General features: G+C 60.6%; 57 protein-coding genes (3 of these 57 running past the window's edge). 44 read left to right on the top strand and 13 right to left on the bottom strand.

All coding sequences use genetic code 11. From position 1 onward, the window contains the following. On the top strand, window positions 1–10 hold the 3' end of the coding sequence (locus tag ACLBWT_RS15145) for a YveK family protein (RefSeq protein ID WP_447663964.1). Its footprint begins 767 nt before the window's first position; 10 of the gene's 777 nt are visible here — the last part of the coding sequence; its start codon lies beyond the left edge, outside the window; the stop codon is at window positions 8–10. Next, window positions 1–686, top strand: partial view of a CpsD/CapB family tyrosine-protein kinase gene (locus ACLBWT_RS15140; protein ID WP_447663963.1) — the 3' portion only. It extends 10 nt beyond the left edge of the window; only the last 686 of its 696 coding nucleotides appear in the window; its start codon lies beyond the left edge, outside the window; it ends in the stop codon at window positions 684–686. Before ACLBWT_RS15145 ends, ACLBWT_RS15140 begins: the two co-directional genes overlap by 20 nt. Window positions 687–1392: 706 nt before the next feature. Next, complete coding sequence (gene galU / locus ACLBWT_RS15135) at window positions 1393–2307, top strand: UTP--glucose-1-phosphate uridylyltransferase GalU (protein WP_447663962.1); 915 nt, start codon at window positions 1393–1395, stop codon at window positions 2305–2307. A 44-nt stretch (window positions 2308–2351) separates the two neighbouring features. Then, complete coding sequence (locus tag ACLBWT_RS15130; protein WP_447663961.1) at window positions 2352–3251, top strand: glycosyltransferase family 2 protein; 900 nt, start codon at window positions 2352–2354, stop codon at window positions 3249–3251. Between the two features lie 78 nt (window positions 3252–3329). After that, on the top strand, window positions 3330–4739 hold the full coding sequence (locus ACLBWT_RS15125; protein WP_447663960.1) for an oligosaccharide flippase family protein: 1410 nt from the start codon (window positions 3330–3332) through the stop codon (window positions 4737–4739). Continuing rightward, a complete protein-coding gene (locus tag ACLBWT_RS15120; RefSeq protein ID WP_447663959.1) occupies window positions 4736–5695 on the top strand; it encodes a polysaccharide pyruvyl transferase family protein in 960 nt (319 codons plus the stop codon). Before ACLBWT_RS15125 ends, ACLBWT_RS15120 begins: the two co-directional genes overlap by 4 nt. Before the next feature lie 47 nt (window positions 5696–5742). Further along, window positions 5743–6414 (top strand): sugar transferase, encoded by a 672-nt coding sequence (locus ACLBWT_RS15115; RefSeq protein WP_076353624.1) that lies wholly within the window; start codon window positions 5743–5745, stop codon window positions 6412–6414. A gap of 26 nt (window positions 6415–6440) precedes the next feature. Continuing rightward, window positions 6441–7379 carry a GDP-L-fucose synthase family protein gene (locus ACLBWT_RS15110; protein WP_447663958.1) on the top strand — a complete coding sequence of 313 codons (939 nt, stop codon included), beginning with the start codon at window positions 6441–6443 and terminating at the stop codon, window positions 7377–7379. Window positions 7380–7583: 204 nt separating this feature from the next. Then, window positions 7584–8579 carry a GDP-mannose 4,6-dehydratase gene (gene gmd / locus ACLBWT_RS15105; RefSeq protein ID WP_447663957.1) on the top strand — a complete coding sequence of 332 codons (996 nt, stop codon included), beginning with the start codon at window positions 7584–7586 and terminating at the stop codon, window positions 8577–8579. Between the two features lie 8 nt (window positions 8580–8587). Beyond that, window positions 8588–9985 (top strand): hypothetical protein, encoded by a 1398-nt coding sequence (locus ACLBWT_RS15100; protein WP_447663956.1) that lies wholly within the window; start codon window positions 8588–8590, stop codon window positions 9983–9985. Then, a complete protein-coding gene (locus ACLBWT_RS15095; protein ID WP_447663955.1) occupies window positions 9982–11130 on the top strand; it encodes a glycosyltransferase family 4 protein in 1149 nt (382 codons plus the stop codon). Before ACLBWT_RS15100 ends, ACLBWT_RS15095 begins: the two co-directional genes overlap by 4 nt. 16 nt (window positions 11131–11146) lie before the next feature. Then, the gene (locus ACLBWT_RS15090; protein WP_447663954.1) at window positions 11147–12367 is read left to right on the top strand and encodes a glycosyltransferase; all 1221 of its coding nucleotides are present in this window, start codon (window positions 11147–11149) and stop codon (window positions 12365–12367) included. Further along, window positions 12364–13005: a WcaF family extracellular polysaccharide biosynthesis acetyltransferase gene (locus ACLBWT_RS15085; RefSeq protein ID WP_447663953.1), complete on the top strand. Its 642-nt coding sequence runs from the start codon at window positions 12364–12366 to the stop codon at window positions 13003–13005. Before ACLBWT_RS15090 ends, ACLBWT_RS15085 begins: the two co-directional genes overlap by 4 nt. A gap of 69 nt (window positions 13006–13074) precedes the next feature. Next, window positions 13075–14433, top strand: coding sequence for a glycosyltransferase family 4 protein (locus ACLBWT_RS15080; protein WP_447663952.1), 1359 nt, complete (start codon window positions 13075–13077; stop codon window positions 14431–14433). A gap of 106 nt (window positions 14434–14539) precedes the next feature. Further along, the gene (locus ACLBWT_RS15075) at window positions 14540–15910 is read left to right on the top strand and encodes a sugar phosphate nucleotidyltransferase (protein WP_447663951.1); all 1371 of its coding nucleotides are present in this window, start codon (window positions 14540–14542) and stop codon (window positions 15908–15910) included. Window positions 15911–15979: 69 nt separating this feature from the next. After that, window positions 15980–17191 (top strand): hypothetical protein, encoded by a 1212-nt coding sequence (locus ACLBWT_RS15070; RefSeq protein ID WP_447663950.1) that lies wholly within the window; start codon window positions 15980–15982, stop codon window positions 17189–17191. 32 nt (window positions 17192–17223) lie between these two features. Next, entirely contained in the window at window positions 17224–18567 is a 1344-nt protein-coding gene (locus ACLBWT_RS15065; RefSeq protein WP_447663949.1) for a UDP-glucose dehydrogenase family protein, read from the top strand. A 155-nt stretch (window positions 18568–18722) separates the two neighbouring features. Then, window positions 18723–21617, top strand: a complete 2895-nt coding sequence (locus ACLBWT_RS15060) for an S-layer homology domain-containing protein (RefSeq protein ID WP_447663948.1) — start codon at window positions 18723–18725, stop codon at window positions 21615–21617. A 90-nt stretch (window positions 21618–21707) separates the two neighbouring features. After that, the gene (locus ACLBWT_RS15055; RefSeq protein ID WP_447663947.1) at window positions 21708–22307 is read left to right on the top strand and encodes a hypothetical protein; all 600 of its coding nucleotides are present in this window, start codon (window positions 21708–21710) and stop codon (window positions 22305–22307) included. A 35-nt stretch (window positions 22308–22342) separates the two neighbouring features. Next, window positions 22343–23560, top strand: a complete 1218-nt coding sequence (locus ACLBWT_RS15050; RefSeq protein WP_447663946.1) for a stalk domain-containing protein — start codon at window positions 22343–22345, stop codon at window positions 23558–23560. A 34-nt stretch (window positions 23561–23594) separates the two neighbouring features. Further along, complete coding sequence (locus tag ACLBWT_RS15045) at window positions 23595–24449, top strand: hypothetical protein (RefSeq protein ID WP_447663945.1); 855 nt, start codon at window positions 23595–23597, stop codon at window positions 24447–24449. A gap of 73 nt (window positions 24450–24522) precedes the next feature. Here ACLBWT_RS15045 and ACLBWT_RS15040 read toward each other — a convergent pair whose 3' ends face one another. Further along, a complete protein-coding gene (locus ACLBWT_RS15040) occupies window positions 24523–24888 on the bottom strand; it encodes a helix-turn-helix domain-containing protein (protein ID WP_447663944.1) in 366 nt (121 codons plus the stop codon). A gap of 496 nt (window positions 24889–25384) precedes the next feature. Between ACLBWT_RS15040 and ACLBWT_RS15035 the strand changes: the two genes are divergently transcribed. The 3 genes from ACLBWT_RS15035 (at window position 25385) to ACLBWT_RS15025 (ending at window position 28322) form a co-directional block, all read left to right on the top strand. Further along, window positions 25385–26149 carry an HNH endonuclease gene (locus ACLBWT_RS15035; RefSeq protein ID WP_447663943.1) on the top strand — a complete coding sequence of 255 codons (765 nt, stop codon included), beginning with the start codon at window positions 25385–25387 and terminating at the stop codon, window positions 26147–26149. A gap of 316 nt (window positions 26150–26465) precedes the next feature. After that, a complete protein-coding gene (locus tag ACLBWT_RS15030) occupies window positions 26466–27236 on the top strand; it encodes a CAP domain-containing protein (RefSeq protein WP_447663942.1) in 771 nt (256 codons plus the stop codon). A 381-nt stretch (window positions 27237–27617) separates the two neighbouring features. Continuing rightward, window positions 27618–28322, top strand: a complete 705-nt coding sequence (locus ACLBWT_RS15025) for a 3D domain-containing protein (RefSeq protein ID WP_447663941.1) — start codon at window positions 27618–27620, stop codon at window positions 28320–28322. A gap of 22 nt (window positions 28323–28344) precedes the next feature. Here ACLBWT_RS15025 and ACLBWT_RS15020 read toward each other — a convergent pair whose 3' ends face one another. Both ACLBWT_RS15020 and ACLBWT_RS15015 read right to left on the bottom strand, forming a co-directional pair. Continuing rightward, on the bottom strand, window positions 28345–29301 hold the full coding sequence (locus ACLBWT_RS15020) for a polysaccharide deacetylase family protein (protein ID WP_447663940.1): 957 nt from the start codon (window positions 29299–29301) through the stop codon (window positions 28345–28347). A gap of 153 nt (window positions 29302–29454) precedes the next feature. Continuing rightward, complete coding sequence (locus ACLBWT_RS15015) at window positions 29455–30711, bottom strand: methyl-accepting chemotaxis protein (RefSeq protein WP_447663939.1); 1257 nt, start codon at window positions 30709–30711, stop codon at window positions 29455–29457. 313 nt (window positions 30712–31024) lie between these two features. On the opposite strand from ACLBWT_RS15015, the gene ACLBWT_RS15010 reads away from it, so the two are divergent. Continuing rightward, a complete protein-coding gene (locus ACLBWT_RS15010; protein WP_447663938.1) occupies window positions 31025–31450 on the top strand; it encodes an O-methyltransferase in 426 nt (141 codons plus the stop codon). A gap of 254 nt (window positions 31451–31704) precedes the next feature. On the opposite strand, the gene ACLBWT_RS15005 is transcribed toward ACLBWT_RS15010, so the two are convergent. From ACLBWT_RS15005 to ACLBWT_RS14995, 3 genes are all read right to left on the bottom strand, one after another. Beyond that, entirely contained in the window at window positions 31705–31929 is a 225-nt protein-coding gene (locus tag ACLBWT_RS15005) for a small, acid-soluble spore protein, alpha/beta type (RefSeq protein ID WP_447663937.1), read from the bottom strand. A 108-nt stretch (window positions 31930–32037) separates the two neighbouring features. After that, complete coding sequence (locus ACLBWT_RS15000) at window positions 32038–32505, bottom strand: DUF1980 domain-containing protein (RefSeq protein WP_447663936.1); 468 nt, start codon at window positions 32503–32505, stop codon at window positions 32038–32040. A 33-nt stretch (window positions 32506–32538) separates the two neighbouring features. Then, the gene (locus ACLBWT_RS14995) at window positions 32539–33543 is read right to left on the bottom strand and encodes a permease (RefSeq protein ID WP_447663935.1); all 1005 of its coding nucleotides are present in this window, start codon (window positions 33541–33543) and stop codon (window positions 32539–32541) included. A gap of 383 nt (window positions 33544–33926) precedes the next feature. On the opposite strand from ACLBWT_RS14995, the gene trpS reads away from it, so the two are divergent. Next, window positions 33927–34910: a tryptophan--tRNA ligase gene (gene trpS / locus ACLBWT_RS14990; RefSeq protein WP_447663934.1), complete on the top strand. Its 984-nt coding sequence runs from the start codon at window positions 33927–33929 to the stop codon at window positions 34908–34910. Between the two features lie 84 nt (window positions 34911–34994). Here the strand turns inward: trpS and ACLBWT_RS14985 are convergent, their stop codons facing one another. Next, entirely contained in the window at window positions 34995–35162 is a 168-nt protein-coding gene (locus ACLBWT_RS14985) for a DUF5325 family protein (RefSeq protein ID WP_447663933.1), read from the bottom strand. Between the two features lie 139 nt (window positions 35163–35301). Here ACLBWT_RS14985 and ACLBWT_RS14980 point away from each other — a divergent pair, with 139 nt between their 5' ends. Further along, a complete protein-coding gene (locus ACLBWT_RS14980) occupies window positions 35302–35547 on the top strand; it encodes a small, acid-soluble spore protein, alpha/beta type (RefSeq protein ID WP_447663932.1) in 246 nt (81 codons plus the stop codon). A 156-nt stretch (window positions 35548–35703) separates the two neighbouring features. Here the strand turns inward: ACLBWT_RS14980 and ACLBWT_RS14975 are convergent, their stop codons facing one another. Next, window positions 35704–36690, bottom strand: a complete 987-nt coding sequence (locus tag ACLBWT_RS14975; RefSeq protein ID WP_447663992.1) for a metal-dependent hydrolase — start codon at window positions 36688–36690, stop codon at window positions 35704–35706. A gap of 174 nt (window positions 36691–36864) precedes the next feature. On the opposite strand from ACLBWT_RS14975, the gene ACLBWT_RS14970 reads away from it, so the two are divergent. Then, window positions 36865–37170 (top strand): hypothetical protein, encoded by a 306-nt coding sequence (locus tag ACLBWT_RS14970; protein ID WP_447663931.1) that lies wholly within the window; start codon window positions 36865–36867, stop codon window positions 37168–37170. Here the strand turns inward: ACLBWT_RS14970 and gerQ are convergent. Both gerQ and ACLBWT_RS14960 read right to left on the bottom strand, forming a co-directional pair. Next, the gene (gerQ, locus tag ACLBWT_RS14965; RefSeq protein ID WP_447663991.1) at window positions 37167–37682 is read right to left on the bottom strand and encodes a spore coat protein GerQ; all 516 of its coding nucleotides are present in this window, start codon (window positions 37680–37682) and stop codon (window positions 37167–37169) included. The two genes, ACLBWT_RS14970 and gerQ, sit on opposite strands and share 4 nt — an antisense overlap. Before the next feature lie 153 nt (window positions 37683–37835). Next, window positions 37836–38258, bottom strand: a complete 423-nt coding sequence (locus ACLBWT_RS14960; protein WP_447663930.1) for a cell wall hydrolase — start codon at window positions 38256–38258, stop codon at window positions 37836–37838. Window positions 38259–38587: 329 nt separating this feature from the next. Here ACLBWT_RS14960 and cyoE point away from each other — a divergent pair, with 329 nt between their 5' ends. The 3 genes from cyoE (at window position 38588) to ACLBWT_RS14945 (ending at window position 41201) form a co-directional block, all read left to right on the top strand. After that, entirely contained in the window at window positions 38588–39487 is a 900-nt protein-coding gene (cyoE, locus tag ACLBWT_RS14955; protein ID WP_447663929.1) for a heme o synthase, read from the top strand. Window positions 39488–39546: 59 nt separating this feature from the next. Continuing rightward, window positions 39547–40188, top strand: coding sequence for an SCO family protein (locus ACLBWT_RS14950; RefSeq protein WP_447663928.1), 642 nt, complete (start codon window positions 39547–39549; stop codon window positions 40186–40188). 86 nt (window positions 40189–40274) lie between these two features. Continuing rightward, window positions 40275–41201, top strand: coding sequence for an AEC family transporter (locus ACLBWT_RS14945; RefSeq protein WP_447663927.1), 927 nt, complete (start codon window positions 40275–40277; stop codon window positions 41199–41201). A gap of 1068 nt (window positions 41202–42269) precedes the next feature. Here the strand turns inward: ACLBWT_RS14945 and ACLBWT_RS14940 are convergent. From ACLBWT_RS14940 to ACLBWT_RS14930, 3 genes are all read right to left on the bottom strand, one after another. Next, entirely contained in the window at window positions 42270–42647 is a 378-nt protein-coding gene (locus ACLBWT_RS14940; protein ID WP_048744971.1) for a toprim domain-containing protein, read from the bottom strand. 145 nt (window positions 42648–42792) lie between these two features. Then, the gene (locus ACLBWT_RS14935) at window positions 42793–42924 is read right to left on the bottom strand and encodes a hypothetical protein (RefSeq protein WP_447663926.1); all 132 of its coding nucleotides are present in this window, start codon (window positions 42922–42924) and stop codon (window positions 42793–42795) included. A gap of 121 nt (window positions 42925–43045) precedes the next feature. Then, the gene (locus ACLBWT_RS14930) at window positions 43046–44257 is read right to left on the bottom strand and encodes an MFS transporter (protein ID WP_447663925.1); all 1212 of its coding nucleotides are present in this window, start codon (window positions 44255–44257) and stop codon (window positions 43046–43048) included. Between the two features lie 203 nt (window positions 44258–44460). Between ACLBWT_RS14930 and ACLBWT_RS14925 the strand changes: the two genes are divergently transcribed. From ACLBWT_RS14925 to ACLBWT_RS14865, 13 genes are all read left to right on the top strand, one after another. Then, complete coding sequence (locus ACLBWT_RS14925) at window positions 44461–44886, top strand: hypothetical protein (RefSeq protein WP_447663924.1); 426 nt, start codon at window positions 44461–44463, stop codon at window positions 44884–44886. A 95-nt stretch (window positions 44887–44981) separates the two neighbouring features. Continuing rightward, window positions 44982–46169: a transglutaminase domain-containing protein gene (locus ACLBWT_RS14920; RefSeq protein WP_447663923.1), complete on the top strand. Its 1188-nt coding sequence runs from the start codon at window positions 44982–44984 to the stop codon at window positions 46167–46169. 230 nt (window positions 46170–46399) lie between these two features. Next, window positions 46400–47368, top strand: a complete 969-nt coding sequence (locus ACLBWT_RS14915; protein ID WP_447663922.1) for a metal ABC transporter solute-binding protein, Zn/Mn family — start codon at window positions 46400–46402, stop codon at window positions 47366–47368. Further along, window positions 47365–48279: a metal ABC transporter ATP-binding protein gene (locus tag ACLBWT_RS14910; protein ID WP_447663921.1), complete on the top strand. Its 915-nt coding sequence runs from the start codon at window positions 47365–47367 to the stop codon at window positions 48277–48279. Before ACLBWT_RS14915 ends, ACLBWT_RS14910 begins: the two co-directional genes overlap by 4 nt. Next, a complete protein-coding gene (locus ACLBWT_RS14905) occupies window positions 48276–49211 on the top strand; it encodes a metal ABC transporter permease (RefSeq protein WP_447663920.1) in 936 nt (311 codons plus the stop codon). Before ACLBWT_RS14910 ends, ACLBWT_RS14905 begins: the two co-directional genes overlap by 4 nt. 1 nt (window position 49212) lies before the next feature. Beyond that, window positions 49213–50097 (top strand): metal ABC transporter permease, encoded by an 885-nt coding sequence (locus tag ACLBWT_RS14900; RefSeq protein WP_076353703.1) that lies wholly within the window; start codon window positions 49213–49215, stop codon window positions 50095–50097. Window positions 50098–50353: 256 nt separating this feature from the next. Continuing rightward, window positions 50354–51106: a Cof-type HAD-IIB family hydrolase gene (locus ACLBWT_RS14895; RefSeq protein ID WP_447663919.1), complete on the top strand. Its 753-nt coding sequence runs from the start codon at window positions 50354–50356 to the stop codon at window positions 51104–51106. 7 nt (window positions 51107–51113) lie between these two features. Further along, window positions 51114–51629 (top strand): DUF456 domain-containing protein, encoded by a 516-nt coding sequence (locus ACLBWT_RS14890; RefSeq protein ID WP_447663918.1) that lies wholly within the window; start codon window positions 51114–51116, stop codon window positions 51627–51629. A 41-nt stretch (window positions 51630–51670) separates the two neighbouring features. Continuing rightward, window positions 51671–52402 (top strand): ThuA domain-containing protein, encoded by a 732-nt coding sequence (locus tag ACLBWT_RS14885; protein ID WP_447663917.1) that lies wholly within the window; start codon window positions 51671–51673, stop codon window positions 52400–52402. A 187-nt stretch (window positions 52403–52589) separates the two neighbouring features. Then, complete coding sequence (locus tag ACLBWT_RS14880) at window positions 52590–54269, top strand: putative polysaccharide biosynthesis protein (protein ID WP_447663916.1); 1680 nt, start codon at window positions 52590–52592, stop codon at window positions 54267–54269. A gap of 66 nt (window positions 54270–54335) precedes the next feature. Next, window positions 54336–54698 (top strand): thioredoxin family protein, encoded by a 363-nt coding sequence (locus ACLBWT_RS14875; protein ID WP_447663990.1) that lies wholly within the window; start codon window positions 54336–54338, stop codon window positions 54696–54698. A 262-nt stretch (window positions 54699–54960) separates the two neighbouring features. After that, window positions 54961–55869, top strand: a complete 909-nt coding sequence (locus ACLBWT_RS14870) for a COX15/CtaA family protein (protein ID WP_447663915.1) — start codon at window positions 54961–54963, stop codon at window positions 55867–55869. Window positions 55870–55879: 10 nt separating this feature from the next. Further along, a protein-coding gene (locus ACLBWT_RS14865) for a UbiD family decarboxylase (protein ID WP_447663914.1) crosses the window boundary here: on the top strand, window positions 55880–56370 show its 5' portion. Its footprint extends 1282 nt past the window's final position; only the first 491 of its 1773 coding nucleotides appear in the window; its start codon is at window positions 55880–55882; the stop codon falls past the right edge of the window.

Here is a 56370-nt window from a genome sequence, read left to right as displayed (position 1 = left end):
TGACGCGTAACTGGACTCTGATAACAGCCAGCAATCCGAAGTCGCCGATCTCGGAATCTTACCGGATGCTGCGTACCGGGGTGGACTACGCCGGAGTCGACGATCCTGTCGACCTGCTGATGGTCACCTCTTGCCGGGCAGGAGAAGGCAAAAGCACGACTTCGGCCAACATGGCCGTCACCTTTGCCCAGGCGGGGCAAAAAGTGCTGCTGATCGATGCGGATATGCGGAAACCTTCTCAGCATCATATCTTTGCTCTCAGCAACCGGGGAGGACTCACCGGAGTGCTGCAAGGACGCAGCACGCTCGAGCAGGGGGTTCAAGCTTCTGAAGTGGACAATCTCGATATTTTGACAGCGGGCCCGACTCCGCCCAACCCTTCGGAGATGCTCGGGTCGAGAGCGATGGCCGCGCTGCTGGAGCTGGCCAAGGAGCAGTACGACCGGGTCATCGTCGACACGCCTCCGATCCTGGCTGTGACGGATGCCCATATCGTAGCCGGCAAATGCGACGGCGTCGTGCTCGTCATCGATTCCGGCAAGGTCAAGAGCGATACGGCGCGCAAAGCGAAGGAAACGCTTGAAAATGCCGGGTCGCGGATGCTCGGAGTCGTTCTCAACAATGTCGACCGGGATGCGAACGGCGGCTACTACTATTACTACTACGGCAGCGAGGAGCAGGCTTGAGCACGGAGGATGGACGGATTTTTCCCGCAAGCGGAATTTGAACCGCCATCAGCCATGAGGACTGGCCGGCAAGCCGGTCGAGGCGGTCCGTAATCAAGCCAAGGTAATGTCTCCTGCACCTCTATCACCGGAGGCACTCGGTCATGCTGTGGGCCAGCGGCCTTAGACGTTCATCGTCGAGGGCATGACGTGAGGCGGGGTTGGATGCCCCCTGTGTTGGTTTGGAGATTTTCCCGGTGAGGATCACCGGTGCCTTTGAGAAACGGAACGTGCAAGAAACGAGCACGGCGGATATAAACTTGTTTCGGCGAATGGCGAGTGTCGCGAGCAATTCAGGTGCAGCAAGCGAGGAATAAGCGGAATAGCAGCATGAGGTTTTTGTGAGAGCGGATAGCGGAAGGGACGGAATCGTTCTGGAGAAGCGAGAGCGTTCGCCTTTGAAGACCGGATTCCCCCAAAGGGAATAAGTTCAAGGAATCCGGGCTTCAACAGCGATCGGAAGAATGATCCGTTCCTGCAGCGAATTTGCTGAACAGGGAAGAATGATCCGTACCTGCAGCGGATTTGCTGAACAAGGAAGAATGATCCGTACCTGCAGCGGATTTTCTGAACAAGGAAGAATGATCCGTACCTGCAGCGGGGGTTTGCTGAACAAGGAAAAGTATTCGAGCAAACGAAACCATTCCAAATAGATAGGGTGAGCGTCATGCAAAAAGTGAGAAAAGCGATTATTCCCGCCGCCGGCCTAGGAACGCGATTTTTGCCGGCAACCAAAGCGATGCCGAAGGAAATGCTCCCGATCGTAGACAAGCCGACGATCCAGTACATCGTCGAGGAAGCGATCGAGTCCGGCATCGAGGACATTATCGTCGTCACCGGCAAGGGCAAGCGGGCGATCGAGGACCACTTCGACATCGCTTTCGAATTGGAGCATACGCTTCAGGAGAAAGGCAAGCTGGACATTCTGGAGAAGGTCCGCCGCTCATCCAACGTAGAGATCCACTATATCCGCCAAAAAGAAGCCAAGGGGCTTGGCCATGCGGTCTGGTGCGCCCGCAACTTCATCGGCGACGAGCCGTTCGCGGTTCTGCTCGGGGACGACATCGTGCAGTCGGATGTCCCTTGCACGCGGCAGCTGATCGAGCAGTATGAACAGACCGGCAAATCGGTCATCGGTGTCCAGACCGTAGGCGTCGAGCAGACGCATCGCTACGGCATCGTGGATCCGATCGGCAATCTGGATCATCCGCTCAGCAGGCTGCATGGCGTCAACCGCTTCGTGGAAAAGCCGGCTCCGGGAGAAGCGCCGTCCAATCTGGCCATCATGGGCCGATATGTGCTGACGCCGGAAATTTTCGAATTCCTCGGCAGGCATGAGACAGGAGCGGGTGGAGAAATCCAGCTCACGGACGCGATCCAGCGGCTCAACGAGCATCAGGGCGTGTATGCCTATGATTTCGAGGGGATCCGTTATGATGTCGGCGAGAAGCTCGGGTTTATTCTCACGACGCTTGAGTTCGCAATGCGCAACCCTGAGCTTCGCCATCCGCTGCTCACCGAGATGGGCGAGATGCTGGAGCGGGAGCTGGGCAGGGGTCTGCTGGCGGCACGCGGCGAATAAGCTGCCCGGGAGCTGGAGGAACATACGGAAACGGAGTTGGGAGCATGAAGGTAACGGTCGCAATCTGTACGCATAACCGCGCCGCAGACACGAAGGAAGCGGTATGGAGCGTGCTGGGGCAGCAGTTCGATTCCTCGCAGTACGAGGTGCTCGTCGTGGACAACAAGTCGACGGACGGCACCTGGGAGACGATGCTCGAGCTGCAGCGCATGCCTGGCGTCGGACCGGAGCGGGTGCGCTGCGTACGGGAGGAGACGCTCGGCTTGTCGGCGGCAAGGAACCGGGCGATCAGGGAAGCGAGAGGTCAATACATCCTCTTCCTGGACGACGACGCCGTGGCGAAGCCCGGCTGGATGGGAGCGATCATCGACGTATTCGAGCGGGATGCCGGCATCGGATGCGTGGGCGGCAAGATCGATCCGGTATGGGAAGGCGGCGAGCCGGAATGGCTTCCGGACATGTTCAAAACTCTGTACACGGTGCTGGATTACGCGCCGGGCGTCACGGAGATGGAAGCTCCGCGGATTCCATTCGGGGCGAACGTCGCGTTCCGGGCGGACGTATTCAAGCGCCATGCCCCGTTCCGCGAGGATCTCGGCCGTGTCGGCAGCAATCTGCTGTCGAGCGAGGAGAGCGAGCTCATCGACCGGATCCGGGCGACGCATAAGGTGTGCTACACCCCGCATGCCGTCGTCGACCATAAAATCGCCAAAAGCCGCATCAGCCGCAAATGGTTTCTGCGCCGGGTGTACTGGCAGGGCATTAGCGATGCCGCCCGCAAGCAGCGCGGCCCCGGATATCTCCTGAAGCAGGCGGTGAAGGTGCCGGTCTCGGCGCTGCTGCTGCCGTTCGCCTTGGCTGATCGCCGGAAAGCGATCGTCCAGCTGCGCCGCATCCAGTACAGCAATGGTTATATCGCCGGCTGCCTCGGAATGTACAAGTAATCGGAGAGGCACTCTCTTTTTTTACCCTGGAGGTCGCGTTATGAATAATAAAATGAAAAAAAAGAGAGGCGTCGATCTGTGAGCGCGGGTGTTGCCGAGGAGGCTCCCGCCCCGAACGGAAGGTTGGCCAAGGCGGTGCGCCAACTGAGAGGCAAAGGAATAGCGGCGACGATCGCCAGGACGAGCGGCACGAACATGCTGATCATGCTGCTCGGCACGCTGACCTCGATCCTGACTGCCCGGATGTTCGGGGTGACCGGGAAAGGGGAGCTGGCCGCCATCCTGTTCTGGCCCTCCTTTCTGGCGGGGCTGACCGGCTTCGGCTTGCCGACAGCGCTGATCTATCAGGTCAAGCGAGGCGCATCGATGGCGGGCAGCCTGGCAGTCAGTCTGGCGGTGCTCCTGCCGGCGAGCCTCATTACCGGAGCGGTCGCCTGGATCGGCCTTCCCTATTGGATGGACGGATACAGCCCGGAAGCGGTCGCTTCCGCCAGGCTGTACACGGTGATCGCCGTGCCGATGGCGCTGGCCGTCAACCTGATCGCGGCCGCGGCGCAAAGCGCGGGCCGCTTCCAGGTGTACAACGGCATTCGGCTGTATGTGCCGCTGCTCAATCTGGCCGGGCTGGCCGTCCTGTGGGCGGCAGGCAGGCTGACGGTGCCTTCGGCCGTCATCGTCTATCTCGTCACGACGGCAGCCGTCATCGCGCTGGCTGCGATGGGCATGCGCCGCGAATTCGCCGCGATGAGCTGGAGACAGGCGTGGAACCGGAAAGTCGCCGCTCCGCTGCTGTCGTACGGCAGCCGGGTGTTCGGCACGGACCTGCTCGGGACGCTGTACGGCCAATTCGACAAGCTCATTATCCTCTCGCTGCTCACGCCCCGGGATTTCGGGCTGTACTCGGTTGTATACGCCCTCTCCCGGATGTTCAACGTCGTGCAGACGGCGATTACGAGCGTTGTATTTCCCAAAGTAACGGGCGAGAGCCGGGAAGCGGTCATCTCCACCGTCAGCCGGGCGTTCCGGCTGTCGATGCTGCTGATGCTGGCAGCAGTCGTGCCCGCGATGCTGATCGGAAGCCGGCTGATCGGGCTTGTATTCGGCCCTGTATTCCTGGAAGCGAGCGGAACGTTCTATCTGCTGTCGATCGAATGCATCATCGGCGGGGGATCGTGGATTCTCGCCTCGGCTTTCAATGCGATGGGCCGTCCCGGGATGGTGCTGATCCGCCAGATCATCGCTCTTGCGGCAACGGTGGCGCTGTTCTTCGTCCTGACGCCGCTGATGGGGCTTGAGGGACTTGCACTGGCGCTGCTCTGCGGAGCGCTGATCCGGATGGCGGTGTCCATCGCCTCGATGCGGCTGCTGTTCGGCGTTCCTCTGCGCCGCATCCTGTACGACCGCGAGGATTTCCGGTTCCTCCTGAACCGGATCCAGTCAAGAAGAATGGCGGCTGCGGCCGCCGGAGGAGGAACGAGGAAGGCATGAACAAGCTTGAATCCTATTCGATGGAGCAGCTGAAGGAGCGCCTCTCGCTCATTACGAGAAGCATCCCGAAAGGCTCTGAAATCATCTATATCGACTATCCCGTGCACAGCAACGGCGGGGACATCCTCATCATGAAGGGCACCGAGGCGTTCTTCAAAGCTTACGGCATCCGCGTCCGCGCCCGCTACAGCGTGCTCGACTTCCCGGACGGGCTCAAGGTTCCGCCGAGCTGCATTCTCGTACTGCACGGAGGAGGCAACTTCGGGGATCTCTATACGAAGCATCAGCTGCTGCGGGAAAAGATCGTGGAGCAGTACCCGGGACACCGGATCGTCATGCTGCCGCAGACGATCTTCTACAAGAGCGAGCTGAACTTCGGCCGGACGGCGGCCGTGTTCAACCGGCACCGGGACTTGCATCTGTACGTGCGGGACACGCTCAGCTACGAGATGGCCCGCAAGAAGTTCAAAAACATCAAGGTGTTCATGTCACCGGACATGGCCCACCAGCTCTATCCGATCGCCTCATCTTCGCCTCCTGCCGGCGAGACGCTGTTCTTTCTCCGGAACGACATCGAGAAGACGCCTCATCAGGAGCGGCTTGAGCGGTCGGGAGGAGCAAGCAGCGCGGCCAAAGACTGGACAAGCCTCTATACGGCGGCGGAGCGCAAGGCGCTTGTCGTCATGATGAAGCTCTACCGTCTTCCCGGAGCGCGGGGGCCGCTGCAGCGGATCTGGTACCGGTACTCCCAGTTCCTCGTGAACAAGGCGATCCGCGAATTCGGCGCCTACGGCAGCATCGTCACTTCAAGGCTGCACGGCCATATTCTCGCCTGCCTGATGGACAAGCCGAGCGTCCTGCTCGACAATTCCTACGGCAAAAATACGAGCTATTACAATGCCTGGACGAATCGGGTGCCCGGAGCCGAGCTGTCGGCGGAAACCCTGGCCAACTAAAAGCGTCTTCGGCAGCCTTAATCCAAATGAGCGGAGGATGATTTCACTTGGCATTTCACGACAGAAGCGAGGAAGCGGTCGGCGGGGGCTGTCCGGCGCAAGCGCGGCAGCTGGCGATCTACGAGCAGCTTAAGCGGTCGGTCGACATCGGCTGCTCGCTGGCCGGCCTGCTGCTGCTGAGCCCGGTATTCGTCCTGATCGGGCTGCTGATCAAACTGGAGGATCCTCGCGGCACGGTGTTCTTCTACCAGACCCGCGTCGGCAAGGACGGCAAGCCGTTCCGCATGTACAAGTTCCGCTCCATGGTATCGAACGCGGAAGAGAAGCTGAAGGAGCTGATGGCGCAGAACGAGGTGCAGGGGGCGATGTTCAAGATGAAGAACGATCCCCGCGTCACCCGCGTCGGCCGCTTCATCCGCAAGACGAGCATCGACGAGCTTCCCCAGCTGGTGAACGTGCTGCTCGGGAACATGTCCCTCGTCGGCCCAAGGCCGCCGCTGCCGCGCGAGGTGGCGGAATATACGCCGTATGACCGGCAGCGCCTGGACGTCACGCCCGGCTGCACCGGCCTGTGGCAGGTCAGCGGACGCAGCAGCCTGAGCTTCGAGCAGATGGTGGAGCTGGACCTGCGCTATGTGCGGGAACGCTCTCTCGGCATGGATTTCCGGATTCTGCTGCGGACGGTGAAGGTGCTGGCGGGCAGCAAGGACGCTTTCTAAACAACCCCTACTGGAGGAGAACGGATATGGACAAGCAAGCAGCGATATACGTAGCGGGCCATCGCGGCCTGGCGGGATCCGCCATCTGGCGGGCTCTGGAAGCGAAGGGCTACCGCAATCTGATCGGCCGCACGAGCCGCGAGCTCGATCTCCGCGATCCGATTCAAGTGGAAGCCTTCTTCGGCAGCCAGGCGATCGAGTATGTGTTTCTCGCCGCAGCCAAGGTCGGCGGCATCGTCGCCAACAACGATTTTTGCGGGGACTTCATCCGCGACAACCTGATGATCCAGACGAATGTCATCGAGGCTTCGCGCAGGCATGGCATCAAGAAGCTGCTGTTCCTCGGCTCGACCTGCATCTATCCGAAGCTGGCGCCTCAGCCGCTTCAGGAGGACAGCCTGCTGCGCGGCGATCTGGAGCCGACGAACGAGGCTTACGCGATCGCCAAGATCGCCGGCATCAAGATGTGCCAGGCGTACAACCGCCAGTACGGCACGAAATTCATTTCCGCGATGCCGACCAATCTGTACGGGCCGAACGACAACTTCGACCTCGAAACGTCGCATGTGCTTCCGGCCTTGCTGCGCAAAATCCATGAGGCGAAGGAGACGGGCTCTGCGGAGGTGGAGATCTGGGGAACGGGTACGCCGCGCCGGGAATTCCTCCATTCGGACGATCTCGCCGACGCCTGCATCTTCCTGATGGAGAATTACGAAGGCGACGACATCGTGAACGTCGGCGTCGGGGACGACATCAGCATCCGCGAGCTGGCGGAGATGATCGCTGCGGTCGTCGGTTTTGAAGGCCGGCTTGCCTTCAACTCCTCGCGGCCGGACGGGACGCCGCGCAAGCTGGTCGACACCGGCCGCATCAACGGCCTCGGCTGGAGGGCGGGAACGCCGCTGCGGGAAGGCATCCGCAAGGTCTATGCCGCTTACCGCCAAGCGGAACCGGCGCTGGGCTGACCTCCGAGGCGCCTTGCCGCACGGCCGCCGCGAATCCGGGAGCTTGGCGGCCAGAGAGTTTGATCAACCGGGAGTGGAAGCAGCGCCTCCGCCGCACAGAAGCGCGAGAGAAGCGCATGGCGGAGCTAACCAGCAGGCATGAACCGTACTGTCGTCGTCCGGAATGGACGGCTCAATCTAACAAACTATTGGGGGATGCGGAAGATGAAGAGAGCGCTAATTACAGGAGTAACCGGTCAAGACGGATCGTACCTGGCGGAATTGCTGCTGTCCAAGGGCTACAAGGTGTACGGCATGCGCCGCCGCACGAGCACGCCCAATTACGAGAACGTGGAGCGGATCAAGAACAGCATCACGTGGCTGTCGGGCGACTTGACGGATCTGGCTTCGCTGATCGAAGCGGTGCGGGCTTCCGATCCCGACGAGGTGTACAACCTGGCGGCGCAATCCTTCGTGGCCGCATCGTGGCCGCAGCCCCTTGCCACGGCGCACCTGACCGCGATCGCGGTGACGAACATGCTGGAGGCGGTCCGCATCGTGAAGCCGTCGGCCCGGTTCTACCAGGCGTCCAGCAGCGAGATGTTCGGCAAGGTCGTCGAGACGCCGCAGAAGGAGACGACGCCGTTCTATCCGCGCAGCCCATATGGAGTAGCCAAGGTGTACGGCCACTGGATCACCGTGAACTACCGCGAAAGCTTCGGCATGTTCGCCTGCTCCGGCATCCTGTTCAACCACGAGTCGCCGCGCCGCGGCGTGGAGTTCGTCACCCGCAAAGTGTCGGACGGCGTTGCCCGCATCAAGCTGGGCCTGGCGGCCGAGCTGCGGATGGGCAACCTGGATTCGCTCCGAGACTGGGGCTTCGCCGGCGACTATGTCAAGGCGATGTGGCTGATGCTGCAGCAGGACGAGCCGGATGATTTCGTCATCTCTACCGGCGAGATGCATTCGGTGCGGGAGCTGCTGGATGTCGCCTTCTCCCATGTCGGCCTGGACTACCGGGACTATGTCGTCATCGATCCCGAATTCGAGCGTCCGGCTGAAGTCGACCTGCTGCTCGGCGACTGCACGAAGGCGAAGGAGAAGCTCGGCTGGGAGCTGGAGGTCGGCTTCAAGCAGCTCATCACCATGATGGTGGATGAGGACCTAAAGCGGGTCGGCCTGGAGAACGCGTACCTTCATGCCATGAGCGTGAACGCTTAGGGGCTGCCATGAAGACGAGGCAACCGGCAGCCGCCGCTTCCGGCGCCGTCCTGGACGGCGGGGTTCCGGAGCCGGCGGAACGCAAGTGGATGGAGAGGGGCATCCTGCTGTACCTGATCTTCGCGGCGATGGCTTATCTGCCCGAGGCGCTGAACGACATTTTGAACGCCAGAATTTCCTACGCCAAATTCTCCATGAACGAGCCGCTGTTCGGACTGAACATCCGGTATATCAAGGACGTGATTCTGGTCCTGATGACCACTGCGTTCTTCGTCCTGGATGCCCGGAAGGGGGAGCGTTATCGGCTTGCCAAATGGTATTTGCCGGTACTCCTGCTGATCGCTTACGGCACTTGCGTTCTCGTCTTCCGCGAAGCCGGCCTCAATATGTACCAGGTCGCTGCGGGAGGGCGGTCGCTCCTGCTGATCGTGTTTTGCTTGAAGGCAGCGGCTTACGCGGGCCGTCCCGCGTTCGTGCGCAGGCTGTGCCGCTGCGCAGCATGGCTGCTCGTCATCGAGTTCGCGGTGCTGATCGCCCAGTATGTTTTGTTCACGGGAAGGTTCGGAGTCGTCAATCCGTTTTCACTGCGCCTGATCGGAACCTTCGGCGGCATATCGATCTCGGGTTACATGGCGCTTGGCAGCTCCATTCTCCTCTATACCGCGAGGGGACAGCTCGACAGGACCATGCTTCGCCTGTCTCCGCTGCTTCAGCTGCTCTGCCTGGGCATCGCCGGCATTTCGGGAACGCGTTCGGCCATTATCGGCTGCTTCCTCATCCTGTTTTTCCTGCTGGTGGAGAAAGCGTTCAACGGGCGCAAGCTTCCGGAGAAAGGCTTGCTGATGCCGGCTGTCGTCTGCTTCTCCATGCTGGTGCTCACGGCGGGCATCCAGGCCGCGACGCTGATGGCGGATCGCGGCAGCATCGTGGAAGCCCAGGTCAAGGGAGGCAGGATCGACATGGTCACGGGCTTCTTCACGGACAATCCGTTCTCCGTCGTGCTGTTCGGAGACGGCATCGGCTACGGCACCAACAGCGGCGTGAATCTCAACAAGCAGCTTGACGTGGATCTGGAGCATAAAATCATGGACGGCACCATCAACTCGATCCTCACCCAGTACGGCTTGTTCGTCCTGACGCTGCTGGCCGCCGCCGCGATCGCGGCGGCGCCGGCCGTGCTCCGTAGGCTGAAAGGCCAATCGATGCAGCTGTATGTGCTGCTCGTCGTCAACGTCGTGCTGTGCATCTCGACCAACATTCTGGAGCAGTTCGTGTATTTGTTCCTGCTCGCCCTGTCGGCGGCCGTATTGGCCCGCCGGAATCAACAAGCCGCCGCGGAAGAGGATCCGTCCACCGGGACGGAGAGCCTGCTCTCCCGCGGACGGATGAAGGAGAGTCTTACATGAAGCCGCTTGTGCTGCTGTCCGACGCATACGGGGGACATGGCGGCATCGCCAAGTTCAACCGGGATCTGCTGACCTCGCTCAGCTCGTATCCGGGACTGCGGGAGGCGACCGCGATTCCGCGGCTGATGCCGTTTCCGCCCGAGCCGATCCCGGCCAACTTGAATTACGTCACGGAAGGGCTCGGAGGAAAAAGGCGCTATCTGAGCGCCGTGCTTCGCTCCCTTATCGGCCGGGCACGGAGGAGCGATCTCATCGTATGCGGCCATATCAATCTGCTGCCGTTCGCCGTCCTGGCCAAAAAGCTGACGGGCGCCAAGCTCGCCCTTGTCATTCATGGGATCGACGCATGGGATCCCGTTACCCGCAAGGGAACGAGCTATTCGCTGCGCCAGGTCGATGCAGTCATCGCGGTGAGCAAGCTGACGCTGGACCGCTTCCAAGGCTGGGCAGGCCTCGAGAGCGTACCATCGTTCGTGCTTCCGAACTCCTTCGAGCCCGGGCTGTTCGTGCCGGGACCGGCCCCTGAGGCGCTTCTCGACCGATACGGACTGCAACGGTCCGATCGCATCGTAATGACGCTCGGGAGGCTTGCAGGCCAGCAGCGCCGCAAGGGCTTCGACGAAGTGCTCGAGGCGATGCCTTCCCTGCTGCGCGACGAGCCATCGCTGAAATATCTCATCGTGGGAGACGGGGCCGACCGCGGCCGGCTGGAGCAGAAGGCTGCCAGCCTCGGCCTGGAGGAAGCCGTCGTATTCACCGGCATGATCAAGGAGGAAGAAAAGGCGGATCACTACCGCCTGGCGGACGGCTTTGCAATGCCGAGCCACGGCGAAGGCTTCGGCATCGTGCTGCTGGAGGCGATGGCCTGCGGCATTCCCGTGCTGGCGAGCAAGGCCGACGGCAGCAGCGAGGCGCTCATGCGAGGCAAGCTGGGCATCCTGGTGAATCCTTCGGTTCCATCCGAAGTGGAGCTAGGCATCCGGCGGCTGCTGAGCAAGCCAAAAGGCGAGGTTCCGGAGGAGCTCGGTTACTTCTCGTTCGGCAATTACACCGCTCGGCTCCACGATATTTTGGACCGGCTGGGCAAGCCTGCGATTCCACAGCAAGACCGGGATACGGGAAGGCTGCCTAGCTCCATTCATTGAAAAGGGGGAAGCAAAGATGAAAATCCTGCATGTCATCGCGAATCTGGCCCCCCGTTACGGAGGGCCGGCCAAGGCCGGGCTGGAAATGGCCGCCGTGCTGGCGGCCAAAGGACATGAAGTGACGATCTTCACGACGAACCAGGACGGCGACGGCGTCCTTGACGTGCCCGTGGATACTCCGGTCGTTAAAAACGGGGTGACAATACGCTATTTCCCGGTCATCCAGCCTAAATTCTGGAGAACCTCGCCGGCGATGGCGCTTGCGTTGAACAAGGAAATTCCGAAGTTCGACATCGTCCATATCCATTCGCTGTACCTGTTCCACGGCATGGCCGCAGGGCATTTCGCCCGCAAGCACGGCGTGCCTTACATCGTGCGACCGCACGGCACGCTCGATCCGGTCATGCATGCCCGGCACCGCGGCCGCAAGCGGATCATGGAGACGCTGTTCGAGAACCGCAACATTCGGCTCGCCGACGCCCTCCACTACACGACGGAGGAGGAGCTGGTGCTTGCCAAGCCCTATGTCCATGGCAGCTCCGGCTTCGTCGTTCCGAATGGCGTCAACACCTCCGAATACGCGGACCTTCCGATGAAGGGATCGTTCCGCCGCGGCTACCGCCTGCTCGACGGCAAGAAGATGCTGCTGTTCTTCAGCCGCATCAACTTCAAGAAGGGCCTCGACATCCTGGTCGAAGCCTTCCGCGACATCCATCGCCGCCATCCGGATACGGTGCTGGTGCTGACAGGCCCGGATGACGAGAACTACGGCCAGAAGGTCAAGGAATGGCTGGCCAAGGCGAACTTGAGCGATTTCGTCATCTTCACGGGCATGCTGACCGGCAGGGACAAGCTTGCCGTGCTCCGGGATGCGGATGTCTTCATCCTCCCTTCTTATACGGAGAATTTCGGCATCTCGGTTGTGGAGGCGATGGCCTGCGAAGTGCCGGTCGTCATCTCGGACAAGGTCAACATTTGGCGCGAGGTCGTGCAGGAAGGCGCCGGACGCGCCGTTCCATGCGATCCGGGCAAGGTAGCGGAGGCGGTGTCGGAAATTTTGAACAATCCGGAACTCGGAGCGGAAATGGGGCGCCAGGGCAAGCAGCTCGTGGAGAAATATTACGAGTGGAGCCAGGTTGGCGTGCAGCTGGAGCAGGAATACCGGCAGCTGATCGGCAAGAGCGGACGGCAAAAGGCAGGACGCTCTGCCGGCGCCGCTCTGGAGATGACGAGATGAACCGCATCCGGCTGGATCGGTACAACCAGGACTGGTACTCCCGGGGCCGCAGCGGTCCCGTCGTGCTGCTCTGGTGGCTCGTGCAGGGAAGCCTGTTCCGCTATTCGCTGCATCCGATGTACGGCTGGAGAAGGTTCCTGCTCCGCCTGTTCGGAGCCCGCATCGGCAGCGGCGTCCAGATCCGCTCCACAGCCCGCTTCACCTACCCGTGGAAGATCAGCATCGGAGACTGCTCCTGGGTCGGCGACGACGCCGAGTTCTACAGCCTCGACGCAATCGAGGTCGGCAGCCACTGCGTCGTCTCTCAGCGCAGCTATCTGTGCACCGGCTCGCATGACATCGGGGATCCGAGCTTCGGCCTCATCACCAAGCCGATCGTCATCCGCGACGGAGCCTGGATCGCGAGCGACGTCTTCGTCTATCCCGGCGTCACGGTCGGCACGATGGCGGTCGCCGCGGCCCGCAGCACCGTAACCCGGAGCATTCCGGACGGAGAGGTGCATGCCGGCACGCCGGCCGCATTCGTGAAGCGCAGGTTCGCGGAGGAAGCTGCGGACAACGCTGCGGGCAGCACGGCCATCGCCGACAGCGGGCTGCCGCCAAGAAACAGCGGCTATGCGGGAAGAAGCGCCGGATAGCCGGCCAGAGAAAGCAGGGAGCCCGGCCGCAGCGCCGGCCAGCCCGCAAGAAGGGAGGCCTGGAGAAAAGTGAGCAAGCCGCGCATCGTTTTCGTCATCAATTACTTTTATCCCGACTACGCCTCGACCGGCCAGCTGCTGACAGAGCTGTGCCTGCATCTGCAGCATGACTTCGACATTACGGTCATTGCGCAGCAGCCGGGCTACGCCGGGGAGAAGAAGGACGCCAAGGCGGCCCGCTTCGCCGAGGATCGGCTGGAGAACATCACCATCCTGCGGATCCGCCTGCCGGAGGTGGACAAGCGGAGCAAAGCAAGCCGCCTCAAGTATATCGCATCCTATTTCTTCCATGCGGTACGGCTGCTGCTGCGCCAGCGCGAGGTCGACTTCATCTATACGATCTCGCAGCCTCCCGTTCTGGGCGGGCTGATCGGCACCATCGGCAAGCTGTTCAAGCGGGCCAAGCATATCTACAACATCCAGGATTTCAATCCCGAGCAGGCGCAGGCGGTCGGCTTCATGAACCATCCGCTGATCCACCGGACCGCGCTGGAGCTCGACAAGCTGAACTGCCGGCTGTCGGATCATATCATCACGGTCGGACAGGACATGAAGGAGACGCTGGAGCGCAGATTTGCCGGACGCCGGGTGCCGGCGCATACCGTCATCAACAACTGGACGGACGAGCAGGACATCGTACCTCTGCGGCGGGACGATCCCGGCGTAGCCGCATTCCTGCGGGAACACGGGCTGGAGGATAAATTCGTCGTCATGTACTCCGGCAATCTGGGCCTCTACTACGATCTCGAGAATCTGATCCGCATCGCGCCGCAATTCCGGCAGATGTCCGACCTGATGTTCGTGTTCATCGGGGAGGGAGCGGTCAAGCCGCTCATGGAACAGTTCGTCGCGGAGCATGGGCTCGACAACGTGCTCTTCCTCCCATATCAGCCGAAGGACAGGCTCCGATACTCGCTGAACGCGGCCGACGTGCATCTGGTCGTCAATCAGAAGGGCATCAAGGGCGTGTCCGTTCCGAGCAAGATCTACGGCGTCATGGCCGCGGGAAAAGCAGTCATGGGCGTCCTGGAGGAAGGCAGCGAAGCCCATCGCCTGATCGTGGAAAGCGGCTGCGGCAGCTCTTCGGAGCCGCAGCGTTACGGAGATGCGGTACGCCAGCTCACGGAGCTGTATGCGATGGGGCGCGGGGAGCTGTCGCGGCGAGGGCTCGCCGGGAGAGCTTACCTCGAGCGCCATCTGCGGCGAAGCCTCTCGCTGGAGAAGTACCGGCAGCTGCTGCTCTCGCTGCATCGCAGCGGCGGACGGCGCGGGCGTCGGGTCCGCGTCGCTTCGGCTCCGCTCGCCGAGCTGCGGCGGACGCCGGCCGAGAGCGGAGCGGCGAGCCGGGCGGAGCCGGCGGGACGATGAGATCCGGCAGCGGGGCAAGCGGCTCCAAGCCGGCAAGAAGCATGGACTGTACAGGCGCACGTCATTCAGCGGCATGGCCGCAGCAGGAGAAAGGTGGAGGAATACGATGAAGCTCGTTCTTTTGTCCGGAGGCTCCGGCAAGCGGCTGTGGCCGCTTTCCAACGATCTGAGATCCAAGCAGTTCCTGAAGGTTCTGGAAGATGAAGAGGGCTCCCGGGTTTCCATGGTCCAGCGCGTCTGGGGGCAGATCGAGGCGGCCGGCTTCGGCGGTTCCGGTTATATCGCCACCGGCAGCAGCCAGACGGAGCTCATCCGCGGCCAGCTCGGACCGGATGTGCCCATGATCGTCGAGCCGGCCCGCAGGGATACGTTCCCCGCGATCGCTCTCGCGGCCGCATACCTGTTCTCCGTCGAGGGAGTAAGCCCGGACGAGACGGTAGCGGTGCTGCCGGTCGATCCTTATGTCGAGGAGAGGTTCTTCGAAACCGTAGCCAGCCTGGACGGAGTGCTCAGGAGCACAGGTGCGGACCTGGCTCTGATCGGGGTGAAGCCGAGCTATCCGTCCGAGAAATACGGCTACATCGTGCCGGAACAGCCTGCCTCGCCGGGAGACGAATCATTCCGCGTGGGCGGCTTCCGCGAGAAGCCTTCCGTAGAAGCGGCGGCCGGCCTCATGGAGCAGGGAGCGCTCTGGAACTGCGGCGTCTTCGCATTCCGGCTGGACTATATGCTCGCCATCATGGAATCCAAGGGCATTCCGCTCGTCTACGACCAGCTCGTCCAGGATTACTCCAGCCTCGAGAGCATCAGCTTCGATTACGAGGTCGTGGAGCGGGCGCGCAACATCGCGGCGGTCGCCTACGACGGGTACTGGAAGGACCTCGGCACCTGGAACACGCTGACCGAGGAGATGAGGGATCCCAAGATGGGACGCGGCATCGTCAGCGGAGACTGCGTGAATACGCATCTGATCAATGAAACGGATATTCCGGTCACCGTGCTCGGCCTATCGAACATCGTCGTAGCCGCCAGCCCGGACGGCATTCTCGTCACCGAAAAAGGAGCGAGCACGAGGCTGAAGGAATTCATCGGCCACGATCAGCGGCCCATGTACGAGGAACGCCGCTGGGGCTGGGTCAGGGTTCTCGACGACAGCCTGTATGCAGACGGAACCTGCGTGTTGACCAAGCGCGTCGGCATCGGCGGCAGCCAGAGCATCGGGTACCGTCTGCATCAGCATCGGGAGGAAGTATGGACGATCGTCAAGGGCGAGGGAGAGTTCATCTGCAACGGCACGTACATGCAGGTGAAGGCAGGGAATGTGCTGCATATCCCGATGAAGACGCTGCATGGCATCCGCGCCACGAGCGATCTCGAGTTCATCTCGGTCCAGACCGGCCGTCATGAGCAGGAGAACTCGATCATGGAGCTGTACAGCAGCTGGGAGGAAATCCAGCAGAACTGCATGAGAGCGTAATTCGGCGAGGCCGCCGGAAGGAAGGACCTCCGGCCGGCCAGCCGGCAGAGGCCTGAAGGAGGATGCGGCATGGCCGTGGCGATCGCCTATTACATTTCGGATTACGGATACGGCCATGCCGCCCGCAGCATCGCGGTGATCAGGTCGATGCTGCGGCAAGCCTCGGAGCAGGGCCTGCCGCTGAACCTTCATCTGGTCAGCGGCCGCGCGCTTCCTTTTCTGGAGCAGTCGCTGCGGGCAGAGTTCGAAGCGGGGAGCTGCGAAGGACACCGCCTTCAGCTGCGCTTCATGGAATCGGGTCCGGGCTATGCTCTGCGGCAGGGCACCTGCCAAGCAGATGTCGGGCTGCTGCGGCAGGCTTACATCCCCTATATCGATAAAATGCCTCGGAGGATCACAAGCGAAGCCGCATGGCTGGAAGAAGCGGGCATCCGGCTGGTCGTCTCGGATATCGTCCCCGAGGCGTTCCCTGCCGCTTCCAAGGCGGGCATTCCCTCCGCAGGCATCTCTAATTTCACCTGGCATACCGCCTATCAGGACATGCTGCCTGCGGAGCTGCTGGAACCTCTTGCCAAAGCTTACCTCGACATGGATCGGTTCATCGCCCTTCCTGGAGCGCGCGAGCCGGCGTGGGCCGCAGAGCCGAGCATCGATGCCGGATTCTTCTCCCGGCAGGCGGGAGCCGCCGAGGCGGCTCAGTTAAGGAAGCGCCTGGATCCGAGCGGGGAGCGCAAGCTGATCTGCTTGTTCCCGGGCAAGGACACGGGCAAGGTCGATCTGCTGCAAAACCTGCCGCTGCTGAGCGACCGGAGATGGCTGCCCATCGTGTCTTCAACGATGGAACTGCCCGAAGGTTTGGAGCCTATCGTCCGCATTCCTGCCGAGGCCACCGAATCCCAGCTCTATGTCGCCGCGAGCGACTTGGTTCTGACCAAGCCGGGATGGGGCACCGTGGCGGAAGCTGTCGCCTTCGGCAAGCCGCTTGTGCTGCTGGAGAGGCCGCTGTTCCGCGAAGACCGCTGTACGATGGAGGCGCTGGCCGGGCTTCACCCCCATCTGGCGATGAGCGAGGACCAGCTCATGCGGCCGGATCTCGGCGACCGGCTGCTGCACTGGCTGGAATCAGCCGCCTTTTCCGGTCCGCCTGCCGCGGGAGGCCGTCCGGACGAGGCAGGGCTCATCGCGGCCCGCCTGCTGGGCTGGGCATTGATGGAAGCCGCCCATGAGGAAGGGACTTCCATCAAGGCTGCTCTCGGGGAAAAGATCGAATCGCAACGCTGAACGCCAAATTTCGCATAACGGGAGTGGAAGCCATGAAGATTACGGTAGTAGGGACAGGATATGTCGGGCTGGTGTCGGGGGTCTGCTATGCGGAGCTGGGGCATTCCGTCATTTGCGTGGACAAGGATCCTTTGAAAATCGCCACTTTGCAAAACGGGGATATTCCCATCTATGAGCCGGGGCTTCAGGAGCTGTCCGTCCGCAACGCGGAGCTTGGCCGGCTGAGCTTCACCTCCAGCCTGGATGCGGCAGTCAAAGGCGCCGATCTCATCATCATCGCAGTCGGAACGCCGCCGCTGCCGGGAGGCGAAGCGAATCTCGCCTACATCGAGCTGGCTGCCAAGGAGATCGCCGATGCGATGGAAGGCAACCCCGTCGTGGCCATCAAAAGCACGGTGCCTGTCGGAACGAATGAAAAGGTGCGGGACCTGATCCGCAGCCGCACCGAATGCCCGTTCGACAGCGTCTCGCTGCCGGAGTTCCTGCGCGAGGGCTCCGCCGTCCCGGATACGATGCATCCGGACCGGATCGTCGTCGGCACGGATTCTCTGCGTGCGGAAGCTCTGCTGCGGGAGCTGCACGTCGGTCTCGGCGGCGCTTTTGTCGTGACGGACATCCGCAGCGCCGAAATGATCAAGTACGCATCCAATGCGTTTCTGGCGACCAAGATCTCCTTCATCAACGAGATTGCGAACATTTGCGAGAAAGTCGGAGCGGATGTGACGAGGGTCGCCGAAGGCATGGGCTACGACAAGCGGATCGGCTCCTCGTTCCTGAAGGCGGGAATCGGCTACGGAGGGTCCTGCTTCCCCAAGGACACGCAGGCGCTGATCCAGATCGCAGGGCATTTCGATTACGAGTTCAAGCTGCTGCGCTCCGTCGTCGAGGTGAACCAGGGCCAGCGCTTCAATATCGTGCGCAAGCTCGAATCGATCTTCGGCGATCTGGAAGGACGGACGATCGCGGTATGGGGGCTTGCGTTCAAGCCTGAAACCGATGACGTGAGGGAAGCTCCTGCCCAGGAGATCATCGGGGAGCTTCTGGATCGGGGAGTCCGGGTCCGGGCCTACGATCCGATCGCAATGGACAATTTCCGCAGCCACTTCGGCGGCGGAGCGGGACGGGTGGACTGGTGCTCCGGCGCGCTGGAAGCCGCCGCGGGAGCCGATGCGGTCTGCCTGCTGACGGAATGGGAGGAATTCGTCTCCATCGACCTTGCCGAGCTTCGCGCGATGCTCCGCCAGCCGGTGCTGATCGACGGCCGCAATGCTTTCCGCGAGCAGGATCTCGAAGGCACGGACTTCGTGTACTACTCGGTCGGACGCCCCGGCATGACCCGCGGAGTGAAGGATCCGATTCCCGAGCTGAGCTATTGATCTCTTGCAGCCCGCCCAGGCAAGCCCGGGCGGGCGAAGCTGCAGGACGAGCTGGGAGGAAGGCATGATTCCCAGGCGGTCTCCGCTGCCATCCGTTCGCATCATTCAACGCTTGACAAGCGATGGAGAAAACTATTCCAAGAGGTGAAGATGCAATGACATGGAAAAAAAAGATGACGTTGTCCACACTGGCCGCCATCCTGGCGTCAGGCGCTGCTGCGGCTGTTCCTCCTCGTCCGGCAGCCCATGCCGGGCTGATCGGTTATGCCTATGCGGCCGACAGCCTGCCGCAGCCTGGCACGATCGACCAGGCGCTGGCCCAGTTGTATGCGCTTCACGCCGCTCTTCTGGCCGGAGATCCGGCCGATTACCGGGATGTGCTGAATTTCCGCGAGGAGCTTCGCTCCCTCGATCCTGCGGCAGAGTTCGCCATCGCGGCTCCGGTATGGGACAAGATCCAGCCGAAGCTGGCGGCGTCCGAGGATCTGGAGTTCATCAAGAGCAATCTGTTCCTGCTCATGCGGGACACGATAGCGCTGCTGTACGCGCCGGAGGCCTCCGATCTTCAGGCGATCCGCTCCAATGCGGATTACCGCCGCGCGCTCGTACCGATCGTCCGCGCGGGCGGAATCGACGACCTGACGATGGACGAGGTGGTCGAATTCATGTACGGGAACGGCGCGGACAAGCGCGGCGTCGAGGGCACGATTCGGGAGTTCGTGTCTCGCCTGAGCCAGGCTGAGCTGATGCAGCTGCTGTTCATGCCGGAGAAGCGCAACGAGCTCATGCTGCGGGTGCTGACGGACATGCTCGGCCGCACGGGCGACTATGCGTTCAGCCGCATGCTGCAGGCATACGGCATTACGGGCGCGGATCTGGTGAAGGTGCTCGGCAATGCCCAGGAGCGGCTGCAGCTGGAAAAGCCTGCGGGAACGGCGCTGCTCGTCGCGCTCATGAGGATGACGAGCTCTGAGCTCGTCAAGGTCGGCAATGGCGGGCGCATGCATCAGTATTCGCTGCTGCTGAACGGCATCGCCGCTCCGGAGGGAGCGATCCGCTGGTATAAAATCGAAGGCGATGCCGATGTGCGTGTTTTCGTGAACGGGCTGGTCACCATTCCGGACGACTCGGCTGCGGGAAGCGCGCTTCTTCAGGCGAAGCTGATCAATCCTTACGGAGGACCGGAGAAAATCGTGTTCGAGAAAAGAATTACGCTGACGGCGGAGTCGGGGGCGACGCCGAGCCCGAGTCCGGATCCTGGGGCAAGCCCGACGCCGGATCCTGGGGCAAGTCCGACGCCGGTTCCTACGCCGACGCCGGATCCTGGGGCAAGTCCGACGCCAGATCCTACGCCGACGCCGGATCCTGGGGCAAGTCCGACACCGGTTCCTACGCCGAGCCCGGATCCTGGGGCAAGCCCGACGCCGAGCCCGGGAACGAGCCCGAGCCCGGATCCTGGAGCAAGTCCGACGCCGAGCCCGGGAACGAGCCCGACACCGGATCCTGGGGCAAGTCCGACGCCGAGCCCGGGAACGAGCCCAAGCCCGGATCCTGGGGCAAGTCCGACGCCGGTTCCTACGCCGACGCCGGATCCTGGAACCGGCGGAGGCTTCCCTGGATTCCCGGGCTTTCCGGGAGGAGGCTTCCCTGGCGGAGGAACGCCGGGCAGCGGCAGCGGATCCGGCTCCGAATCGGGTAACGCCGGTCCGGGAAGCATCGCCGAGCGGATCCGCTCGATCGTCGAGCAGTATCTCGCCAGGATCGAGGCGATCCGCAGGGAGCTGGCCGCTTCTCCGACGCCGGCGCAGCGGATCGCGCTCATCCGCGAGGCGTTCAAGGCTGCCCAGGAAGCGCTGGATGCCATCGCCAAGATCAACCCGACGGCGCAGGAGCCTGACTCGGCCGGCCTGTCCGGCATCAAGTGGGACTCCGCCGATGCCCTGGCCAGCCTTGCGGCTGTGTCCGAGGCGGCGGCTTCGGTCAAGAGCGCGCTGGACGGACTGGATGGATCCGGCTCCGACCTCGCCAAGAAGCTGCGCGTCAGCGTTCTGCTCGATGCCGGATCGGCCGGCAGCAGCTGGTCGCTGGAAGTTCCCCGGGAAGCCTTGACCGCTGCGCAGACATCCGGCATCCAGTACATCGGACTGGCCGGCGGCGGAGCGCAAGTGTCCGTTCCCGTAGACGGGCACAGCGGCGACCTGCATATCAGCCTGACCCATGAGGCCGACAGCGAAGTCCGGAAGGCGACCGATCTTCCGCTTGCCTCGGGCGGATATTCGTTCAAAGTCCGCCAGAATGGACAGGCTTCGGCAACGAGCGCCAAACCGCTCCGGCTCTCCTTGCCGGTGTCGGCGGACAGTGCGGGCAGCGACCTGCTCGGGCTCGTGAGAATCCGTTCGGGACGCGCGGTCGATTTCCAGGCCGGCACGGTATCCTCGTTATATGAAGCGGATGTGCTGGATTCGGCGGCGGTCTATGCCGTCGTCGAAAACAAAGTGGAATTCTCCGACTTGGCGAAGGTCAAATGGGCGGAGGCGTCCATTCAAGGCATAGCCGCCAAAGGAATCATGACTGGCGTAGCTGCCGGCAAGTTCGACCCTTCCCGGTCGGTTACGAGGGCGGAGATCGCCAAGATGATCGTCCGAGCATTCAATCTGGAAGGATCGTCGGCTGATATCGCGTTCAAAGACGTGAAGGCGACCGACTGGTTCGCTCCGTATGTAGCTGCTGCCGTCGCAAGCGGCATTACGAACGGACGGAGCAGGGACAGCTTCGCTCCCAATGCTCCGGTCAGCCGGCAGGAGCTGGCTGTGATGGTGACGAGGGCGATGCAGGCGGCAGGCGGCTACCCGGCTCTGACGAACCCGGATGCGGCGCTGGCAGCCTACAAAGACCAGGCAGCGGTAGCGGCTTCCTTGCGCCCCGGCGTCGCTCTCGCAGCACAGCTCGGCATCGTCGGAAGCGACGGCGTTCTTCAGCCGGCGAAGCCGGCATCAAGAGCTGAGGCCGCTGTCATTCTCTATCGGACGCTGAAGCAGCTTCAATCCTGATTGAGGCCTCTACGGTTGTTTCGCCGGCAGCTGCCGGCGGACAGCCGTTTTGCGCTTCGGCAAGGAAATCGCGAACCAGGAGGGCATGGTATGAGAACCAGACGAATCGCGGCCGTGCTGGCCGCTTGCGGATTGCTCGGAGGAGCTGCATTTTTCTCGATCGGCTGGGCTGGGGAAAAGGCGCTCGGACTGCTTGCGGATCCGTCGCTTGCCGGTATCCAGGAGGAGGCGGGTGCCAGGGCAGGGGCCACCCCGTCTCTCTCCGGAGCCGAGCACGCGGATGCCGGACATCAAGGTATCCGGACGGACGAAGCATCTCCCGGACGTTCCGGTCCTCCCTCTGTTCCGGATGCTCAAGCGGAATCGGCTTCAGCAGTCGGCAAGGCTTCATCCGGAGCGTCGGTAGACCGGGGAGGGGGACTGTCGGTGGAGAAGGCCAGGCAAGCAGGGAAGAAGCTGTCCCTGTCGGAGAAGGCGGAAGTGCTCCGTATTTTGACGGGAAGCCTGGGAAGCAAGGAAATCACGGTCCTCAAGGAACTGGCTAAGGGAGGACTCAGCAAGGACGAGAAACAGGAAGTCAAGGAGCTTTTGCTGGAGCAGCTGGCGCCGGGCGACTACAACCGGCTCTCGGCCCTCGCCTTCAAGGCTGGAGCGGGCGGCGGAGGCAAGGCGGAGCAGGTCAAGCGCTGAGCGGGCGATCCATATCAAGCAAAGGGGAACGAAGGATGAAACGGATTGGAAGGAGAAAAGCGGCGGCTTATGCCGCGGCAGCGGCTCTGCTGCTCATGGGGACAGGGGCAGGCAGCGCGGCTGCAGCCGCTGCGAAGCCGGCTGCAGCTGCCGTTCAGGCGGCGGTGAAGGCGGAATCCATCGGAGCGAAGCTGGTCGTCGACGGCAAGCTGCAGAAGTTGAAGGAAGGAATTTATATTTTAATAGAAGGAGGCCGGGTATACGTTCCGCTGCGCGTCGCAGCTGCTGCTCTTGAATGCAGGGTGGAATGGGATTCCAAGTCCCGAAGCGTGTCGCTGTGGACGCCGTCCGTGCGTCAGCAACAAGCTGTGAAAGGAAAGGCCGGGACGGTCTACACGGTCCCATCAGCCCCAGCCGGCCATAAGCTCAGCCTGACGGATGCGAAGGCATCGTTCTCCGCCGATGGCAAGGCGGCTGTATTGCCTAAGGACCAGCGAGCCTATATCGCCGCAGACACGATCTATGTCCCGCTGCGTTTTCTGGCGGAGCTGTCGGGCGCGGCCGTCCAATGGACATCCTCAAGCCAACTGATCGAATTGTCGCTGCCAGCCGCAGGCGGGGCGGGCGGCAGTTCGGAAGGCGGCCTCAGCGGCCCTGGCGAAGGCTCATCCGGAGCTTCTCCGGACACCCCGGGTTCGGCTCCAGGGAGTCCGGAGTCTCCTCCGGCATCCGAAACGTCGCCGGGAGGCGTGCCGACTCCGGCAGTTCCGGGAACTGGAGCACCGGGTATACCCGGAGTGCCGTCTGTTCCCGATCCCAGTCCCGGTCCTTCTGTTCCAGCACCATCTCCAACGATACCGCCGGGTTCTGGCAATCCGCCGGTGACCGTGCCTCCTGCGCCGACTCCTGCGCCGACTCCTGCGCCGCAGCCCTCCGTGCCGCAGAAGGATATTCAGAATGCGGCGGAGGACAAGCTCAACAGCCTGCTGGTGCAGTGCCAGAACAAGCTGATGGATGCCGCGTTCCGGTACATGCAGTCCGGCAGCGCGGAGGCGAAAAGCAAAATCCGCGCGGAAGGAGAAGCGGCGCTGGCCGATTGCGACCGCAGCTTCGAATCCATTCTGGCGGACACGGGAACCAAGCTGGAAGCAGGCGGATATTCCACAGCGATTCTCGCCACTTACCGGAATATGTACGAGGAGCAGAAGGCTATCGGGGTGAAATTGCTCGACAGCATGATGCAGAAGCCTTGATCGCCGCATCTCCGGCATGGAAGGAGTGGAAGGCATGGAAATGCAGAAGAAAAGGAAGAAGCGCCGGCGCCAAAGCAGGAAGTCTCGAAGCTGGAGCCTCGGAAAGCTTGCCTTGGCAGCCGTCATGGCTGCGGCGCTGGTGCCGGCTGTAACGGGATACATGCATCATCGAAGTCTGGGTGCAGGCGCTGGAGAGACAGCTGTCGCTCCTCGGCTGGAAGCAAGCAAGGACAGCCCGTCGGAAGTGCTCCCGATGGACCGGGAACCGGACAGCCCCGCTCCGGCGGGCGCTGGCCTCTCCAGCGGGCAGGCCCTTCTCCCTGGAGAAAAGAATCCGGCATCCGCAGGAACCGGCAGCGGCAGCAGCAAGGCCGGAAGCCGCCCGGCCTCGCCTGCGCCGGAAATGTCTCCCTCGCCGATGACGGAGCCGCCTCAGCCGGGATCTTCAGCCGCGGGAGAGAAGAAGCCTCTTCCGGCCGCATCGCCGGGGGCTGATAAGATGACCGATGGTCATGGAGCGGCTGCGGCCTTGGCGGCTTCCGATGAAGAAGTCCGCGCCTTTGAGGTTAGGCTGGCTGCTCTTCAGAAGCAGTGCGTAAGCGAGGCGGGAAGCGTGCTGGAGCTCGCTGGAACGAAGTCGGACGCGGTCCGCAGAGGAGAGCTCGACCAGGAGGGGGCCGCTAAGGCCGTCGGCGAGTTGAACGAAAAAATGGACGAGGCGCAATCATCCTGCGGCACCCGCTTCAAAGCGCTGATCCAGGAGGCTGAGCAGGCATCCGTATCATCCGGGAAGCGGCAGCAATGGGAAGAAAGCTATGAGGCCTCCAGCAAGCTTTTGAGAGCCGGCTTGACGGAGCGGCTGAAAGGGCTGAAGCAGGCAGGCGGATGATCGGCGAAGCGGGTACCGCTCCGGACTGTCGACGCCGATCGTCTTTTGAAGCAAAAAAACCGGCAGGCTGCAATCAGCCATTGCCGGTTTCGTCTTTTCGAAAGCTGCGTTCCCTTACGACTCTTTCAATGAGAAGTCGGATCAGATCGACGTCCTCGGTCTCGAGAGGAATGCCGTCCCAGTGAAGCTGCTGGAGATTGAGCCATTCACGAGCGTTGCTGGTCGGTTCTGCAGGCTCCGAGAAATCGGTCAGTCCAAGCAAGTAGTCGGATGTCGTCTGCAGCCGACGGGCGATGGTGTGGATGGATTCAAGCGTAGGCTGGCGATAGCCGGATTCATAACCCGCATAAGTGCTCTTGGCTACGCCGACGTAATCGGCTACTTCCTGCATGGTCAGCTTTCTCTTCTTGCGCAGCTGCTTCAGTCGTTTCGCGAACATTTCTCACCATCCCCCTTAAGGACAATATGACCCTGTCGAGCTGCCGAGGCTGCAAGTATTCGTAGCCATATTAAAAGTGCATGACGATTCTATGTACTCTACTAACTTCATTATAGCATGGCATGCGGCAACATGCACCTAGGAAAATAGGTCATTGGAATCATGATAGTAAGACTATAGTCACTGTTCATAAAGCGATTATAAGATACGGGATATCGTTATCGGTTCTATGTATTTTCAATTTATCCTATGCATTATCTGTAATCACGGCCGTATTCGGAATGAATGATGAGAATGCGGGCTTGGCTTCAAGGGAAACCTCTTGGAAGGGATGCAAGAGATAATAGGTTGAAAGTCCTATTATAGAGGGGGAATGGAGCCGGGGCGCTTCAGAAAATCGAAATTAGGAGCAGGCTTGCTGCAGGCATATTTAACGCAAGTGACCGTTTATGGTATGCTTTGGTTAGATAGTTGTACGAACGGAGCGTATTCATTCATGGACACCAAACAATGCGCCGCGTGCGGCCGTGATAAACCCGAGGGGGCCTTTCCCAAGCGTACCGGCCGAAACGGCAGAAGGGGCACTTGCCGCGCATGCCAGCGCCGGCGCAAGCGCGGAGCCGACGAGAGCGGCAGCGCCAGGCAGGCGCTTCCCGCTTCGCTCATCCTGCCGTCCCAGCCGGTGCTGTCTCCCTCAATCGTGATGACTCCTTCCGTGGAGACCTATGCCCCGGTGGAGACGTCTTCCGCGGCAGCGGAGCAGGCAGGCGGGCTGGTCAAGCGCAAGCGCAAGCGGCGCCGGCGGCGCAAAACCCGCAAGGGAGCGGTAGCGGCACATTCCCACACTCCCGGCACCCGGCTGCCGTTCAAAGCCATCAAGCCGTTCAAAGGCTCGTTCACGTACGATCCCTCGTTGCTGAACGATCGGGGCACCGGCATGATCCAGCTTCGGGGCCGACGGGAAAGCGGCAAACGCTGGCATACGGAGATCGACCGCGATATCGCCGTGCGCATGGTGCAGGAAGGAGCAGCCGGCATTCTCCATCCCAGGCTGATCCACAAGCTCTATACGAAGAGCGATTTCAGGCTGCTCATCCTCCAGAGGGACAACTATGTCTGCCATTACTGCGGCCGGTTCGGCGATACGATCGACCATGTTTTTCCGAAGTCGAAGGGCGGCCTCAGCACTCCGGCCAACTGCGTGTGCGCCTGCTCCGAATGCAATCTCAAAAAAGCGGATACGCTCCCCGATTATCTCTGATCCAATCTGTATGCTGCAGCCGCCCGGCTATTCGCCGGACGGCTTTTTTTCATGCCCTCGGCAACGCTGCTTCCGTCGGTTAGAAATTTCTCATCCGGCTCTCATAGAGCGGTTTCGAAAAGGCCTGAAAGCCGCGCGCCGGCTCGATCAGGCCTCATGAGAACGCCTGCCCGGACGGATGCTCGGAGTGCAGATTCCCAGAATCTTACTAGCCAAACCTGAAGTAGGGCGTGCTAGGATAGGGTTGTCCGGCAAGCTCGGGACGACACCAACTAGAATCTTCGCCAACGCGGAGAAAATCAGGAGGAGAATTTACGTGAACAAACGCACTTTTCTTGCCATAACAGTAGCAGCAGGCGTCGCCTTTTCCGGTACGGCCGGATATGCCGGCACAGCCCAGGCTGCGGCGGCCAAGCCCGCATCTTATACCCTTCAGCAAATGCTCAGCTCTTACGGAGTAGACTTTGAGGATCTTCTGAATAAACTGCAGCAAGGCGGCTTCGTCGTGAAGAAGCCGGCGCCGACGGCAACTCCGGCGCCGAAGGCAACTCCGGCACCGGCCAAGACACCTGCGCCAGCGGCGACGCCGGCACCGGTCAAGACGCCAGCACCGGTCAAGACACCAGCGCCGACGGCACCGGCCAAGACGCCGGCACCTACCGTGAAGCCTACTCCGGCTCCTGCCAACCCGGGATCCGGCCAGCAGGGAGCGAGCGATACGTCCACTTTTGCGCAGCAGGTCATCACCATCGTGAACCAGGAGCGCGCCAAGCAAGGCCTCGGAGCTCTTACGAGCGACATGCAGCTGACGAAGGTCGCTCTCGACAAAGCCAAGGACATGTACGTGAACAACTACTTCTCCCATACGTCGCCTACGTACGGATCCCCGTTCGATATGATGAAGGCTTACGGAGTCACGTACAACTATGCGGGAGAGAACATCGCCAAAGGACAGCGCACGCCTCAAGAGGTCATGACTGCATGGATGAACAGCGAAGGCCATAAGGCGAACATCCTGAAGTCGAACTTCACCAAAATTGGCGTCGCTTATTACAACGGCGTCTGGGTTCAGGAATTCAAAGGCTGATTACCGGCCATTCAGCGGGCTCCCCGTCCTGACGGGGGGCTTTTTTTGTGCTTGGCGGAATGGTTCCCTAAAAGAAGAACAGTCGACTTGCGAGCGGCCGACGCCATCCGGAAAAGCCCTGTTTCGCCCTTCGCAACCTCCATTAGAATTTTTTCATTCCGCCGGGAAGGCGGGCGGCGCCGATGCGCCGATCCCCTTTTGCCGCATGGGATCACGCTTCCTCAGGCAAAAATGAGAGCCTTTCATAATTGCTTCCTGTCAGTTTTTGGACGGTCCCCGGCGCGGAAGGCTGTGTTATTCTGAGTCCCGACGAGTTGCCGCGAACTCACATAACGGTTCCAAGCTTCATGGGGAACCGCCGAACTGGAGGACATAATGACGATGACGATGACGATGAAAAAACAGATGACATCCCTGCTGCGCCCGATCGGAAGGACAGCTGCCGCTTTGCTGGCAGGAGCCGTGATCTGGACCAGCGCCTCGCCTGCATTCGCCGCCACGGATTACATCGCCAAGGACGGCGACACGTTCTGGAACCTGTCGAAGCAATTCGGCGTTCCGCTAGGCAAGCTGATGTCGTTCAACCAAGACGTCGAGGCCACGAATATCTATGCCGGACTTACGCTCTCGATACCTGCCACCGAGACGGCCAATGCGGCCGCCGGAGCCGCGCAGAAGGCCAATGCGGCTGCCGGAGGCATTCAGCTGCTCTCCAAGGAAGACGGAGCCAAGCAAGTGATCGCCCCCAACGGAAACTTCTATCAGGTGACGAAAACCTTGAACATCAAAGCGACGGCTTATACGTCGGCCGCATCGGAAAACGGCAAGTGGGGAGCAGTCGACTACTTCGGCAACCCGCTCAAGGTCGGAACAGTCGCCGTTGATCCGAAGCAGATTCCGCTGGGAACGAAGCTGTACATTACGGGCTACAATTACGAAGGCCTTCCAGTCGGAGGCATGATTGCGACAGCTTCAGATACGGGCGGCGCCATCAACGGCCAGCGCATCGACATCTTCGTGCCGGGGACGACGGCGCAAGCCCAAAACTTCGGCTTCCAATATGTCAAGGTGCATGTACTGAAATAGCAGCGAGATCAACCGGTTCCTTTCATGGAGCCGGTTTTTGCTTTTCATGCTGAGGCTCGCGGCTTCTATCGTACAGCTTGAATTCCTCTACAGCCTCCGATTCGCCGAGCAGCTCGGGCAGCGTCACCAATTCGTATCCCTTCTGGCGCAGCATGGCGATCATGCGGGGCAGCGCATCCAGCGTTCCGCTCAAATCTTCTCCCGTTCCGCCTCCCGCATGCTGCAGAATGATGCTTCCGGGCACGAGCGTACGCTTCACATTGCGGATGATGGCATCGGCGCCGAGCCCTTTCCAGTCCTCCGTGTCGACGTTCCAGTTCACGACGAAATAACCGTGTCCCTGCGCCCAGCCGAGCTGCTCCGGCTTGATTTCCCCATACGGCGGACGCATGAAGCGGGGAGTGAAGCCAAGCTCGGGAAGCAGGATTTTATCCGTCCGGCGGATCTGCGAGATGAATTCCTCCACGGACAGCCGGGCATAGGAAGTGTGATTGTAGGAATGGCTTCCCACCGCATGCCCTTCCATTCGGATCCGCTGCACCATATCCGGATGGGCTGCGGCACGCTGCCCGACTAGGAAAAAGGTCGCTCTGGCATGCTCGCGTGCCAGGATGTCGAGCACACGAGGCGTATAATAGTTGTCGGGCACGTCGTCGAAAGTAAGCGCGGCCCGCTTCGGAGCAGCCGGCCCCCTTGTGGCGAATGCCCCCGGGTAACGGCTGGACAGAGCCGCCCACGATACAGCGGATCGCCGCTGTTTGCGCTTCTTGGACGATGCATCAGAATGGGAGATGCCGGCTTCAGCGCCTGCGTTCCATGCCGCGGCGGCCTTGATCCCGGCCGAAGAGGAAAGGCTGCCATCCGCCGAATCCGGCGCCTGCATCAGCAGAGCGGCCGCCAGAACGAGGCATGCTGCCGCAGGCCGAGCAATCGGCCGCATCTTGCGGAACGAGTCCAAGCGGCATTTACTTCGCTTCAAGCATCATCTCTCCTTCCGGACTGATGGGCGGTAAGCCCGCTCAAGCTTTGGGATTCCTGCCGGTACATGATTCCCTGCGGAAGGTTGGATCATTCCTGCGGACAGGACGGAGGGACAAAAAAAGCCTCCGGAGTTCCCGGAGGCTTGAGACGGCTAGACTTTGAACACTTGAATCGTCCGCTGAAGCTGGGACGCCATCTGCTGCATTCGCCCGGTTTCCTCGACGACGGTCTGGATGGCTTCGATCTGCTCGTTCATAGCCGCCGATACTTGCTCGGTTCCGGCCGCGGATTGCTGCGTAATGGCGGATATGTTCTGGATGGCGGAGGAGATCAGGCGGGCGCTTTCCTGCATGCTTTCGCTTTCTTTGGAGAAGGTGTGGATCTGTTCGGTAATGAACTGCACGCTGGAGACGATCTGGCTGAAGATCTCTTCCGTTTCCTTGATCATCTCGGATTGAAGCTGGACGGCCTGCTCGTTGATCTTTATATTAGACGCCGCTTCCTTGACGCCTTGCTCGATCCCTTTGACCAGATGGAAGACTTCCTTGGTCGAAGCAGTCGATTCCTCGGCCAGCTTGCGGACTTCCTGGGCGACGACCGCGAAGCCGAGTCCGTGTTCTCCTGCGCGCGCCGCTTCAATAGAAGCATTGAGGGAAAGCAGGTTGGTCTGCTCTGCCAGATCCGATATCGTCCTCGTAATGGAGGAGATGCCTATGGCTGCTTCGGAGAGCTTGCTGATGGCCGCCGATACCTGGGTCGCCGCCTCTTCCGTCCGGCGGGTTCCTTTCGCCTGGGTCTCGACGGAGTGGCGCCCCTTCTCGACCAGACGCATCGCGGCTTCCGAGCGCTCGTTCATCAGGCGGCTCGATTCCGCATAGGCGGAAACCTTCAATTCGATGTCGCGGATGGAATCCGTCATGTCCCCGACTTCGCCGGAGATTTCGTTGGCTCCGGTCGCAAGCTCGCCCGCCGACGAGGCCACTTGCTCCATGACGTTCTTGACCTGGCGATTCTTCTCGAAGATGCCGGTGCTCGTCTCGCCAACCGTACGGCTGATCTTGGAGGTGTCGACAAGGATGTCCCTGAGCTTCTCGATCATGCTGTTGAAGGAGTGGCCCAGCTCGCCGAGCGAGGAGCCGGAGACGTCGACTTTCTGCGTGAAGTCGCCCTTTGCGATGCGATAGGCGACGGCGGTCATCTCTTCGATCGAGCCCATCAGGGAGCGCTCGATGACCTTGGAGAGCGGAAATGCGGCGGCTGCGCAGATGACGATCGTGACGAGGACCGGCCACAAGGCGGAACCGGCAATCAGCGCGAAAACAAGGCTTACAAGACTGAATGCAACGACCATGCCGTACAAGGCGTACTGGATTTTGCTTTTGACGGAAAGAGAATTGTACCATTCCATGAAAATCGCTCCTTATTGATAGGAAATGAAGACAATGTATGTAAGCTTGAAAGGGAAAACGGAATAAATTAGGTCTTTTGTATTATCCATATTATAACATTGTGTCTGGGAAAAGGTCTATAATTGTCGAATATCTATTGAAAAACAGGGAATATAGACCCGGATAATCGTAGAATTTTATCATATTTTGTAAAAATTTAGTTGATTGCTGGGAATGAATGTCCTATAATGTCGCTACAGGCCTCCTAGAAGCGTTTTGACCAAGATGCCCCGGCAACAGGGGAATGGAATTCACGACAGGGAGGTGACATTAATGAATCCATATGGTTCTGCGCCGCTGGCCAGACAAGTCGATTATGTATTTCGCCAGCTGGAGACGGAGCTTACGCATGCATCCTCAGGGACCGTGCTTATCCATATCCGTAATAATACTGTCGGCAAATACGGCATCAGGCATAACCCCATCGAGCTAAAAAATAATTCCGCCTCGTTCTCGCCGAAAGGGCTGACGGCAGCCCAGGTGCAGGAATTCCGGCATATGGCCGTCGAAGCCCTCAAGCACAAGAAGGAATGGACCCACGGAGAGATCCTGTACGACTTCTCGGTCCGTCAAGGAACGGCATCGAGCTGGTCCGCCAGCATGCTCTGCGAGTCGAACTACAATCTGGCGACTTCCCCGTTCCGGTTCGAGCCCAAGCATCCGAAGCTGTACGAGCGCAAGGAAGCAGCCGAAGAGTAGCCATCTTGACAATCCGTTGCAATCGAGCGGACTATTCCCTTCAACGATGCTGCTCGGACATTCCAATGAAACCGTATGACCTTCCCATGCAGGTAATGAAAATGAATGCAGAACGAATGGACAATCTCGTAAACCGCTCTTCAATCCAATTGATCGCAACGCCCCCAAAAGAACAGCCTTTGTCCTCATTGGACAAAGGCTGTTCTTTTCTAATGGAGTCCGCGCGGCATGCGGCGCGTCCGAGCTCGTACGGATCAGCGCATGCGTCCGGCGTTGCCGGAGAGCTGCTGCTCGGCGATTTCAACGAGACGCTTCGTTATGTAGCCGCCAAGGGAACCGGCATCGCGTGTAGCCATGTTGCCGTAGTAGCCGTCTTGCGGAATTTGGATGCCGAGTGCTTGCGCAGCTTCGAATTTCATTTGCTCGAGCGCTGTTTGGCAGCCTGGAACGACGAGGCGGTTGGTGCGGGATCCTGCCATGGAATTCACCTCCTAAGTGGTCTGGAGGTAGTATGCGCACATTGTTTCCAAATATATGCATGGAAAATTTCCACGCGGTCTTTCTTTCAATAAAGAAGGCGACTTCCATTAAGAACGCGAATGCGGCGACGGCAGCGGCAGGGCCGATTTTCCTTCGGGAACAGGAGCGGAAGGGGAGGAGGGGGGCAGGCTGCCGCCGTGATCGTGGATTCCCTTCTCCTGCTGCCAGCCTGCGGGGCTGCCTTGATCGGGCAGCATGCCGAGCAGAAGGGGGAGGAGGAAAAGGGCGTACATCGCCCATTGAAGCGGTCCCGCCTTTCCCGGCGAATGAGCGCCGCAATCGCAGTCGGCCTGGATATCCTTGCCTTGAAGCAAGGCCACGGCGGCGTACAGCTGGCATACGGCCATGGCATACAGCGCGATCGCAGACAGCTTGATTCCCGCGAATGCGCCGGATGCGGCGAACTGGCCGAGCGAGTCCGTCTTGGCTAGACCCGTCATGTAGAGAGCGAACGCGCCCATGATGAGGGCGCGCGCGAGCTGGTGGAATGCTTTCGTACGGTATTCCGGCTGCAAATAAGATCAGCCTCCTCTCGCAAGCGTTTCACATCAGGACAGGAACAAGGCTTCGACGATCCAGGAACCGGCCAGGACCAGCAAGGCTGCTGAAGCGGCAGCTGTAAGGACAAAACGGATGCGGAACGAGGCGAGCAGCATCATCAGGCTTTTGAGATCGATCATCGGTCCGAAAACGAGGAAGGCCAGCAGCGCGCCATGCTCGAAGCTGCCGCCGAGGGAAGCGGCGACGAAGGCGTCGGATGTCGAGCAGAGCGACAGCAGGAAGGCAAGCCCCATCAGGAACAAATGCGAGTACAGCTGGCTGCCTCCGAGCTCTTCCAGCATGGAGCGGCTGACCGCGGTCTGGAACAGGGCGGCAAGCGCGGCGCCGAAGATCAGGTACTTGCCCATATCGAAAAACTCGTCCGAGGCGTGGGTCATCATGCTGATCAGCCTATTGCCCGGGGGCCTGGGGAGTTCATCCTGCTGCATCGACGCAGTGCCGTACATGGAAGCGAGGTCGGCCTTGAGCGGGTTACCGCGCATGGATTTCCAGGCGATGATCCCAGTCAGGACGGCCACGGAGAAAGCGAGCCCGATCCGGGCGAGGGCCATTGCCGGCGCGCTCCCGAAGGCGCTGAACGTCGAGTAGAAGACAACCGGGTTCACGACCGGTCCGGCAAGGATGTACGTAATGCCTGCACTCGCAGGCATGCCTTTGCGGATGAGGCGGCGGACGACGGGAATCATGCCGCATTCGCACAGCGGAAACAGAATGCCGGCCAGCCCGGCGATCAGAATGGCTGGAAGCGGCCGCGAAGGGATCAGGCGACGGATCAGCTCGTCCGGCACGAACACCTGCAGGATGGCGGAGAAGAGGACTCCGAGCAGGACGAAGGGAAGGGCCTCGAGGATGATGCCGGTAAAGACCGTTTTGAACGGCTGGATATCGGCTGCCCATATTCCCGCATCCCTGCGGATGACGGCAAAGGCGGCAGCGGCGGCTCCGATGGAGGCGGCTGCGGTCAGGAGGGGAACAAGGCGGTGAGGTGACATGGACAGCCTTCTTTCTTCGGTCCGATGATAGAGCCGGCGCGGCCTGTACCAATGTATGCGCGGCGGCCGAGGAGCAGAACGGACGCCCTTGACTTTTGGGGGAAGGAGGCTATAATCGGGGTAAGCAAATGGCTGTGAACAGAAACAAGTAGGCGCTGTAAGCGAGGATTCCCCAAGAGAGCCGGCGGCAGCTGAGAAGCCGGCGGAATCGGAAGGCGCCGAATGGACTCTGGAGCCGGGAGCCAGTCTCCCCGGGTAATCCACGTTATCGGATCCAAGGCTGGATTTATCCAGCGAATTAGGGTGGCACCACGGTCTCTCGTCCCTTGCGGAGGAGGGGTCTTTTTGTTTTTTTCAATCCACTGAAGAAAGGCGTGGTTCCAATGAAGAAAGTCCTCTCGGGCATTCAGCCTAGCGGTCAGCTGACGCTGGGCAACTATATCGGCGCTTTGCAGAACTTCGTCAAGCTTCAGGAAACGCATGAATGCTATTTCATGGTCGTGGATCTCCACGCCATCACCGTGCCTCAAGATCCGGAAGCGCTGCGCGAGCAGTCCAAGTCGATCGCCGCGATCTACCTGGCCGCAGGCATCGATCCGGAACGCGCGTCCATCTACATGCAGTCTCACGTGCGCGCTCACGCCGAGCTGGGCTGGATTCTGACGACGCTGACCTCGATGGGAGAGCTGGAGCGGATGACGCAGTTCAAGGACAAGGCTGCCGGGAAGGATTCCGTTGGCGCAGGCTTGTTCGTCTATCCGTCCCTGATGGCGGCGGACATCCTGGTCTACAACGCCGACCTCGTCCCGGTCGGAGACGACCAGAAGCAGCATCTGGAGCTTACCCGCGATCTGGCGCAGCGCTTCAACAGCCGCTTCGGCGATTTCTTCACCGTGCCAGAGCCCTATATCCCGAAGGTAGGCGCACGCATCATGTCGCTCGACGACGCCTCCAAAAAAATGAGCAAAAGCAATCCGAATCCGGGCAGCTTCATCGCGCTGCTGGATCCGCCTGACGTCATCCGCAAAAAGATCAGCCGCGCCACGACGGATTCGGGCAGGGAAGTCCAGTACGACCTTTCCGCCAAGCCGGAGGTCAGCAATCTGATGGGAATCTACTCGCAGATGTCGGGCTTGTCACTGCAAGAAGTAGAAGCGAAGTTTGAAGGCCAGGGCTACGGTCCGTTCAAGAAAGACCTGGCCGAGCAGATCATTGCCGTCCTGGAGCCGCTGCAGGAGCGTTATCGCGATATCCGCAGCTCCGGCCAGCTGGAGGAAGTGCTGCGCCGCGGCGCAGAGAGAGCATCGGCCGAAGCCGACGTCATCGTTGCAGGCGTCAAGGAAAGAATGGGGTTCCTGAAGCCGTGAGCTGAAGGTCGAAGGAAATGCAAAAAGGGTGCATCGCTCGGAGCTTGTCCGGGGGCACCCTTTTCTTTGTCTATATCCGGCCGTTCAAGAACGCTTGAGACGCGACTTGAGCATGAAGCCGAGGCCGATGAACACCGTCGTAACGATGGCCAGCGTAATGGCCAGCCAGGCGCTGAAGCTGATGGAGATTGCGGTGGCTACCATGAGAACGCAGGACAGCAGGGAGTAGATCAAGGCAAGGGGCTTGGACATGGCGGAATGCCTCCCGATTCAGATTAGGATGAGGAAGAAATTTTGAAGAGCCGTAGAATAGAACTTCCGGAACGGAACATAATAAGCTGGCAAGCTTGCAACACACATCACAGTGCGAACTTCGAAAGGAGCAACTACAATGGCAGGCAACAACAGCGGAAGCAACAACAGCGGAAGCAACAGACTGATCGTCCCAGGTGCAAAACAAGCCCTTGAGCAAATGAAATTCGAAGCAGCACAAGAACTGGGTGTACAAATTCCAGCAGACGGATACTACGGCAACGTAGCAACCCGCGATGCAGGATCCCTCGGCGGCTACATCACGAAGAAACTCGTGCAAATCGCCGAGCAACAACTGTCGGGCCAAGGCCAACAACTCCGCTAATAGCGGGAAGATAAACAAGAGGAAGCTCAAGGGAAACCTTGGGCTTCCTTTTTTTGCTGTTCATTTTGCGAGAACAAATTAAAAAGCCCCTCTTATTGTGAAGCAAGGGGCTTCTGCGGTCAACCGTTTCGGGGTGCTCTTTTAATGGAAGCAAGCTCAGTAGGTGTTCATCCGCAGCCTCTTCTTCAGCCTATCGTCGCTCAGCCATCCGACATAAGAGCCGAGCGTGGCGTAATCCTTGTCCATCAGAACGACCGCTACGAACGGGTACTGCTTGCGATGGCGGTAGCGCACGTCGAACCATCGCACCTCGTAGCCGTACGAATGCTCCAGCACCTCGGAGCAGGCGAACGAGGAGAAGTACAGGAACGCTTTGACGGATGCGTCGAACTTCGACTGGTCTATCGCGGGATGATCCATGCAGCGCGCGCTGCCGGACCATTTGAGCTCGCCGTTGCGCAAGTCGCCGATCATGAAGCTTCCGTCTTCATGCCGCTTGACTACATTCCAATTGTTCAGCGTTATCGTCGGGATGAGAATATAGCTATCCCCTTCAGCATGGGAATCGTCCAGCGAAGGCAGCTTCCGCGCCACGCTTCGATGGACCTGCGTTCTCCAGACGTAGTAGACCACGAGCAGTCCGTACAACACCGGAAAGATGAGCTGCGGCTGGAAGACTCCGAAAGCCCAGAGCAGCAAAGCGGCTGCATGGCCGGCAAAAATAGTCGGATCGAAAATGTGGATGATGTTCCACGAGATCCATTTGGCCGTAAAGGGCCTTGCAGCCTGGGTTCCGTAGGTATTGAAGCAATCCGAGAAAACATGGGCGGATACCGCGAGCAGCACCCACCCGGCCAGATGCAGCCACGGCAGCGTGCCTTGATAAGCCCAAGCGATCGCTCCCGTGATCAGTGTGGTCCAGATGAGGACGGCGGGCAGGGAATGCGAGGCGCCGCGATGGTTGCGGATATAGACGGCATTGCTTTTGAGCCGAAGGAAGCCGTCCAGATCCGGAGCCTGCGATCCGATGATCGTGCCCGCCAGGACGGCCGCGAACAGGCTCGGGTTTCCCGCGACGGCCGGATCGACGGTCGACAGCCCGGCGAGTCCCAGTCCGGCGACCAGATGCGTTCCTGTATCCAGTCCAAGCACCTCCTGAAGATTTCAAATGGCTTTGGAAGCGGCCTAGACGGCCTAAACGCCCCCGCTCCCGGTCTTTCCATTATGCCCTCGTCGATGGTTTCTTATGTCGGGCTTGGGCTGAGAGCCCGGGTCATGCTAGGATGGAGAAACTTGATGTCGCGAGGAGGAAACGGAATGAATGCCTATGCTCTGATGGTTGAATACCGCATCGAGGAGGAAGCCCGTGCGGACTACCTGGCCTTTATCGGGCGGCTGGCTGAAGGCGGGGTGCGGGTATCTCTATACGAGGGTACGGATCAGCCGAATTTGTTCGTCGAAATTTGGCCGGCAGCCTCGGAGGAGGAAGCGCGGGCATGCCAAGAAGAACGCCTCTCGGAGCGTTCCCCATGGTTTGGCATTGGCGGGATGGTCGCCGGGGGGCGTTCCCGCATCCATGCGTGGACGTTCAAGCCGTCGCTTGGACGCCAGCCTTTGGCTTAGCGTTCCGTCTCAGGCGTCAGATTGGAGATCGTCTGTCCTTGGAACTGATACTCGTAGGCGATCGGACCGTCAAAGGTGACATAGTCGAGATTCAGCGTCAGGAGCAGATAGCGCATATTCGTGGCGGGATCGCGGATAATGATATGATCGCGGCCTGCCGCCTCGATGACGCCGCGGAAAATTTTGGCGTTCCATTCCTTGTTGTTCTCATAAGTCATATAGAACGTCGCCATCTTGCTGCGGTTCAAGCGAAGGATGTTCTCGACATACGATTCCTCGCGGGCCGGCACGGTCGTGATCGTTCCGGCATTGGGCGTGATGACGGATCCGCTCGGAACGTTCGGAGGCATCTGCATGAAGGCGGCTCCCGGAATCATCATGCCGTCATGGCTGTACATGGCGGCATTGACGCCGCCGACGGAAGGATGGCCGTAGCCCGTGCCGGCGCCGCCGACGGAAGGATGGCCGTAGCCCATGCCGGCGCCGCCGACGGAAGGATGGCCGTAGCCCATGCCGGCGCCGCCGACGGAAGGATGGCCATAGCCCGCGCCGGCTCCGCCGACGGAAGGATGGCCGTAGGCGCCATAAGAACGATAGTAATCGAAGTCATAAGCATTCGACATGAAAGGTTTCCCCGCTCTCTCTGGATAGATGCTTGATTTCGGTCAGTACACGTCCGGGCAGTCGCCGGGGGTCGGCGCGAAGAAGCAATGCGCTTTGAAGCGCCCGGTGTTACTTTGGTCATACCAAGTATCGGGGCAATCTCCCGACGGCCTGAAAAACCATAGGGCGTTGCTGGCAGGATGCTGGCGCTCCCCGCCGATGACGCGTTTGGCCAGCCGGATTTCCTTGTCCCTGGCCTTCTGATAGAAGTAGCTCTTCTGGACCGCCTCGTATCCTCCGGGACTCTGGTACACCATGTCCGGAATGGACCGTATATTGCGGAAATCGAGGCAATTGCCAAGTATCCGGTTGACGCCGACGTTGCCCACCATCAGCATGCCGAGATCGCCTTCGCCTTCCGCTTCCGCCCGCATCAGCCGGGCAAGCAGCCTGGTGTTCGCATCGTTGGTCTTGATGACAGCCATTATTCCTGTTCACGCTCCTTTTGCGGGAGCCTGCGGCCTGCTGTTGCTGCGGTGCCCTCCCGCCTGGGCTCCTGACCACACCTTACTGTATGCCGGGGACCGCGAGATGTGCCTGTTTTCGACTTGAAAATGAAAGGCGAGGCAAGCCCTGGGAGGCAAGGCCCGGCAGCATTCGTCAACAAATAGTCTTCATTGACATGTCGAATTCATGAACTTGCCTTTCCTTACATTGTCACAAGCATTCATTTTCGGTATCATTAGTACCGTTGACTACTGAAGCCCTTAGGCGCGATGCGCTTTTGCGCTCCAAAAACAGGAGGCGCACGACTGTGTGGAAAGACTTGATTGCCCTTACCAAGCCAGGAATCGTTCGCATGAACGCTTTTGCGGCTTTTGGAGGATTCTGGGTAGCTTCCCAGTGGAGCATCGACTGGCTGAAGCTGCTATGGATGCTGATCGGAACTTCTCTGACGATGGCTTCTGCCTGCGTCATTAACAATTACTGGGACCGCGAGCTCGACCTCAAGATGGAGCGGACACGCAACCGCGCGCTGCCGACAGGGCGGCTGAAGCCGGGCTTCGTCATTACCTACGGCATCATTCTCGGAATTGCCGGCCTTGCCGTGCTGTTTACCCTGGTGAACGTTCTATCCGGCTGGCTGGGACTGCTAGGCTGGTTCGTCTATATCGTCATCTATACGATCTGGCTCAAGCGGAGCTCGACCTGGAGCACGTCCATCGGCGGCGTATCGGGAGCGATGCCGCCGGTCATCGGCTACTGCGCCGTCACCGGCCAAGTGGATGCCGGAGCTTGGCTGCTCTTCGCCTTCCTATTCCTCTGGCAGCCGGCACACTTCTGGTCGCTGGCGATTCGCCGCGTAGAGGAATACCGCGCTGCGGGCTATCCGCTGCTGCCGGTCGTGAAAGGCATCAAGCGGACCAAGCTGCAGATGATTCCTTATGTGCTGCTGCTCATTCCGACCGTAATCCTGCTCTACACCTATGGTTACACGGGCCAATGGTTCCTGTGGGTTTCCGGGCTGCTTACCGTCATCTGGTTCGCTCACACCTTGACAGGCATGCGCGCGAAAACCGCACAGGAGACAGAGAAATGGGCCAAGGTCAATTTCCTCATCTCCGTCAACTACCTGCTTGTCGTTTTCCTGCTCATGATCGCCAACACGTACAGAGAGCCTGGCGCGGCGTTCATTTCAAGCATCCTGCCTTGATCGTCTTGCATGCCTGTCCGCCCGGACAGGCTTTACTTACATAAGAGGAGAGGTAAACGTTGCCATTCATCCGCAAGCATGCTTTCAAAATCGCCTTGTTCGCGCTTTGCGCCGCCATGGGCATCTACCTGCTCGTATCAAGCCGGGCCGACAGCACGCAAGCCGTCAATTTTCCGCAAAACAGCCCTGCGCCTGAGTTCACGCTTCAGAACGCTTTGGAAGACGGAAAGGAAGTCAAGCTTGCCGATTCGGACGGCAAAGTCCGCGTCGCTTATTTCTACTGGTCTCATTGCCCGGACGTCTGTCCCGCTACGACTTTCATTCTGTCCAAGGTGCAGGACAAGCTGAAGGAGGAAGGGCTGTTCGGCGACAAAGTCGAGCTGATGTCCATCACCTTCGACCCTGAGCGCGACACTCCCGAGGCCATCCGGACCTTCGCCTCCAAGTTCCATGCCGACCCTGCGGGCTGGCTGTTCCTGCGCAATCCGGACGAAGCGGCCACGGCCAAGCTGGTCAAGGATTACGGCCTGTCCCTGCTCAAGGATACCGATGGCAATTACAGCCATAACGACGTGTTCACGCTGATCGACAAGAAGGGCAATATACGCAAATACATTACCGGCGGCATGGATCAATCGATGACACCGGACCAAAAGGCGGATTCCATCGTGACAGCCGTCAAAAGCTTGCTCAAAAAATAAAGCCTCTTCCGAGAGGCAGACAGGTTGTCCATTCCTGCAAGAAATTGCAGGAATTTTTTTTGGACATGAGGGAAGGAGTGGCACTCATGGCATTGCTCGGCTCGATCCTGCTGCATAACATCATTCCGCTATGCGTCATGATCCTGATCGGGGTCGTGCTGCAGCGGATATTCGTGCTGGACATCCGTACGCTGTCCAAGCTGAACTTTTATCTCTTTTCTCCGGCAGTCATCTTCAAGCTTTTGTACACGACCGATATTCCATTTTCGCTGATCGGCCAGGTGCTGCTGTTTTTCGGCGTGTTCATGGCGTTCCAGTACGCGCTTGTGGAGATCGTGATCAGGCTGAGGGGATTTCAGGGGGGCATGAAGGCGGCGATGCGCAACAGCGTGCTGTTCTACAACAGCGCCAACTACGGCATTCCGCTCAACCAGCTGGCTTTCGCTGCGAATCCGTTCACGCTGTCGATCCAGGTGCTGATCATGATGATGCAGTCGCTGCTTCCGAACACATACGGCATCTACAGCGTCAATGCGCATAAAAGCAGCTTCCGCGACATCCGGCGCACGATTTTGTCGCAGCCGGTCATTTATGTGATCCCGCTCGCTTTTGCGCTGCGCGGCTTCGGTGTCGGCATTCCGGTCTATCTCGCGACGCCGCTCGATTATGTGGCGAATGCTTTCATCGGGACGGCTCTGCTGACGCTCGGCGTGCAGCTCGGGAGCATGAAGCGCGGCAGCGGCAAGGGGAAGACGGCGGATCTGGGGCTTTCCCTGGCGCTTCGCCTGGCGGCGGGCCCGGCGCTGGCCGCCTTGACGGTCTGGCTGCTCGGCATCGACGGCCTTGCGGCCAAGGCGCTCATCGTGAGCTCGGCGGTGCCGACTTCGCTCAGCAGCGTGCTGCTGGCGGTCGAGTTCGACAACGAGCCGGAGTTCTCTTCGCAGGCGGTGCTGTTCTCTACGATATTGAGCATCGGCACGGTGACGGCGGTCATTGCGCTGCTTCAGATTTAGCTGCTGCCAAAGCTTGAGTGCTCAAGGCCGTTGCGCTTAAGTGCTCAAGAGCGCTCAAGTGCACAAGACCGCTCAAGTGCTCAAGACTGCTCAAGTGCTCAAGACCGCTCGGCAAGCCGCCGCTCCTCCAATCGCTGTTGAACCCGGGTTCCTCTGAACTTGGCGGCAACGCGGTAGGAACCCGGCTTCAAAGGCGACCGCTGGCGCTTTTCCGGATGCGGCGGCCCGCCTTCGCTGGCTATGCAGCGGGAGAAGGAGCGAGCAGGCCATGCGCTGGACCGCGCTGGCCGCTGGGAAAGGCATTGGCCGCTTCAGCAAGCTAGCTGCAGCTAGGCTTGATAACGCTGCGGGATGCCCGCTGCACTCAAGTGCTCAAGACCGCTCAGCAAGCCCGCTGCGGCATGCCAGCTGAGCTCAAGTGCCCAGACCGCTCGGCAAGCCGCCGCTCCTCCAATCGCTATTGAACCCGGGTTCCTCTGAACTTGGTGACAAAGCGGTAGGAACCCGGTTTCAAAGGTGACCGCTGACGCTTTTCCCGATGCGGCGGCCCGCCTTCGCTGGCTATGCAACGGGGCAGGAGCAAGCCGGCCATGCGGCTGGACCGCGCTGGCCGCGGGGAAGGGCAAGCCCGCTGCGCTCAAGTACTCAAGACCGCTCGGCAAGCCGCCGCTCCTCCAATCGCTGTTGAACCCCGGTTCCTCTGAACTTGGCGGATACCGCTGCAGGAACCAGGCTTCAAAGGCGACCGCTGACGCTTTTCCGGATGCGGCGGCCCGCCTTCGCTGGCCATGCAGCGGGGCAGGAGCGAGCCAGCCATGCGCTGGACCGCACTGGCCGCTGGGAAGGGCAAAGCCGCTCAGCAAGCCCGTTGCAGCTAAGACAGCTCGGCAAGCCGCCGCTCCTCCAATCGCTGGAACCTGCGTAGCCGGCCACGATAAAAGCCGCCGGCAAGAGCAAGCCGAAGAGGCAGGGCGCCTTGCGCCAGAGCGAAGCTCCTGCCGATTCCGATGGAAGCTGGCCGAATCGCTAACGAGGGGAGGGACAACTGCTCCGGCATGGCTCTTGTTCCTAGAGCCCGTCCTCTTTGGACCATCGCGGCTCCGGTCCCGCATCGGGGAAGATAAGCTCGGACTCGAAGCCTGCCTTGAGAAGCTGCTCCAGCAAATATTCCTCGGGAGTTCCTTCGACGCCGGGATAACCGCGACGGGTATAGATATGCTCGGCGTCCGGGAATTCATCGCGCAGGATGCCGCGGATGCGCCGGCCGGATGAATCATTGTCGGTGAAGATGTAGACCTGGCTGCCGCCGGCCTGCTTGCGCAGCGTCTCCAGCTGCTTCGAGCCCGGAGTGCCGAAGGTGCACAGGATCGGAACTTCTTCCGACAGCACGCGCCGGAGGCGGCTCCGGTCGTTCTTGCCTTCGACGATGATGACGGCTTCTTCCACGGGAATCGCCTCCTTATCCACTAAGATTAACCTTGGACCGCCGGTTATTCAACGCTGCTCGTTTGTCTTTTCCACAAAAAAAGGAGGTCTGCCGAATTCGGCAGGCCTCAAGTTTTACGAGAGCGGGAAACCAGTTCTCATATCATTAGAAGCAGAAGCTGCTGATGATGATAACGAGCAGGATGAACAGAACGAGGATTGCGCCAGTGGAAGTCCAGACTCCTCCCACTCCGCCTACGGGAGCATAGCCTACACCTGCACCTTCGACATAAGACATTGTATTGGTCACCCCTTTGCTGCTTGGTGAGGTCATCCGGGCGCCGGCCCGCGGGCAACGAGCTGGCGGTCCGTCAGACATTGTTCAATGTATGTACCTGCATGGTGCGCGCCCTGTGCATTCACCCAGTCCTCGGCAATTGGGCGGATGGCGCTGCAGGAATCCGGTTCCGGCCTCCCCCTCCGTGGAAGGGAAGCACGGCGAGAGCGAGCATGAGGAAGACGAAGGAAATATAGTAGGGCGAGACGAAATGCCGGACCTGGCCCGCGATCATAGGCCCGAGGAAAGCTCCGATGGAGAAGGCGATCGACAGGATCGAGAACGTGCGGCCGTAGCGCTCGGTTCCGCTAAGCTCGATGAGCAGCGTCGAGAGGGCGGGGAAGATGACGCCTTTGGCCATGCCGACGACGAGAAGCAGCGACACGAGCGGGGCGTTGAATCCGGCTGCGATGCCGAAATAGGCGATGGCCAGCAGCAAAGCGCCCCAGAGCGTGCGGCGGAAAGCCGGAATGCGGTTCAGGAACAGCATGCTCAGGGTGATAAGACCTCCCGCGCTTACGACCGAGAACAGCCATCCGGTACGCATCATGCCCTCGGAAGTGGTGGACATGAGCGGGAGCTCGAAGCTGAGAATGCCTTGCGAGCAGCTGATGGCGACGGGAAGCAGGAAGACGATCCACGGGAAGCCTGTGGAATCGCCGGCGGGGACGGCCGCAACCGAAGCGAGCGCGGCTTTTGGCGGAGCGTGGCTCAAGGACCGGGGACCCGCCGGGAGCATGGCCGTCTCCTTGCGGTCGCGGATGAACAGAAGCGCGCAGATGCTGGTGCCGATCAAAATCCAGCCCAGCAGGTAAAAGGCGCTGGAGAAGCCGATCCGGGCTACAAGAAAAGCCCCCGCCGCGGGCGAGACGACCGACGCGAGCGTGTGGACGAAGCCGCTGCCGCTCATCAGCTTGCCCTGCTGGAGAGCGTCCGTCGCCATTCTGGCCAGCAAGGCGCTGCAGGCAGGGGACAGGAAAGCCAGGACGAAACCGCTGATCGAGCGGAGAGCGAGCAGCTGCCATGGATTCGTGACCTGAGCCTGAAGCAGGAGGATGACGCCGGCTCCTAGCAGGCTGAACACGATGAACATGCGGCTGCCGAAGCGGTCGATGCCGAAGCCGGCGATGATGTTGCCCGGCAGATGGGTGAGGGAGTACATGCCCATCATAAGCCCGATGAACGAAGGCGCGGCCCCCAGCGAGACGGCGTACGGAGTCAGGATGGGGTACTGGGCATGCAGATCGAAAAAGGCGACGAATAAAAACAGGTACAGCCACATGGCGGTTCTCACGTTGTTGCCCTCCTTCAGGCTTGCGGACTCGGCTTGTTCAGGACTTTACTACTTGTACGCCCTTGCGGGACAGGATATGCTTTATCGCCGCCTCTCCGGCCGCGTTTACGCTCCCGGCAGCGTCGGTTATAATGGGACTATTGACCGCGGGGCCGGATGCCGGCCCGGGGAACGCGGATATGCGACAGGGGGCATGGCGCGTCATGGATAGCTTGGGTTACGACTATGAGACATGGAGCACTTTTTTCAAGGAGAACTGGCTTGTGCTCGCGGTAGGACTCGTCATCCTGCTGCTGGTCATCGGCATCGTGCGGACAGTGGCGAAATGGGCGCTTGCGGCGGTCATCGTCATCGGTCTCGTGCTGTACAGCGGCTACAACCTGCAGGATCTGAAGGGTCTCGGAGGCAAGGTCCGCGATCAGGCGGTGACCGCCATGGCCGGGGAAGCGGGCAGCGCCGAGTACATGGACAACGGCGACGGCACCTACACGGTCAAGACCGACAATCTGGAGCTCAAAGGAAAGAAGGGCGAGGATAAGGTGAATGTGTCGTTCAAGGGGGCTCCGCTCGGAACATGGAGCATAGACGGCACGATCAGAGCGCTGATCGAAGGCGCCCGAGGAAAGTAGCCGGGGGGACGGCGAGAGCAGGGAGAGCGGATGCTCTTTGCCGCAGAGAACGATAGGACTTCGACGTAAAAGGACAACAAGGGAGGGGCATGCACATGTCTATGGCCATCATCCAGAACAGTCTTCAGCCGCTCCTTGATATGGAGCCGGTATCGCTTGCCGTGCTGCTTGTCATCGCCGTTTCCCTGCTTCAAGGATTCGGACGAGGGGCGAGGAATTCCTCGCAGCGGCTGTTTCATTTCATCTGGGAAGGAGTGCTGCTGATCGCGGCTCTGGCCGGAGCGGCCAAGCTGGCGCAGCTGCTCTCCTCTCCCGCCAGCCGCTGGCTTCAGGCCCATGTCCATCTTCCGCAGAAAGAGATGGCCGGCCTGGAGCAGGCCTGGTATACCTTCCTTACAAGCGTGAGGGACCTGCCTCTGCTTCGCTTCGGCGTCTTGTTTCTGATCGGCTATGCGCTGCTTCGCCTGCTGCTGTCGACCTTGACTCCTCTTGCGTGGAGAGCGTTCGGAGCCGCGGCTTATCCTGCCCGTACAGCAGAGGAAGTCGGGGAAGAGGCCGGAGCCGGCAGCAGACGTTCGGCCAACCGGGCTGCGGGAGCCGTCATCGGCGGCCTGCACGGGGTCGGCCGCTCGCTCGTGCTGCTTGCTCTTCTGTTTCTCTATGTATCGGTATTTCCAACAGCTCCCTTGGCCGGGAACATCGAGAGCTCTCCGGTCTACCGCCAGGCAGCGGACAAGCTGCTGCAGCCGGTTGCCGGAGGGCTGCTCGAAGGCAGCGGTCCGGTCATTACGGAAGCGGTCGGCAGTGAGTTCCAGCAGGTACTGCAGCGGAGATACGAGATCATCGACTCCAACATTCCGGCCGATATCGGGGACGCCGCAAGGCAGGTCACAGCCGGTGCAGTCAGTGACCGGGACAAGGCGGAGCTTCTCTACGAATGGCTCGGCAAGCGGATCGCCTATGATTGGGACAAGGCGGACAATTACACGTCCAAGGGCATATGGAAAGAGCAGACGCCGGAGGAGACGTTCAAGTCCCGCAAGGGCGTGTGCATCGATACGGCTCGTCTGTACGCGGTCATGGCGCGTTCGGCCGGACTGGAAGTCCGGGTCGTGACGGGCCTTGGAGCCGACGGCCGCGGAGGGTTCGGCAGCCATGCCTGGAATGAGGTCAAGCTGGCGGACGAAGGCGGCAAATGGATTCCGCTTGATGCGACCTGGGCTTCGACCGGCGATTGGTTCGATACGGCGGACTTTGACAAGACCCATGTCAGGAAGGTTTGAAGTGGTTCGGAAGTAAACATTTTTGCATTCGGAAAATGACTTGATAAATAAAAGGTTTTTCGTATCCAAGCACTCCTTAGGAGTGCTTTTTTTCATGTGCCGGAATATCTGTTGGTATAACAAAAATATGTTGCACTATGGAAACTTTATTGTATACTATAAAAAATAAGTCTTAAGCCCAACTGAAGAAAACAACAACGAAGGCTTGTGCCGTCGAGGGGGAGAGGAATTTGAAGGCAGGGAGATGGAGATGGAAATGGGAAAGGCTGGCTCTGACAGGCTTGCTTCTGTCCGTGCTCATGATTGCCCAGGCCTGTTCGGGCGCCGGCGATGCCGGAACCGGGGCGAGCGGGGGCGAGCTGGCCGTGACGGTTACGACGGGAATGATCGCGGATGCGGCCGAGGCGGTGGGCGGGGATCGGGTGCGCGTGGCGGCGTTGATGGGACCGGGCGTAGACCCCCACCTGTACAAGGCTTCGCATGGGGACATGGTCAAGCTCGACAAAGCGGACATCGTCCTGTACGGAGGCCTGCATCTCGAAGGAAAGATGGCCGAGGTGCTGCATAAGCTCGGCCGATCCCGGACGGTTGTCGCCGTCACGGACGGGATTCCGCAGGGCATGGTGATGGAGACCCAGCCCGGCAGCCCGGATCCTCATGTCTGGTTCGATGCGGAGCTGTGGATGCATGCGGTGGAGAAGATCCGGGATACGTTTGCGGCGAAGGATCCGGAGCATGCCCAGGCCTATAAGCAACGGGCCGACGCTTATTTGGCGGAGCTGCGGAGCCTCCATCAGTATGCGTCCGACAAGCTCGCTTCGATTCCGGAGCGGCAGCGGGTGCTCGTGACCGCCCACGACGCCTTCGGCTATTTCGGCCGGGCCTACGGGCTGGAGGTGAAGGGGCTGCTGGGAATGAGCACGGCATCGGAGTTTGGATCGAAGGATGTCGCCGCGCTGCGGGATTTTCTGGTCGACAACGACATTCCCGCCGTTTTCGTCGAATCGAGCATTCCTCGAAAGTCGATCGAATCGGTCATAGAAGGGGCTGGCCGGATGGGCCATAAGGTCGTCATCGGGGGCGAGCTGTTCTCCGATGCGCTGGGAGAGAAGGGAACTCCGGAAGGAACGTATATCGGCATGTTCCGCCATAATGTCGACACGATCGCAGAAGCTTTGAAGGGAGAGAGCGAATTATGAACGTATACGAAGAGGCAGCAGCCGATAACGGCATTCGAGATGCGGGCAAGCGGAAGCGCATTGTCCTCGAAGTGGCAGGGCTGAGCACGGCTTACCGGAACCGTTCCGTGCTGCGGGAGGTTTCGTTTGCGGTTCCGGAAGGGGAGCTTGTCGCCATCGTCGGACCGAACGGAGCCGGCAAGTCGACGCTGATCAAGAGCATTCTCGGCCTTACGCCGGCGCTTGGAGGGGAAGCGAAGGCATTCGGCGAGACCATCGATGCCGCCCGCAAGCGGATCGGATACGTGCCGCAGCGCGAGTCGGTCGACTGGGACTTTCCGACGCATGCGCTCGATGTCGTCATGATGGGACGGTATGGGCGGCTGGGCTGGTTCCGCCGTCCGGGCCGCAAGGAGCGGGCCATCGCTCTTGAGTGCCTGAGGGGAGTCGGCATGGAGGCATTCGCCGAGCGCCAGATCAGCGAGCTGTCCGGCGGCCAGCAGCAGCGGGTGTTCCTGGCGAGGGCGCTGGCGCAGGATGCGGATCTCTACTTCATGGATGAGCCGTTCGCCGGCGTCGACGCGGCGACCGAGAAAGCGATCGTCGAACTGCTCCGCAAGCTGCGCGCGGACGGAAAGACGGTCATCGTGGTTCACCATGATCTGGCTACCGTTCCGGAATATTTCGATTCCGTGCTGCTCCTGAATGTAACGGTCCAGGCATTCGGCCCTACCGCCATGGCTTTCACGGAAGAGAACCTCCATCGCACGTACGGAGGCCGGATTGGATTTGCCGGGGCAGGCGCTGCCGCAGCGGCCAGCGAGAGGCAGGCTGATCCGGCTCCGCGGAAGGCTGAACCGGCTCCGAGGCAGGCAGATCCGGCTCCGCGGCAGGAAGCCGTCCCTACCCTTCATGGAGGAGGGCGGCCATGACGGGGTTATGGGCTTCCATCGAGGCGCTGGCCTCAGATCCCAACCTGCGCTGGATCGCGCTCGGCTGCATGCTGCTCGGTCTGAGCAGCGGCATGATCGGCTGCTTCGCCTACTTGCGCCGGCAGAGCCTGATGGGCGATACGATCGCCCATACCGCGCTTCCCGGCATCTGCGTCGCTTTCCTGCTCACGGGGGTCAAGTCGCTGCCGGTATTCATGCTCGGCGCCGTGGCGGCCGGCATCGCCGGCACGCTGGCGATCCGGTTCATCACCTCGCGCTCGCGCATCAAGGAGGATGCGGCGATGGGCATCGTGCTTTCCTCGTTTTTCGGAATCGGCATCGTGCTGCTGACGATGATCCAGCACAGCGGAGACGGGAGCCAGAGCGGCCTCGACAAGTTCCTGTTCGGCCAGGCGGCTTCCATGGTGGGCAGCGACGTGCGGCTTATGGCCGGGGTCTGCCTGCTGCTGGCTGCCGTATGCACGCTGCTCTTCAAGGAGTTCAAGCTTCTTTCGTTTGATCCCGCCTTCGCCAGGGGAGCGGGATTCCCCACAGGGCTGCTGGATTTTCTGATGCAGGCGCTCGTCGTCGTGGCCGTCGTCGCCGGCATCCAGGCCGTCGGGGTCGTGCTCGTCGCCGCCCTCCTCATCACCCCGGCCGTATCGGCCCGCTTCTGGACGGAGCGGCTCGGGCGGATGATCTTCCTGTCAGGGCTGTTCGGGACGGTCAGCGGCCTGCTGGGAGCGTGGATCAGCTCGCAAGTGAATCAGCTGCCGACCGGCCCGGTCAGCGTGCTGGCGGCAGCGGCGATCTTTCTCTTATCCGTGGCCTTCGGCAGCCGCAAGGGCCTCGTTGTCGTTTCGTTGACCCGCAGGGGCATGCGGCGCAGCCTGGAGCCAACGTCTGCAAGCAAGGCAAAGGAGGCCGGCTGACATGATGGATTTCTGGATTTTGCTGACCGGCTCCCTGGCCGCCGTGAGCTGCGCCGTACTCGGCTGCTTCCTCATCCTGCGCCGCATGGCTCTGATCGGAGATGCCATCAGCCATTCCGTATTGCCGGGAATCGTCATCGCTTATATGTTCAGCGGATCGCGGGATTCGATCCTGATGCTCATCGCCGCTGCCTTCATGGGGCTGCTGTGCGTCTTTCTCATCCAATGGTTCAACCAGCGGGGAATCCAGAGCGATGCCTCGATCGGCGTCATCTTCACTTCGCTGTTCGCGATCGGAGTCGTGCTCATCAGCCTGAACGCCAGGCAGGTCGACCTCGACCTGGACTGCGTCCTCTACGGGGAGATCGCTTATGCGGCCTGGAATACGCTCGAGATCGGCGGGGTCGGCATCGGGCCGCGCTCCGTATGGCTGCTCGGGGGAGCGCTGACGCTGATCCTCGCCGTCATCGGACTGTTCTACAAGCAGTTCAAGCTGTGCGCGTTCGATCCGCTGCTGGCGGCGGCGTTAGGCATTCCGGCCGCCCTGTTCCATTACTTGCTGATGGGCCTCGTATCGATCACGACGGTGAGCTCCTTCGAAAGCGTAGGCGCGATTCTCGTCGTCGGACTGCTCGTCATCCCGCCGTCCACCGCCTATCTGCTCACCGACCGACTCGGCAGGATGATCGCGATCAGCGCGGCTTGCGGCGTGCTCTCCACGTTCCTGGGCTTCCTGCTCGCCGTATGGCTGGACGCTTCCATCGCCGGCTGCATCGTGGCGGCTGCCGCGGCATTGTTCGCGGCTGCATTCGTCCTTTCGCCGAAGCACGGCCTCATGGCGGGACGGCTGCGGCGGAGGCGCAGAAGCCTGGAGGGAGCCGCCTGAGCGGATTTCGCCTTCTCGTTCCGCTCTTTCTTTCATCGATGGCTGACGGCTGGATGCCGGTCTGCCATCGATTTTTTTATTTGCGGAAACCGAAAGAGCGCCTCCGTAGCCAAAATACCATGCAGATGCGCCAAAATAGGCAGGCGCGCAGCCGCAGCGCCTGGGCGTATAATGAATCCAGCCGGCTGAATCGCATTTGGAATCCTTGTCCGATATGATAAAATATCAAGCAACACCATCTGGCAGGGAGGAACATATGAGAGATTACAAACTGCTTGCCCTCGATATGGACGGGACGCTGCTGACGGACGAGCAGACGATAAGCGAAGAGAACGCGGAGTGGATCCGCCGGGCGATGGAGGCGGGAATAACCGTCTGCTTCTCGACCGGCAGGGGCTTCCAGGGAGCTTTGCCGTTCGCGGAGCAGCTCGGGCTGGACACCCCGATGATCACGGTGAACGGAAGCGAGATCTGGAGCAAGCCGCATGTGCTCTACCGGAGGACGCTCATGAACGCCTCGGAGATCAAGCGTCTGCACAGGCTTGCCGTCCAGCATGCTGAGCCCTGGTTCTGGGGATACTCCGTCGAGGGCGTCTTCAACAAGGAAAAGTGGATCGAGCCGGCGGACGGCTACGATAATTTCCACTGGCTCAAATTCGGCTATCATACCGAGAACGACTCCATCCGCGAGGAGATCCGCCGCGAGGTCGAGAGCTGGGGCTCGCTGGAGATCACCAACTCGTCTCCGTGGAACCTCGAGCTCAATCCCGCCGGAGTGAACAAGGCGACCGCCATCCGCGAGCTGTGCGGCGTGCTCGGCATCGAGATGTCCCAGGCCGTCGCTGTCGGAGACAGCCTCAACGATATCGAGGCGATCCGCCAAGCCGGGCTCGGCGTCGCCATGGGCAATGCCCAGGCGGCCGTCAAGGAAGCGGCGGACGCCGTTACGCTGAGCAACAACGAGCATGGAGTCGCGCATGTCATCCGCGACATGCTGCTGAAAGGGTGAGCCGGCGATGACGCTAGCGATCATCGGCTGGATACTCGTCGTCATCCTGTTCCTTGTCGGCATGGCCGGAACGGTCTATCCGATCCTTCCGGGAGCGCTCGCCATCTACGCGGCCTTTTTCGTCTACGGCCTCTTCATCAGCTTCTCGCCGTTCGGCTGGATGTTCTGGACGATCCAGACGCTCATCGTCGTCGTCCTGTTCATCGCCGATTACGCCGTGAGCGCATGGGGCGTCAAGAAATTCGGCGGCTCCCGGGCATCCGTCGTCGGCAGCACGATCGGGCTGATCGTCGGCCCGTTCGCCATTCCGGCGTTCGGCCTCATCATCGGCCCGCTGGCTGGAGCGATGATCGGGGAGCTGTACAAGATCGTCATGGACAAGGAGCCCGTATCGGGACCGATCCTGAAGCGCACCTTCATGTCCGGCATCGGCGCCGTCGTCGGCCTGCTGTCGAGCACGGCCGTGAAGATCGTCCTGCAGCTCGCCATGATCATCCTGTTCATCCTCTGGCTCGCATTCTGATGTCCATCTTCCCAATATCTACTTAAAGGAGTTCACCATCAATGATCAAACTGACGATCTGGAACGAATTCGTCCACGAGAAAGAACATGAGGAAGTCCGCAACATCTATCCGGACGGAATCCACAACACGCTGGCCAAAGGGCTTGCAGACTCCGGCCTCGACATCAAGACGGCAACGCTGGAGGAAGCGGAGCACGGCCTGAGCGAAGACGTCCTGAACAACACCGACGTTCTGATCTGGTGGGGCCATATGGCGCATGACCGCGTCGAGGACGCCATCGTGGAGCGTGTCCACAAGCGCGTCATGGAAGGCATGGGCCTCATCGTCCTCCACTCCGGCCACTTCTCCAAAATCTTCAAGAAGCTCATGGGCACGGGCTGCGACCTGAAATGGCGCGAAGCCGGCGAGCGCGAGCGCATCTGGGTCGTCGATCCCGCGCATCCGATCGCAGCCGGCCTGCCGGAGCAGTTCGCGCTGGAGCAGGAAGAAATGTACGGCGAGCACTTCGATATCCCGGCTCCGGACGAGCTTGTGTTCGTCAGCTGGTTCGAAGGCGGCAACGTCTTCCGCAGCGGCTGCACGTTCCACCGCGGCCAAGGCAAGATCTTCTACTTCCGTCCGGGCCACGAGACGCATCCGACTTACTACGATGCCAACGTGCTGAAGGTCATCTCCAACTCCGTCAAATGGGCGGCACCATCCGGAGCGGCTGTTCCGGTGCGCGGCCAAAGCGTGCCTTCGCTGGAGCCGATTTCGCCTAAAAACGTATAGTTCCAGCAGCGGGGGCAAACCCGGCTGCAGCAGAGCCCATCGATCCCGCAGAATTCTCTGCGGGATTTTTTCTTGCCGCGGCAGCGCATGCGCCTATTCGGGATGGACGGGTGTGGGGGGGAACCGTTTTGTGGTACACTAGCAGGGTCATTCGTATTATTCGTGAAGGAAGAAGGAACCCGACAACATGGTCAAAAAAGACTCCCTCATCCGGGGCACTCTAATTCTGGCGGCGGCCGCGCTCATCGCTCGGGTGCTCGGACTGTTCCAGCGGGTTCCGCTGGATTATATGTTCTCCGGACCCGGCAACGGGTATTTCGGCATCGCCAATACGGTCTATCTATACCTGCTCATCATCGCCACGGCCGGCATTCCGAGCGCCATCAGCAAGATGGTTTCGGAACGCTACGCGCTCGGAAGGCCGCGCGAAGCCCAGCGGATCTACCGCGCCGCGCTGCTGTTCGGCGCCGTCACCGGCGTCCTGCTGTCGACGCTGCTGTACATATTCGCGCCTTATTACGCCTCCAGCTTCGTCCGCACGCCGGAAGCCTCCTCATCGATCCGGGCGATCGCGCCGGCGCTGCTGCTGTTCCCGATCATCGCGATGATGCGCGGGTACTTCCAGGGCAGGCAGATGATGTCGGCAGGCGGCATTTCCCAGATCGTCGAGCAGATCGCGCGTGTGCTCGTCGGCATCGGACTTGCGCTCATCGTGCTCAATCTCGGCTGGACGGACCGCTGGATTTCCGCCGCCGCGACTTTCGGCAGCGTGTTCGGCAGCATCGGCGCCTTCCTCGTCATGCTGTATTACGCCCGCAAGCTGAAGCGCTCCGACATGGAGGAGGAGCGCTCGCTCGGCCGGGCGGCCCGCGAGAGCGCGGCAGCGTCCGAGGCGGCGGCTCCTCCGGTGCGGCTGCGCAGCATCTACAAGGAAATTTTCGCCATGTCGGTGCCGATCGTCGTCACGGCGATGACGGTTCAGTTCATCTATCTGATCGACTCGACCTTCTTCATCCGTTGGACGGACAGCTATTACAGCGCCTATGATACGGCGAGCCGCATCCGCGACTATCTCATCTTCAACGCGCAGTCGATCGCCGGCATCCCGCCGATTCTGGCGATCGCGCTCAGCCAGTCGATCATTCCGGTGCTATCCGCCGCCAATTCCGTCGGACGGCTGGATGAAGTGCGCAAGCAGGCTTCGCTCGTCATGCGCATCGTCGTCTTCACCGGCGTGCCTGTCGCCCTGGTGCTGACGGTTGGAGCGCATTCCGTGAACGGGCTGCTGTTCTCGGATCCCGGCGCCAGCGGCGTCGTGGCCGCTCTGACGATCGGCACGATCTTCCAGATCACGATGATGACGAGCAACTCGATCCTGTTCGGACTCGGCAATCCGCGTCCGGCGATGATCAGCGCCATCATCGGCTACGCCGTCAAGATCGTCGGCAGCCTGGCGCTCGGCCCGCTGCTGGGCGGCTATGGCTTCATCATCGCTTCCATGCTCTGCTTCATGATCATCACCTGGCTGAATATGAGGGCGATCCAGAACAAGGTGAAGCTGAACGTGCTCGGCCGCCGCTGGCCTGCATACCTGCTGACGATCGTCATCGCCGCCGGGGCAGGCTACGGGACCGACATGACTGTCAGAGGCGTGCTCGGCTCGATTCTCCCTTCCAAGCTCGTCTTTTTTGCCGGCACCATCGCCACTGGCGCCGTGATGGGCATGTTCTACCTGTTCCTGCTCATCGCGCTCGGCGTCATCAGGGAAGCCGACGCAAGCTCCTTCCCTGGCGCTCTCCGCAAGATTCTGCTTCCTCTGGTCCGCCGCTTCGGGCGCCGGGAGACGGAAGCGCACGGTTCCCGATAATGATTCTCCCGGAGGCTAGGCGGCAGGACTTTTACAAAACGGTTCAAACTCGGTACGATAGAGTAAATCCATACTAAAAGGGTGATTGACATGCGCAAAGTAACGACCGACGAACAGTTCCGCGAAACCGTCGCCTCTTCCGGCGTCACGGTGGCTGTCTTCAAGACGACCTGGTGTCCCGATTGCCACTTCATCGATCCGTTCATGCCGGAGATCGAGCAGAACTACGCGGGCAAGATCGAGTTCATCGAGATCGACCGCGACGATCTGCCCGAGCTATGCTCCGAGCTGAACATTCTCGGCATTCCGAGCTTCATCGCTTTCCGCGAAGGCAAGGAAGTCATCCGCTTCGTCAGCAAGCTGCGCAAATCGAGAGACGAGATCGAGCAGTTCCTCGGCCGCGCGATCGAAGTATCTGCCGCGCTGTAAGCCTCGGCGCAGCCCGGCTTGGCAGCCAGCCCATCAGGGGCCACTCTCTGATGGGCTTTTATGCTGCATGCGTTATTTATTCCCCGTTAAGGGCATGCAAGCTGCCAGCTTCAGCGGGACAAAATAACGCCGGAATGCTTGTACAAATCATGTCTGATCCGACGCGGAATGATGCCATTATCGTCACATTTTCAACATGGCTTTTGCATTTTTTTGCCGCTATAATGAGGGTTGTATCCATCGAAGGGGTGACTAACAAACGATGATCTCCCGCCTATACCGCCTGCTTGCATGGATGTCCAGCATCGGCATGTTCCTCGTCCTGCTTGCAGGCGCTCTCGTGACCAATACGGGCTCCGGAAGGGGCTGCGGCGATGACTGGCCGCTATGCAACGGCAAGTTCATTCCCGCCTTTACCCTCGAGACAGCCATAGAATATTCGCATCGCGTCGTGACCGGACTGGTCGGCATCATCGTCGTAGCTACCTTTGTCATGACCGTGATGGTCTACCGCCGCTTCCGCGAGCCGCTCTGGTTCGCCGGCCTGACGCTGTTCTTCACGATCGTGCAGGCGCTGATGGGCGCCGCTGCCGTCGTCTGGTACCAGAGCCCTCCCGTCATGGCGCTCCACTTCGGCATCTCGCTGCTTGCGGTCGCCTCGACGGTGCTGCTCGTCCTGTGGGTGAGGCGGATGGACAAGGGGCATGATCCCGCCTCGGCATCGATGCTTCCAGGCTCCGTGTATACCAGGGTTTTATCTGCGGCGATCTATTGTTACGTCGTCGTTTACCTCGGCGCCTTCATCCGCCATACCGACTCTGGAGGGGGCTGCCTCGGCTGGCCGCTGTGCAACGGCGAGCTCGTTCCGGAGATCAATGGAGCGACCGGCATCGTCTTCGTCCACCGGATCGCCGGACTGATTCTTTTCTTCGTGCTTCTCGGCCTTTTCCTTCATGTCCGCAAGCAAGCCGGAAGCGCCGACCCGGCCGCGCGCTCTGCCCTTTGGGTGTTCATTCTGGTCATTTGCCAGATTTTCAGCGGTGCATGGCTGACCGCGACCATCGGCAACGACCAATGGTTCATCTTCACCAATATGGTCCACAATCTCATCATTACGATCTTGTTCTCCATCCTTATAGACCTGGGTGTCCAAGCCCGGAAGAGACGTTAGGAGCCGATCAATGACTTTTGCAAACCTAAGGCAATTCGTAGAAGCGCTGCGCAAGGACAACGACCTGGCCGTCATCGAGGCTCCGGTGGATCCGAATTTGGAGCTGGCGGAAATTCACCGGCGAGTGATCGAAGAGGAAGGACCTGCCCTGCTGTTCACGAACGTGAAGGGCAGCACCTTCCCCGTCCTGACCAATATGTTCGGCACCGCCCGCCGCGTCGATCTGGCGTTCGGCACGAAGCCCGAGGAGCTGATGAAGACGGTCGTCGGCGCGATGGACCGCCTGCTGCCGCCAACGCTCGGAGCCGTATGGGGCGAGCGAGGCATGGTGAAGGATCTGCTCAAGGTAGGACTCAAAAACGTTCCGAACAGCGCTGCGCCGGTCATGCAGGCCGTCCGCAGGGAAAACCCGCTGAAGGGGCTGCCGTTCCTGACCAGCTGGCAGGATGACGGCGGTCCTTTCGTCACGCTTCCGCTCGTGTATACGGAGCATCCGTCTCA

The sequence above is a fragment of the Paenibacillus sp. D51F genome, assembly GCF_053345695.1.
This window is presented reverse-complemented; position numbering and strand designations above follow the sequence as displayed.

Bases quoted from the DNA above. Each gene is read 5' to 3' on its own strand.
- galU (WP_447663962.1), top strand. From the start codon at position 1,393: ATGCAAAAAGTGAGAAAAGCGATTATTCCCGCCGCCGGCCTAGGAACG.
- ACLBWT_RS15130 (WP_447663961.1), top strand. From the start codon at position 2,352: ATGAAGGTAACGGTCGCAATCTGTACGCATAACCGCGCCGCAGACACG.
- ACLBWT_RS15120 (WP_447663959.1), top strand. From the start codon at position 4,736: ATGAACAAGCTTGAATCCTATTCGATGGAGCAGCTGAAGGAGCGCCTC.
- ACLBWT_RS15110 (WP_447663958.1), top strand. From the start codon at position 6,441: ATGGACAAGCAAGCAGCGATATACGTAGCGGGCCATCGCGGCCTGGCG.
- gmd (WP_447663957.1), top strand. From the start codon at position 7,584: ATGAAGAGAGCGCTAATTACAGGAGTAACCGGTCAAGACGGATCGTAC.
- ACLBWT_RS15100 (WP_447663956.1), top strand. From the start codon at position 8,588: ATGAAGACGAGGCAACCGGCAGCCGCCGCTTCCGGCGCCGTCCTGGAC.
- ACLBWT_RS15095 (WP_447663955.1), top strand. From the start codon at position 9,982: ATGAAGCCGCTTGTGCTGCTGTCCGACGCATACGGGGGACATGGCGGC.
- ACLBWT_RS15090 (WP_447663954.1), top strand. From the start codon at position 11,147: ATGAAAATCCTGCATGTCATCGCGAATCTGGCCCCCCGTTACGGAGGG.
- ACLBWT_RS15085 (WP_447663953.1), top strand. From the start codon at position 12,364: ATGAACCGCATCCGGCTGGATCGGTACAACCAGGACTGGTACTCCCGG.
- ACLBWT_RS15075 (WP_447663951.1), top strand. From the start codon at position 14,540: ATGAAGCTCGTTCTTTTGTCCGGAGGCTCCGGCAAGCGGCTGTGGCCG.
- ACLBWT_RS15070 (WP_447663950.1), top strand. From the start codon at position 15,980: ATGGCCGTGGCGATCGCCTATTACATTTCGGATTACGGATACGGCCAT.
- ACLBWT_RS15065 (WP_447663949.1), top strand. From the start codon at position 17,224: ATGAAGATTACGGTAGTAGGGACAGGATATGTCGGGCTGGTGTCGGGG.
- ACLBWT_RS15060 (WP_447663948.1), top strand. From the start codon at position 18,723: ATGACATGGAAAAAAAAGATGACGTTGTCCACACTGGCCGCCATCCTG.
- ACLBWT_RS15055 (WP_447663947.1), top strand. From the start codon at position 21,708: ATGAGAACCAGACGAATCGCGGCCGTGCTGGCCGCTTGCGGATTGCTC.
- ACLBWT_RS15050 (WP_447663946.1), top strand. From the start codon at position 22,343: ATGAAACGGATTGGAAGGAGAAAAGCGGCGGCTTATGCCGCGGCAGCG.
- ACLBWT_RS15045 (WP_447663945.1), top strand. From the start codon at position 23,595: ATGGAAATGCAGAAGAAAAGGAAGAAGCGCCGGCGCCAAAGCAGGAAG.
- ACLBWT_RS15040 (WP_447663944.1), bottom strand. From the start codon at position 24,888: ATGTTCGCGAAACGACTGAAGCAGCTGCGCAAGAAGAGAAAGCTGACC.
- ACLBWT_RS15035 (WP_447663943.1), top strand. From the start codon at position 25,385: ATGGACACCAAACAATGCGCCGCGTGCGGCCGTGATAAACCCGAGGGG.
- ACLBWT_RS15025 (WP_447663941.1), top strand. From the start codon at position 27,618: ATGACGATGACGATGAAAAAACAGATGACATCCCTGCTGCGCCCGATC.
- ACLBWT_RS15015 (WP_447663939.1), bottom strand. From the start codon at position 30,711: ATGGAATGGTACAATTCTCTTTCCGTCAAAAGCAAAATCCAGTACGCC.
- ACLBWT_RS15010 (WP_447663938.1), top strand. From the start codon at position 31,025: ATGAATCCATATGGTTCTGCGCCGCTGGCCAGACAAGTCGATTATGTA.
- ACLBWT_RS15005 (WP_447663937.1), bottom strand. From the start codon at position 31,929: ATGGCAGGATCCCGCACCAACCGCCTCGTCGTTCCAGGCTGCCAAACA.
- ACLBWT_RS14995 (WP_447663935.1), bottom strand. From the start codon at position 33,543: ATGTCACCTCACCGCCTTGTTCCCCTCCTGACCGCAGCCGCCTCCATC.
- trpS (WP_447663934.1), top strand. From the start codon at position 33,927: ATGAAGAAAGTCCTCTCGGGCATTCAGCCTAGCGGTCAGCTGACGCTG.
- ACLBWT_RS14985 (WP_447663933.1), bottom strand. From the start codon at position 35,162: ATGTCCAAGCCCCTTGCCTTGATCTACTCCCTGCTGTCCTGCGTTCTC.
- ACLBWT_RS14980 (WP_447663932.1), top strand. From the start codon at position 35,302: ATGGCAGGCAACAACAGCGGAAGCAACAACAGCGGAAGCAACAGACTG.
- ACLBWT_RS14970 (WP_447663931.1), top strand. From the start codon at position 36,865: ATGAATGCCTATGCTCTGATGGTTGAATACCGCATCGAGGAGGAAGCC.
- gerQ (WP_447663991.1), bottom strand. From the start codon at position 37,682: ATGGGCTACGGCCATCCTTCCGTCGGCGGCGCCGGCATGGGCTACGGC.
- ACLBWT_RS14960 (WP_447663930.1), bottom strand. From the start codon at position 38,258: ATGGCTGTCATCAAGACCAACGATGCGAACACCAGGCTGCTTGCCCGG.
- ACLBWT_RS14945 (WP_447663927.1), top strand. From the start codon at position 40,275: ATGGCATTGCTCGGCTCGATCCTGCTGCATAACATCATTCCGCTATGC.
- ACLBWT_RS14935 (WP_447663926.1), bottom strand. From the start codon at position 42,924: ATGTCTTATGTCGAAGGTGCAGGTGTAGGCTATGCTCCCGTAGGCGGA.
- ACLBWT_RS14925 (WP_447663924.1), top strand. From the start codon at position 44,461: ATGGATAGCTTGGGTTACGACTATGAGACATGGAGCACTTTTTTCAAG.
- ACLBWT_RS14920 (WP_447663923.1), top strand. From the start codon at position 44,982: ATGTCTATGGCCATCATCCAGAACAGTCTTCAGCCGCTCCTTGATATG.
- ACLBWT_RS14910 (WP_447663921.1), top strand. From the start codon at position 47,365: ATGAACGTATACGAAGAGGCAGCAGCCGATAACGGCATTCGAGATGCG.
- ACLBWT_RS14905 (WP_447663920.1), top strand. From the start codon at position 48,276: ATGACGGGGTTATGGGCTTCCATCGAGGCGCTGGCCTCAGATCCCAAC.
- ACLBWT_RS14900 (WP_076353703.1), top strand. From the start codon at position 49,213: ATGATGGATTTCTGGATTTTGCTGACCGGCTCCCTGGCCGCCGTGAGC.
- ACLBWT_RS14895 (WP_447663919.1), top strand. From the start codon at position 50,354: ATGAGAGATTACAAACTGCTTGCCCTCGATATGGACGGGACGCTGCTG.
- ACLBWT_RS14890 (WP_447663918.1), top strand. From the start codon at position 51,114: ATGACGCTAGCGATCATCGGCTGGATACTCGTCGTCATCCTGTTCCTT.
- ACLBWT_RS14885 (WP_447663917.1), top strand. From the start codon at position 51,671: ATGATCAAACTGACGATCTGGAACGAATTCGTCCACGAGAAAGAACAT.
- ACLBWT_RS14880 (WP_447663916.1), top strand. From the start codon at position 52,590: ATGGTCAAAAAAGACTCCCTCATCCGGGGCACTCTAATTCTGGCGGCG.
- ACLBWT_RS14870 (WP_447663915.1), top strand. From the start codon at position 54,961: ATGATCTCCCGCCTATACCGCCTGCTTGCATGGATGTCCAGCATCGGC.